Raw genomic sequence first — 57671 nt, 5'->3', positions numbered from 1 at the left:
TTTTAATGCCCGATGAAAGCGGGCAGTTAAAAGCGTTATTTATTGATGAGCAAAACACGGTTCGGGCGTTTTCACCTGCGCGCCTGCCTGCTCACGATAAAGTGTATGTAATGACCATACATAAATCGCAGGGCTCGGAGTTTAGTTATACAGCTATGGTTTTACCGCCGCTTAAACACGCCAGTATGGGCGTAAATAGGCAGCTGGTGTACACAGGAATAACACGTGCTAAAAACACCTTTGAGCTGGTGGCCGATAAAAAAGTACTGCAATTGGCCATGAGCAAAAGCGTATCAAGAGCCTCAGGATTGTATGAGCGTTTAAAATACTAATACCTGTTTATATTTAAAGGTTGGACTAATTACTAAAAACCTAACGTATTTTTATGCGTTAGGTTTTTTTTGCTTTAGTACTGCCGACTACTATGTATGTATAAATAGTACTAAATATTGCAATTATTTGAATTTAAGCCACTGAATATACAGTCAATATAGATTTAACAGAATTTAAATGATAATAAATTGTTGCATTTTTGAGCGTTGTTCCTAATACTGGTCAATGCATGTGCGCCTGCACATGTGTAAATGAATACCTTAAGTACATAGGCATAAAAATAAAACACTGAACACATTAAGGATTTATATGAACAACTCTAAACGAACACACACACTTAAATATCTACTTTTTGCCAGCGCTGCGTTTTTAATGAGCTTTTCTGCACTGAGTAAAGATCACAAAATTATACTGATCCACGGCTTGCAGGTATCGCAAATAACCAATAAGTCGGGCAGCGATGTAATACACGACGGTGAAACCTATTGGCAAACCTATTGGAATAACCGTGCTGATGAACGTATTGATTGGCCTGCCTATGAGCGCATTGAAGGTAAAATTGCGACCGATTGGGTATGGCCTAAATTAAAGCAAATATCGCGTTCTAACTTATGTGCTGATGGCTGTGTGCTAGTAACGCATTCAACAGGCGATTTAGTTGCTCGCCATATTATTGATAACCAAGCTAATTGGCTTGAAAATGCAGGGCTTACGCCACTTAATATTGTAGCGACCTTTGATTTAGCGGGAGCAGGGGGCGGCAGCGAGCTTGCCGATATTGCCGTAAGTGCTTTAACTGGCGCAGCATGGAACTTTGCAGTGGATGCTGCACTCAAATGGTGGTTAGGCAGCGATGTAACAGAAGCGGTGGGCGTATTACACGATTTAAAAGTAAATAACGCACGCAAAATTTCGCCGTTTCCAGATGCGCGTACGCCGCGTTTACGTTTTGTAGCCGATGGTAATGAGTACCTAGGTTTAACGGGCGGGTTTTTAAAAGGGAATGATGATTCGGTGGTGGCATCGCATTCATCGTGTGGAGCAAGCGCAGCTAAATCATTTGGTAGTTGTAGTAGCAGTATTGATACTAATGGCCAGTTAAAATCACAAGGCGATGCCGTTAATAGCTTTATGCCGCACCATTATCCAATGATGATGAGCGACAGTTACAGCCACAACGAGATCCATAATGCGCAGCGCAAAGGGAATGTCACAATTGCCATGAACAATATAAATGTAGATGGTCAAAATGTTGGCTTTAACACATTTGATAAAACAACGGGTACTTGGTTTTGGAAAAAACACTACCGCTATATTAAGGATTCAAACACGCAAAGCGCCTCGGCACTTATTTATAACGTGATCCCTTAATAAGTACCTAAATTTTATAAATGCGTTAGGTATTAAACGCTAGAGCGTGTAGTTATTTGCTGCACGCTTTTAAAGGATTGATGCAACATGAAAAAGTTTTACATTGGTGCCGCTGTAGTCAGTATTGCGATGTTTTTACTGTGGTTTACAAATAAAAATGAAGTTAAAACGCTTGAGCCTCCCGCTGCGCTGGCAATAAAAAACAAGACAGATCCAGCAAGCCCAGATAAAAACACCGTAATAACCATTGATGTGCCAAAACAAAAACAGGCAAAAAGCCCTCCCAAAATACATTATGATCAGCACTTGGCCAGTGCCGCTGAGCATGTGGCAATGCAATACCAAAGCGCACTAAAATACCCGCCTTATTCGCAGCCTTTAAGCGCACTTGATGAAGACCGTTTAAAGCCCAATCAGTTTTACCCAGTTACAAGCCCCATTGACGATGCGGGTAATGCCCTCGTTGTTAGTTTAGATAAATATCGGTTTGTATATCCGCAAGAAATAACCATTAATATTGCTGCGCAAAACCTAGCAGAGGTAAATGTAGCGCTAAGCAATACCGATACTAAAGCGTCAATCAGTTCAAAAACCACCACAGCTCAGCAGGGTGAAGCTACGGTGCGCTTTAAAGCCAGTGAAGACTACCCGCGAAATTTACAGCTATTTGTAGAGGCAAATGTTGCAGGTAAAAAGGTACCTGCAGTTGCGCAAATACAGTATATGCCACCCAGTGCGACGCTTATTGATTTTGATAATGCCTATGCACAAAACGAAAACATGATAGCCACAGCACATTTAAAGGTGCTTAAAAACGGCTTATATAGAATTAGAGCTAATTTATACAGTGATACGACCCCACTTGCACATTTGGTGACTAAAAAGAAACTTTCACAAGGCAGTCAAACGGTGGATTTAAAGGCGCATTGGTCGGTATTACCACAAGGGGTGGTTAACATGCGTTTAAGTGACTTTGTGATAGAGCGCATGTCGCCAAGCCCAGGTGAGCGTAATAGTTTTGGTAGCAGTGAGATTACTGAGTTTGAAATTACAGATTTTGTCTACGATAGTTTGCAACAGTTGCCTTATCAAGCAAACGAGCAAGAACGAATGAGCTTAGAGTTTTTAAAAGGGTTAGCTGATAAAGGTGCTTAGCAGGATTAATGAGTATAAAAACAGGGGCGAGTAGCCCCCTTAACTGTATTTTTAAAACCGTTAGCTTAGGTTAATAGTAACCACATCAGCTTGCTGCTGTTGGTTTTCATCTTCATCGTTTACAGGCGCGTTAGGTATATCTGGTTTATCGAGTGCTATATCGCCGCCATCAATAACGTCGCCGGTTTTTAGGTTTTCAAAGTCAAATAGTTCTGTATCGGCTAAATGCGAAGGCACCACATTTTGCATTGCAGTAAAAATACTCTCAATACGCCCAGGGTGGTCTTTATTCCACTGCGCTAGCATGCTTTTAGTGTGTTTACGTTGCAGGTTTTCTTGTGAGCCACATAAGTTACACGGAATAATAGGGTAGCCTTGGCTAAATGCGTATTTACTTATATCGGCTTCTTTACAATAAGCGAGCGGACGGATAACCATATGCTCGCCGTTATCGCTCATTAATTTAGCCGGCATGCTTTTAAGTTTACCGCCGTAAAACATGTTTAAAAAGAGTGTTTCGATCATGTCATCGCGGTGATGGCCAAGGGCAATTTTAGTTGCGCCCATTTCTTTGGCTGTACGGTACAAAATACCACGACGTAGGCGTGAGCAAAGCGAACACGTGGTTTTACCCTCAGGGATGATATCGGTAACAATGCTGTAGGTGTCTTCTTCTACAATTTTGTATTCAATATCTTGTTTATCAAGGTACTCAGGTAAAACGTGTTCAGGAAAGCCTGGTTGTTTTTGATCGAGATTAACAACAAATAAATCAAATTTAATAGGCGCCACACGCTTTAAATGTTTAAGCATATCAAGCATGGTGTAACTGTCTTTACCACCCGATAGGCATACCATTATACGGTCGCCTTCTTCTATCATGTTAAAGTCCATGACAGCTTGGCCAGTAAGACGGCGTAAACGCTTTTGTAGCTTATTTAAGTTGTATTGAGCTTTGGCTTGAGCTGAGTGAGACACTACGCCCCCTTATAAAACAATGCGGCAAATTATTTGCTGAAAATAAAGGGGCGTATTATATACCCAAGTACTATGGGTATTAAAGCGCTAGTTAAGGCTTTGTTTAACTTTTGGCAAGCGGGCTTACGTAGCCATCAGGTTTTAATGCCAAGACATCGCAATCTAGGCTATCAATTACGTGCTCGGCAGTGTTGCCAACCAATGCGGCACTTAGCCCCGTACGCCCTACGGTGCCAATCACCACCAGTTCGCTATTTAAGCGATTTGCTACATCGGGGATCACATCCTCCGGTAGGCCTTCTTCTATAAAGCATTGCTCATTAGTTAAACTAAAAGTTTTAGCAAGCTCGTTGGTGGATTCTATGTGGTGTTTTTTTACAGATTCGTTATAAAGGCCTGGGTTAAATTCTGGTATCTCTATGGCAATATTAATGGGTGTAGCAGGGTAGGCATTAACTAAGTTAAGTTTAGCGTTGGCAAGTTCACATAAAAATTGTGCATCTTTAATAATGCGTTTATTAAGGGCTACATGCTCATCGTTTTCACTAACCGCATTGACCGCGGCTAAAATATTACCTTGCTCAGGCCAAGCCATTTCTTTTACAAATAACACAGGTGTGGGGCATTTACGTACTAAGTGCCAGTCGGTAGGGGTAAAAATAACCGATTTTAGCGCACCATGCTGATGGGTACTTTTAACAACTAAATCGTATTCTTGTTCAATAACGGTATTAATAATGGCTTCAAAAGGGCGGTTATGCCAGACCACCTGGGTGGTGATATTTACATCTGGGTAGGTAGAAATTATATCCTTAAGCCATAATTCTCTATCGTTTATAACGGCTTTTCGCATTGCTTCGCGCTCTTCAAACGACAACATGGTGGTCATTTCGTAAGAAAAGTCGTAAACAGTCATAAAGGCGGTAATACTGGCGCCTGACTTTTTGGCTAAATCAATCGAGCGAGCTAAACCGTGATGGTCATCCTTAGTGGGATCAATAACGGCTAAAATACGTTTAATAGTGTTCATATGCTACTCCCTTTTTAACTTACTTTCAGTGTAACGTAAATACACAGCAGTTAAAGGGGTAGCACACAAATTGTTGTTCTAAATCAAAGTTACAACACCTATTTGCTTAGCAAGGCTTAATTATTGCTGCCGTTTTGGCAAGTGCGTCACTGTCTAAAATAGTAATAAATTTACCTTCTACCTTTACTAAGTCCGCTTTTTGAAAACGGCTTAATAAGCGGCTGATGGTCTCAACGGTTAGGCCTAAGTAGTTACCTATTTCACCACGAGTCATGGTAAATCTAAACTCTTTACGCGAGAATCCGCGCTCGCCAAAGCGCTCCGAAAGGTTATAAATAAAGCTCGCTAGGCGTTCTTCTGCCGATTTTTTATTAAGAAGTAGCAGCATTTCTTGATCGTAGGTAATTTCGCTACTCATTAAACGCATAATTTGTTGGCGAAGTTTGGGTAATTTACCTGCTAACTCATCGAGTGTATCAAACGGGATTTCGCATACCATTGATGTTTCTAGTGCTTGCGAAAAGCTCTGATGAGCCATTTTGCTAATGGCATCAAAGCCGACTAAATCGCCGGCTAAATGAAAACCGGTAATTTGCTCATCACCTTGCTCAGACAAGGTGTACGATTTAAATGAGCCTGAGCGTACTGCATAAATTGCATTAAGCGCAGCACCGGATTCAAACAAGTAGTCGCCTTTGTGCAGAGGCTTTTTGCGTTCAATGATTTCGTCAAGTTTATCCATTTCTTGGCCATTTAACGAAAACGGCAAACACAATTGGCTGATGCTGCAGTTGTTACAGCTAATTGCACAATTACTTTTAGCGCGACTTTGAGAGAAATCCATAATTTAATCCGTTTTAATTTTTATACACAGCAATGAAAATAAGCCGAGTGGCTTAATACAGCTGACGATTAATGTACTAGTTTGTCGATGGCAATGATCAACAAGTACATACCATACCAAATTATAATACTGCCTAACACAATTCGCGTCCATGGGTGGTTAATAACACTATTAAGTTTTTGGGCGGCCAGGCCTAAGGTGATCATGGCCGGAAAGGTGCCAAGCGCAAAGCAAAGCATCACTAGGGCACCATCAAATGCACTAGGGCTGGTCATTGCCCATGTGAGCGCTGAATAAACCAAACCACAGGGTAGCCACCCCCACAAAGCGCCGTAACCCAATGCTTTAGCCGTTGAATCTACTGGCATTAAATGTTTATTAAGCTTAACAATATGCTGCCAAATAAGTGTTTTGCCTATTTTTTCAAGCCATTGCAGAGTGGGGCCTAAGCGCATTATATACACGCCTACCAGCAGCATAAAAATAGCCGCAATGAATGAAAGGGTTACAGAAAAAAACGTATTTTGTTTTGCAAATTGGCTACTTATACCCGCAACGAGTGCGCCAGCCAGCATGTAACTACACGCTCGGCCAATGTTATAAGCAAATGAATAAATAACAGATTGGCGCTTGTTACTGGCCAATTGCAATGAGCTGGCAATACCACCGCACATGGCAAGGCAATGCCCGCTACCAATTAAGCCCATTAAAAAGGCGCTGGTGTAAAGTGGGTCAATCATTACTTTTGTTGTGTTGTTCTTTATCATCTTCAAACAAAATACTATGACCTTGTTTGTTTAAATCAGAGAATTGCTCGCTTTTAACGGCCCAAAAAAACACGCCAATGGCAATAATCACAAATAATATGGCAATCGGGATTAAAATATAAATTATGCTCATAACTTTAAAAGCCTTAGTGAATTACTAATCACAATAATTGAGCTGGCAGACATACCAATAACGGCCATCCACGGGGCAACAAGCCCAAGCGCTGCAAGCGGTAAAATAGAAGCATTATACAACAAAGACAGCGCCAGGTTTTGCTTAATGATTCGCCTGGTTTGCTTAGCAACATTGAGTAGGTGCGCAATTGAGGCTAAATCACTGTTTAACAGCACTACATCGGCACTGTTTTTAGAAATGTCGGCACCGGTTTCCATTGCAATGGATAAATGCGCACAGGCAAATACTGGGCTGTCGTTAATGCCATCGCCTACCATGGCAACCACTTCGTTTTGTGATGACCATTGCTCTACGGCGGTTTGTTTATCTTTAGGCGACAGGGCGCTTTGGCTGCTGTTGAGCTTTAACTGTTTTGCTATTTTTTGCCCAGCATCCGATGCATCGCCTGTGAGCATATGACAGCTCAAGTTTTGTGCTTGTAAGGTACTTATAAGCTCACTGGCACCGGGTTTTACTTTATCTATAAAGTAAAAACGAGCAACTACGCGTTTATTTATAAATAGGCTTGCTTGGGCATTTGTTTTTTTACTGTCAAACCAGCCGCTTTTACCAATAGCGTAATGATCATCTGCGCTTTGTGCACTAATGCCCATACCTGGGTGTACAGTAATCCTTGTAAGGGCAAGCTCGGTGGTGGCGTATTTATTAAATGCGCTGGCTATGGGGTGCTCAGAATAACGCTCTAACTGGGCTGCAATATTAAGGGCTTGCTCTTTAGAGATTGTGTCATCGAGTATATCAATGGCATCTAAGCTAAATTTACCCTGTGTGAGGGTGCCTGTTTTATCAAAGGCAAACAGCGTTAATTGCGAGAGGGTTTCGAGCACATGCGCTTGTTTAATTAGCACCCCTTTGCGGGTGAGCGTGGCTACAGCGCATGTTAATGCGGTAGGTATAGCAAGGCTAAGCGCGCAAGGGCAAGTGGCAACCAATACAGAAATAGTGATCCAAAACGCGTGCTCTGGGTCAATTTGGTACCAGCCAATGGCCGTTATAGAGGCAAAAACTAGCAAGCAGGCAATAAACCACTGGGCAACTTTATCGGTAATTTCTACCAGTTTAGGGCGCTTGGTAAGCGCAGTGTGTTGTAAGTGTATAATTTGGTTTAGTAGGGTGTTTTGGCCAATTTTATTTATTTTTATTTCTATTACGCCATCGTGATTAACACACCCAGCATACACATTGTGGCCAATAAACTTATTAACGGGCTGATGCTCACCGGTCATCATCGACTCATCAACGCTTGTTTGCCCCTTGATAAGCTCTCCGTCAGCGGGAATAGTTTCGCCAGCTTTTATGAGTACAACATCATTCAGCTTAAGTTTTTTTGCAGCAATAATATGCTCTTGGCCGTTATCATCAAGGGTGCGGGCGGTTAAAGGCAGCAGCTTTTGTAAGTTGGCGGTAAACTCGCTGGCTTTTAATCGGGCTCTAAACTCAAGGTATTTACCTAATAATAATAAAAAGGTAAACATACATACCGATTCAAAATACACTTCGCCTACTTGCATAAATGTGGCATAACAGCTGGCGCTATAAGCCCCAAAAATAGCCAACGAAACAGGTAAGTCCATATTTAACTGTTTTGCTTTTAAGCCATTAATAGCATTAGTTAAAAAGGGTAATGCGCTGTATAAAATAACGGGGGAGGCAAGCACTAGGCTTATCCACCTAAAGTATTGCTCAAAGTTATTATCCATACCCGAGAACATACCAAAGTACATGGCAAAGGCAAACATCATCACTTGCATGGTCATAAGCCCTGCAACACCTAAGCGGCGTATATAGGCTTTTGCTGTTTGTTGCTTTTGTTGGGCTTCGTCATCGGCTTGAAACGGGTAAGCTTTATAGCCAATTTTGGCTAAGGAAGTAATAATTTCGCTCAGCGGGGTTTGGGTTTTATCCCATTGGATCATGGCACGGTTAGTTGAGGTATTTACATCAACGCGCTTTACCGTTTTTAAGCTAAGTAATTGCTTTTCGATAAGCCATGCACACGCGGCGCAGGTAATGCCTTCAACACTTAAAAGTACTTGGGATAAGTTATCGGTTGTGGCTATAAACTCATCTTGTATGTCTTCGTTGTCGTAGCTTTTAATAAACGCGAGTTGCTCAGGGACTAACTGCTCTACTTTACCAGCGCGTACGGTGCGGTATTTGTAATAGTCGGTCATGCCTTGGTCAACAATGTTTTGCGCAACCGCTTGGCAGCCAATACAGCACATAGGCTGTGGCGTGTTATCTATTGTTACGGTTGCGCGAAATCCATTTGGCACACTTTCAAGGCAATGAAAGCAAGAAACGCTCATAGTGGTGGCTACTTATAATTTGGGGTAACTAACAATGGCTGCTCTGTAGGAAGAGTAATGTTTTCTTTTAACTTCCAACTACCATCCACCGGCTCTATAAATACAGAGTAAGCACCTGGTGTGTAGTTATCTAAAAGGGCAGTAAATTCTTTATTTGCATTAGGGGTAAGCGTTGCTTCAAAGTCATGCGCTTTGATGGTGCGATGATAAAAAGACAGCTTTAAAGCGTGTACGTTACTATAATCGCCTTTAGTAAAGGCAAAACTGGCACGCTCGTTTGTAACATTAAGCTTGCCATGTAAAAACAGTGCTTTGGCTTTTTCAAACTTAGTAAGTTCTAAGTTTATTGCTTTGCCTTTTTTATAGTAATCATCAACCACCATATCTGGGCCGTTGCCCACAGCAGTAATAATTAAGGTTATGCACCCGATAATGGCCGCTAGCGGAAAAAAGATTAAAAACCAAGGCCAAAAATTTTTATACCACGGAGTAGGTTGCATAGTTGCTCTAAAATTAGTTTAGGTAGGGCTATTTTATAGCAAATATTTGTAAAAGACTAAAAAAAAGCCTCCGACTGGAGGCTTTTTTGATCTGGATTAATCTGTTGAAATAAAAAGATTAATTAATAGTTAACTCGGTGTTTATTTATCTTGCGATAAACTGTAAACATAGGCAGTTAACAGGTGAATTTTATCTTCACCTAAAATGTCTTTCCATGCTGGCATTACACCGGCGCGGCCATGGTTAAGGGTTTCTTCAACAGCGCGTTGAGAGCCACCGTATAACCAAATGTTATCTGTAAGATTTGGTGCACCAAACGGTAAGTTATGTGCAACAGAGCCTTTACCATCTGCACCGTGACACGCGGCACACATCGCAAACTTAGCGGCACCTGCAGCGGCATCTTTTTGGTTAACAGTACGACCAGACAAGCTAAGTACGTGCGCTGTCATTTCTTTAACGCCTTGCTCACCAAGTGCTGCACTCCAAGAAGGCATTGCTGCTACACGACCATAAAGAAGCGTTTCCTTAATTTTGTCTGGTGAGCCACCGTATAACCAATCTTTATCAGTTAGGTTAGGGAAGCCAGTTGCACCACGTGCATCTGAACCATGACATTGCGCACAGTTTTGCGAGAATAAACGCTGACCAATTTCAAGTGCTAACTGGCCGTCTGTTTGTTCATGCTTTTCGCCATTTTCAAGGGCTACTTGCTGCGCTGCATCACCTTCAAATTTAGAGTTAACTAAATCTAATACTGGTACTTGTGCAAGCTTGTTAAAAATAGGACCAAAGCGCTCTTGTGCTGCTTCGTATTCTTTATCAAGCTTTACATAGCGGCCTTCTTCTTTAGCTTTAGCCGTGGCTTCTTTAGATTCAGCTAAAGAGGTGATACCTTGGTTAGAGCTTGTCCATTTACCTAAGCCTTCCCAGTTACCTAAACCTGGATAAGCTGCTAAGTAATATACCGACCAAATAAATGTTGCGAAGAACATGTACGTCCACCATTTTGGGAGTGGATTATTTAGTTCGGTAATGCCGTCATATTCATGTCCGCAGTCTTCACCTTCTTTTACGCCCGCATAGTTTTTAAGGTTCCAAACTAATAAGCTAAAAATGATGATTAAGCAGGCTAGGGTTAATACAATAACCCAAATACTCCAAAAGCTAGTCATTTTTCAGACTCCTTTTCCTCATTAGAGAGTGTGTTGTTATGTTTTTTTTCATCTTCGAAAATGGCATTAGCAGCGTCATCAAAACGATTTTTGCTACGCTTGCTGTATGCCCATACAACAATCACAATAAACAATACTAAAATTACCAGAGTCAAAATGCCTCTGTATGTTCCGTAATCCATAATAATTACTTCAAGTGGGTGCCAAGTTGCTGTAAATACGCGATTAGGGCTTGCATTTCTGTTGCGCCTTCGCCGTTATTCATAGCGTTAACTTTATCAACATCTGCTTGTAGCTCTTCGTCGCTGCCATAACCTAAACCCGGGTGTTTAGGGTTTTCTGGGTTAATAGCAAAAGTATCACGGAAAATTTGTAGTTTTTTCAGAGTCAGGCTGGTATCAACCTTAGTCTCTGCTAACCAAGGAAAACCTGGCATGTTCGACTCAGGAACCACGGCGCGTGGGTCAACTAAGTGTGCATAATGCCAATCGTCCGAGTAACGGTTACCTACACGTGCAAGGTCAGGACCAGTACGTTTAGAACCCCATTGGAAAGGGTGATCCCATACTGATTCGCCCGCTACAGAGTAGTGACCGTAACGCTCAACTTCATCACGAAAAGGACGAATCATTTGTGAGTGACAGTTATAACAACCTTCACGTACATAAATGTCACGACCTTCCATTTCAAGCGCGTTAAGTGGGCGCAAACCTTCTACAGGTTTTGTTGTATCGTCTTGGAACATTAGCGGAGTAATTTCAACTAATGCACCAAAACTAATAGCAAAAACAGTCAGAATGGCCATTAGGCCAACGTTCTTTTCTACTATTTCATGTTTGTTTTGTGAATTTTTATTGCTCATCATCTCACTCCGTTATGCTAATTGTGCTTGCGCGTCTAACTTCAGTGATTCTTTCTCAGCTGAAATTGTACGCAGAACGTTGTAAGCCATAACTAACATACCTGTAACGATGAATACACCGCCTACAAAGCGCATAATATAGAAAGGATGTGATGCTTCTAAAGACTGAACAAAGCTGTACATTAATGTACCGTCAGAGTTAACTGCGCGCCACATTAGACCTTGCATAACACCTGAGATCCACATTGCAACAATGTAAAGTACAACACCTACTGTGTGTAACCAAAAGTGCGTGTTAACCAATTTAACGCTGTACATACGACCTTGTGCGAATAACGCAGGAATAAGGTGGTAAATAGCACCAATTGAAATCATCGCAACCCAACCTAGTGCACCTGAGTGTACGTGGCCGATAGTCCAATCTGTGTAGTGAGATAATGCATTTACAGATTTAATTGCCATCATTGGGCCTTCAAACGTAGACATACCGTAGAAAGACAATGAAACAACTAAGAAACGCAGTACTGGGTCGGTACGTAGCTTATGCCAAGCGCCAGAAAGCGTCATTATACCGTTAATCATACCACCCCAAGACGGTACAAATAGGATAATAGACATAACCATACCTAAACTTTGCGTCCAATCAGGAAGCGCAGTGTAGTGAAGGTGGTGAGGACCAGCCCAAATGTAAAGTGAAATAAGTGCCCAAAAGTGAACTACCGATAAACGGTAAGAGTAAACTGGGCGACCTGCTTGCTTTGGTACAAAGTAGTACATCATACCTAAGAAACCAGCCGTTAGTAGGAAACCTACAGCGTTGTGACCGTACCACCACTGAACCATGGCATCTACCGCACCTGCGTAGATTGAGTATGATTTAGTTAACGACACAGGCACTGCCATGCTGTTTACAATGTGTAGCACTGCAACAGTAATAATAAAGCCAGCGTAAAACCAGTTAGCAACGTAGATGTGCGATACTTTACGTTTGATCAGCGTACCAAAAAATACCACTGCGTAAACTATCCATACTACCGCGATTAAAATATCGATTGGCCACTCAAGCTCTGCATATTCTTTAGAGCTAGTAATACCCAGTGGTAATGTAATTACGGCTAATACAATAACAAGCTGCCAACCCCAAAAAGAAAAAGCGGCGAGTTTGTCTGAGAAAAGGCGCGTTTGACAAGTACGTTGAACGACGTAATAAGACGTCGCAAAAAGTGCACTGGTACCAAATGCGAAAATTACTGCGTTCGTGTGTAACGGACGTAGTCGAGAGTATGTTAACCATGGTGTATCAAAGTTAAGTGCTGGCCAAGCTAATTGGGCAGCAATCAGAACCCCAATACTCATGCCAACGATGCCCCAAATCACTGTCATAATAGCGAATTGGCGTACAACTTTATAGTTATACTCAGTTTGTGATGCTACTGTTTGGCTCATTTTCTGGCTTCCGCTGCAATAAATGCGTTTAGAAATGAATTACCCACCGTTTAAAGTGGGGCCTACTATTTTCCCCAAGCGTATTACCTAAAACGTTCAAAGCCTGAATGCTTCAGAAAACAAACTCGAGAAACCCTTATTTTTTGCGGGTGAAATGATAAATTTTTTGGCCTAAAAAAGATAGGTCAATTACATAAAATTATGACATCAATCAAAGTTTGTGAGTTTGTTGTTTATTTTTTGATACAGATTGTACCTATATTAACCAAACATCACACTGGCTATTGTTATTTCAAAGCATGCTAATTAAGATTTGTTTTTATTTAGCGCGGATTTGTTATGCATATATATAGATTATCTTTGTTTTTAATGCTGTTTTTTGTATTAACAGGCTGTGACAATGCCAACCAAAAAGATCAAAAAGCACTGTTAAAAACAAATTGTGACACGAATCAGCGCTGTATTTATAATACCGGTGTTAAAGTATGGTTAAGTGATAAAAATATTACCCCCGAAACCCCCTTTAGTATTTACCTTGATTTACCCGCCCACCTAAAAATAGATAACGCTAAGCTTGAAAGTATAACCATGTATATGGGTTTTATTCCGCAAAAGTTCACTAAAGAAGCAACTATTTATAAAAGTGACACTATGGTGGGCATATGCTCTGAGCAAAATATGCTGTGGCAACTGGTGCTTAATTTAAGCAATGTTCAAACTGGTGAGCAAATCACTCACTTTTATAATTTTTATGTAACGTATTAAGGCACCTTTTTCCTGCCAATCATTTTTTAGCTGGCGCATAACAAAAATCAGCTATTAATAAGGTATTACTATAATAAGGCATTACTATTTAGCGGTACGTCTTATATATGGCAATAGCAGGTGTATAAAATTGTATTTAAAGCACTAACACACATTTAAACCTCTTTGCTGCCTTGTATGCTGTTACCTTTTTTTTCATTCTCATCTGTTTTATGTTGGTGTGCTTGCTCGTTCTTGTTATGGAGTGAATTGCCTTACGGTAATAGGGGGGCTTCGTCATGTTTATAGTAAAAGCGTATTACTTGCATTACTGGGCATGTAAAAAAGTAAATCCTGCTTACTTTCATGATAACTATTTTAATAAAGCTAAACGCCCTCAAATTAAGACCCTCTAATGATTTGCTAAATCAAATAACTCCTCCCGATCCGAGCAAACGTTGAAGTCTCGCTGAACAAAAAATATTACCAAAAAAACTAAATAAATAGCTTAATAAGACTATTTAAGCGGTAAATCTGCATATTTATGGTTATTAATTTTATTACAGCTTTACGGTTTTACTAATGCGCTGTGATTAATATGTTAATTTTTCTAAAAAGGGTATATTTATCCATTAATTACATTTGATTACAATCTGCATAACTTTGATTTCAGGTGTGTTTTAATTGCTTTTCATTTGTCTTATCTCAATGATTTTTAATTGTTTTTTTTAGTTAACACTGCAACAAGTTATAACCTTTGTACCTTTTTTGGTTATTCTTTTTTGGTGTTGTATATATAACGATCTTCCATTAAGTTTTTGTTCAGTTAACTCAGCCTAAGTTGCCCCCCTGACTCACAATTCTTATAAAAAGTGAGCATTACCAATCAAGGTAAATTTCCAACAAGTAGGGTTTATTCATGAAAAAATCAACTCTTGGTTTAGCTGTAATCGCAGCAATCCCAATGTTTTCAAGTATGCAAGTAGTAGCGGCCGAAGATGGCGCAAACGCTATTGAAAAAATTCAAGTAACGGGTTCTCGCATTAAGCGCGCAGATATGGAAACCGCTAGCCCAGTTACTTTAATCGGTGCAGATGACATTGCTGCAACCGGCGCAGTTTCGGTTGATGCCGTATTACAAAAAATGACTGCTACTGGTGGTGCAATGACCAACCCAGGTATCAATAATGGTTCTGGTGGTAATGCTTCTATCGATTTACGTGGTTTAGGTTCACAACGTACATTAGTACTTGTAAATGGCCGTCGTATGATCAACTCAGGCACAGGTGCTGCCTCTACTGTTGATTTAAACACTATTCCTGTTTCAATGATCAAGCACATTGAAGTACTAAAAGATGGTGCATCTGCAGTATACGGTACTGATGCGGTTGCAGGTGTTGTAAACATCATCTTAAAAGATGACTTTGAAGGTTTAGACTTAAATGTTAAATCTGCAATCACTACAGAAGGTGATGCTGATGAAACGTCTTTCGATATCACTATGGGTGGTAGCTTTGGTCGTGGTAACGTTGTAATCGGTCTTCAGTACACTGACCGTGGTGACGCATCTCAAGCAGATCGTAGCTTCTCTGATTGTCCATTAACTGAAGATGGCGACGGCAGTGCACCTTACTGTTCTGGTTCTTCATACACGCCAAATGGCCACGTATGGTCAGGTGATGAATCACTACAAGGTCAAGCAGACAACGGTTGGCATGACTTTGGTTCTGATGATGCGTACAACTACTCATCAGACAGCTACCTATACACGCCTATGCGTCGTTTAAACCTTACAGGAATCGGTAGCTTCGATTTAACAGATGACACGCGTTTATACTCAGAATTCACATACTCTAAGCGTTGGTCAGAGCAACAAATGGCACCACAGCCAGTATGGTTTGACTTTGATTACACTGAAGAAATGGGCAATTCACTAACAAGCCACAATATTAACTACGGTGATGAAGTTTCTTACGGTCGTCGTATGACAGACACAGGTACTCGTGATTTCTCACAAGTTGTTGACACTGTTCGTACTGTAGTAGGTGCTGCAGGTTACCTTGACAGTGGTTACGATTGGGATGTGTCTGTAATTTTTGGTCGTAACGATTCAGTTGACCGTTTAAGCAACCTTCACAACATGGGCTCTATCCAAGATGCAATCGAAGCGGGTGACTTTAACCCACTTATGCAATCTTCTTGGTCTGCTGAGAACTTAAGCGATTACGTTTACACTGAGCAAAACTCAGGTGGTAGCCAATTACTAATGTTCACTGCATCATTAGCTGGTGAAGTAATGGAACTTCCTGCAGGTTACGTAGGGTTTGCTGCTGGTGTTGAGCGCCGTGAAGAAAAAGCATGGTACATCCCAGATTCAATCACGTCACAAGGTCTTGCAAACGACCCACGTGTTGAGCCTACAAGCGGTCGTTTTGACGTAAACGAAGCGTACTTAGAGCTTGCAATTCCTTTAGTTAGCGATGCGTTCTTAGCGCAAAACGTTGAACTAAGCACTGCAATCCGTGCTTTCGATTACAGCACTTTTGGTTCTGACGAAACATGGAAACTTGGTTTAACTTGGCGTGTAAACGACGAAGTAATGCTACGTGGTGTTCGCTCTACAGCATTCCGTGCGCCTACAGTAGCTGAGCTATACTCAGGTAATTCACCTTCGTTTGAACAAGTTAGCTTCCCTGGTGCACAAGACCAAGCTGAAGTAACTGTTGGTGGTAATGACCAATTAACGCCTGAAGAAGCTGATACGCTAACAGCGGGTATTGTCTACGAGCCAGAGTGGTTTGAAGGTTTCTCAATGACGTTAGATTACTACGACATTGAAATTGAAAACGCAATTGCGACAGTTAACAACCAATATATTGTTGACTCTTGTTTAGCAACAGATGGTTCATTAGCTAACCAAAGTACTGCGTTATGTAGCTCTGCTGCGGTATCGTTTAACCAAAGCACTGGCCGTATTGCTTTTAATAACCAACTACAAAACGTAGGTTACGAGCAAACTAAAGGCTACGACTTAAACTTAAACTACACATTTGATGCAGCTGGTCTTGCGTGGAATACATCACTAGATGTTACTTACCTAGACGAGTACCTAGTAGATGTTGTTGAATCAAGCATTGATTACGCTGGTTTAATTACTTCTGGTATCGGTGGTTATGCAGATGTTAAAGCTAACTTTGAACTAACTGTGAAAGGCGACGCTTGGAACGCAAACTACAAAGCACGCTACATTGCAGGAATGGATAGCTACAGCTGTCAAGGTGATGAGTCATCATGTTATGCGCCTACAACGCCTTCAGTTGTATACCATGACATAAGCGGTGCTTACATCTTTAACGAGACTGTGTCAGTAACAGCAGGTGTTAACAACTTATTTGATAAGCAACCTCCTTACTACACAGGTAACAACGATTCTAACACTGACCCGTACACATACGATGTACTAGGTCGCCGTGTATTTGCTGGTGTAAACGTTAAGTTTTAATTAGCACATTAATCGTATTAAGGCTCAGTGTTTACTGGGCCTTTTTTATTGAACAAAATTAAGGAGAGCAGTACACTTATACACTCAATAAAAGGAGAGTTGTTTGATAAAACAAGACGAAAATTTATCTTTTGTCATAGAACCAGAGCTATCCCCTCGCTCTGAGCAGCGTATCGACCTGTATTTTTCTATCCCCAATGAAATGGGTATAAACGTGCAAACCCTCAGTGAAGAGTCTTATTTTAATAACCACTTTAAATCGCACTTAGCTTATAACGCTAAAAACATACACTTACCCTTAGTGCGTAGCCGCTTTGTTAGTAAAAACAAAGGTGAGCAACAAGATTACCGCCAAAACCTTAATTTGTACTGTTATCAGGTGCGTTTAGCGCTCGATGCTGATATTAAAGATGCATTAAAAATTCAAGAAGTGGATGCTTTTTATGCCCGTGCACAAGAGCTGTTTGAGCAAAGTGAAGGGCTGCTAAAAAAGCTGCGCAGATATACCCCCGATGATGAAAAACTGGTGCCGTTTTACACCAATGCCGATAACTATTTAAGTTGGCATGTGGAGCAGTCGTTTTTAAAGCTATTAGATGAAGGCCCGCGCAGCAGTGACTTTGCGAAAGAGCGCAACGACTTACTGCAATTTTGTAAAAACGAAAATACATACCGGTTTGAGCAAAATTACAACTCAGAAACCACGTTGCAAGATGGTAACCGCATCACGAATAAAATGCGTTTACTGCAGCGCCTAATAGAGCACGGCGTTATTTTGCATCGCAATACGCGTTATTTAAATAGTTACCTAAAGCGTTTAGTAAAAGGCACGGTTACAGCTGTCATTATGGCATTTGTAATGGTGGTTATACTTAATGCGCGCTCAACCTTTACCGAAGTGACCGCTACCCTTATTTTAATATTAGGGGTTATTTACGGCTTGCGTGAGATATTTAAAGAAGACATTACGCGGGTAATTTGGCGCGCTATTGTGCGGGGGCGTCCTAAATGGCGGTTTGTATTTAAAAACAGCATCACTAAAGACCGCGTTGCAAGTCAGTTTGTGTGGCTTGAGTACATGCGTTTTAAAAAAATCCCTAGTGAAGTAAAAACAATATTTTCAAAAAGGCGTCAGCAAAACAAGCTAGCCGCGCAGTGGCTGCATTTTGCCAGTGAAACACGTGTTTCAGCTAAAGAGTTTTTACCAGGCTACGATACTCTGCAGCAAAGTATGCGCTTTAATTTGGCGCCCTTTGCACGGTATTTAAAACGCGGTGAGGGCAAGCTGTATCATTTAGATGGTAATAAAATATCAAAGCAAGCGGTTGAAAGGCGCTACCAGTTAAATTTGGTGATGGTATTAAAAGACGAGGAAAGAACTTTATACCAGCGTTACAAAATAACCCTCAATCGCAGTAAAATAGTTAATATTGAACTTATTTACTCTAAAAAATAGAAAATAAAAAGGGATAGCAACGGCTATCCCTTAGTGTCATGTAAATTTACCCAATTTAGCGCAGTATTACTGTGTAATACCGTGCTTAGAATAAATAGTTACCTTGTCTGAAACGAGTGTTATTTCAATGTTTTTAGACTCATCACCCCATACACAATTAGTATGTAGGGTTTTTTCTACGCAGTTATCAGCAGAGCCTAAAATAGCTTCTACTTCGGCTTTATCCATGCCAACTTCAATTTTTTCGTAGTTTTCTAGGCTTACTTTTGAACAAGCTGCCAGGCTTAGCGTTGCTGCGATGATCAGGAGTTTTTTCATTGTTATGTCCTATTGATTTAGTGTTTATACTTTCGTATTTGTACAATCATGCCCATACGAGGATGATCAAAGTAATGGATTTCACCACTTATTACACGTTTAAATTGTGAAAAGCGGGCCGATTCTATATCCCCATTAGGTAGTTTTTCGTTTACGTCAAAATCAGCGGTTATGTAAAGGTAGTGGCGTAAATGTATTTTAAATAAACCATCTAGCTCCCAATAGCTTAGGGGCTGCTCTGAGGTATCAAATAGCTGTGGCTTACTTTGTACTAAGCTAATAAAGTCGGGATTTGAATAATTAGGCGTAGTGTTAACGTCGCGTTTTATATGATCCCCAGAAATTAAATGTATGCTAGGCGCACGCGATTTACTTGCCCCTTCAAAGCGCCAGCCGGTATGTAGTAGCGGGGCTAAACCTTTTCTGTCTAAAGCGCGGCGCTGGGCAGTAAATTGTAATTGCTCTGGTGCGAGTAAATAGGGCTCATCCATTGTATCTTGTGCCGGTGCTAATGGCGTAACGGGCAACTTGTCGTAACTTTTCATAAAGTCGATACTGTTATCACACACACCCGATTGTGGGTTGGCATTAACTAAAGAGTCGGTAAACGAGCGTTTTTGAAAGCGACTATCGCCATCTATACATGCCTGCATAGCTTGCTCTGTGTATAAAGGAGTGAGTAACTCTAACGTATTTTTCGCCTTAATGGGCTCGTGCTTTAAGCTAAAGTCTTCTTGTAAATAGGGGGCAGGGCGCTGTTTAAATACCAGCACTTCTACTTCAAACCAACGTTCTGCAAATGCGGTGCTGCTAAATAAGCAACATAACACGATAAGCGATTTTTTTAGCAACATTAATGGCTAACCTTTTTTTCGAAATCTGCAATCATTGCAGTGACCATTTTTAAGCGTTCACGAGGGTTTACCTCATTAATTGCAAAGCGCAATTTATTTGCGCCATCCATTTTGTACACATGGGGTGCACTTTGTATCAAGCCTATGATGAAGCTAGGATTAACCTTCGTATTTTGGCTAAATTCAAAGTAGCCCCCTTTAGGGTTTGCCTCTATTTTAGTAATTCCTAAATCGCTAGCACGCATTTTTAGTTGCTGCATACTAAATAGGTTTTTAGTGGCATCAGGTAATAAACCAAAGCGGTCTATTAGCTCTACTTGTAATTCGTCCATATCGGCAAGGTTAGCACAACTTGCAATGCGCTTGTACATACCTAAACGCGCATTAACATCGTGTATGTAATCATCAGGTAGTAAGGCAGGGAGTTTTAAATCAACTTCAGTTTGCTGCTGAAGCAGGTTTTCAAGCGTTGGCTCTTTACCATTTTTAAGGGCATTAACCGCTTGCTCTAGCATTTCCATATACAAGCTAAAGCCAATAGTTTGCATTTGCCCTGATTGATCGTCGCCTAATAGCTCACCCGCACCACGTATTTCTAAATCATGTGTAGCAAGGGCAAAACCTGCGCCTAAATCTTCCAACGACTCAATTGCTTGTAAGCGTTTGGTGGCATCTTTAGAAAGTGCTTTAGCATCGCCGGTTAATAAATAAGCATACGCTTGGTGGTGGCTTCGCCCAACACGACCGCGTAATTGGTGTAATTGCGCAAGGCCAAGTTTATCGGCTCTGTCCATAATAATAGTATTAGCAGTAGGCACATCAATACCGGTTTCGATAATGGTGGTACATACCAGTACATTGTATTTTTGATGATAAAAGTCAGTCATTATTTGCTCAAGCTCTTGCTCGCGCATTTGCCCATGAGCAGAGGTGACACTAGCCTCTGGCACCCATTCGCTGATCTCTTGCGAGACTCGCTCAATAGTCTCAACATTGTTATGCAAAAAGTACACTTGGCCGCCGCGTTTAATTTCACGCAGTATGGCTTCGCGTATTAAGTCGCTGTCGCGTTGGCGTACAAAGGTTTTAACCGCTAAACGCTTAGCAGGTGGGGTGGCAATAATAGATAAATCACGCATGCCGCTCATCGCCATATTTAAAGTACGCGGAATAGGCGTTGCAGTAAGCGTTAATATATCTACATCAGCACGTAATGACTTTATTTTTTCTTTTTGGCGCACACCAAAGCGGTGCTCTTCATCAACAATTAGTAAACCTAAGTCGTTAAATTTAATATCTTGCTGAATTAACTTATGCGTTCCAATAACGATATCAAGTTTACCGTCGGCCATTTTTTCAAGCGTATCTTTTTGCTCTTTAGTTGAATTAAAGCGCGACAACACTCCCACTTCGATAGGGAAATCGGCAAAGCGGTCTTTAAAGTTTTCGTAATGTTGCTGAGCCAGCAGGGTGGTTGGTACTAATACGGCTACTTGTTTGTTATCGTTAACCGCTACAAACGCGGCGCGCATAGCCACTTCTGTTTTACCAAAGCCTACATCACCACACACTAAACGGTCCATAGCAAGTTTTGATTGCATATCACCAAGTACGGCTTCAATGGCATTACGCTGATCGTCAGTTTCTTCAAATGGAAAGCTGTCGCTAAATTGGCGATAGCTTTGCCCATCGAGTGCAAATTTATTACCTGGCTTTGCTTGGCGCTGTGCGTAAATATCTAATAGCTCCGCGGCTACATCACGTACTTTTTCGGCGGCACGCTTTTTGGCTTTCTCCCACGCATCTGAGCCAAGTTTGTGAAGCGGGGCGCTTGCTTCTTCACCGCCCGAATAACGGCTTAGCATATGCAGTGCCGATACCGGCACATACAGTTTTGCTTCACCGGCATAGGTAATGGTAACAAACTCAGTAATTACACCTGCCGCGTCAATTGTTTGCAGGCCTTGATAGCGACCAACACCGTGATCAAGGTGAACAATTGGCTGGCCCTCTTTAAGCTCGGCTAAGTTGCGAATTAACGCATCTTGGCTTGCTTCGTATTTATGTTTACGGCGCCTGCGTTGCGACACCTTAATACCTAACAGCTCTTGCTCGGTAATAATAGAAAGGCTAGGTTTTGTACCCAGTACAACACTTTGCTCAAGAGGGCTTACAATTAAGCCTACATCGCTTTGGCTTTGTGTAAATTGCTGTAAGCTTTGAAATTCTTTAAACTTTAAGCCGCTTGGCTTAAGCACGCTTAATAAAGATTCGCGGCGACCATCAGACTCAACACTTAATAAAATACGGCTTTTCTTCTTTTTTTGTTCTGCCACATAGTTAATAAATGCGCCGTAGGGTTCGTGTTGTTTATGATCGATTCGTACTGCGGGCAGCTCGCTCACATTTAAGTTTTTATTGCCTGCTTTAGTGGGTAATTTAGCTTGCGATAAACGTATTCGTGCAAATTCACCTAAATTAGAAAACAACTCATTAATAGGTTGATACAACTCGCTGGGCGCCAGTAGTGGACGCAGGGGATCTACTTTACGGTTTTCGTAGCGTACGTTTACATCGTGCCAAAAGGTATCTGCGGCGTGTTCTAAGTCACCTAGTTGCATAACCGTAGTGGTGTTTGGCAAGTAATCAAAAATGGTGGCAAGCTTTTCAAAAAACAGCGGCATGTAGTATTCAATACCGGCAGGCCAAGTACCTTTGCTTACTTGCATGTAAACAGAGTCTTGCTCTGAGCTGGCCCCAAATTTGTCGCGATAATTTATTCTAAAACGCTCAACGTCTGCTTCGTTGGTTGGAAATTCATGCGCGGGAAGTAACTCAATTTTATCTACTTTTTCATCTGAGCGCTGGGTTTCTACGTCAAATAAACGAATAGAGTCGAGTTCATCATCAAAAAAGTCGAGCCTAAATGGGTGCACACTGCCCATTGGGTACAAATCAACAATAGAGCCACGAATTGCGTATTCGCCATGCTCCATTACCTGTTGTACGTTTAAATACCCTGCTTGTTCTAAATTACTGCGCAGGTTATGGGTGTCGAGTTTATCGCCTACTTTAAAATTAAGGGTAGAGCCATAAATAAACGAAGCAGGCGCAGTACGTAGCATTAACGTAGATACAGGCACTATAAGTACGCTTTGCTGCTCGTTTTTTAAAGTGTTTAAAGTGGCTAAGCGCGCTGAAATAATATCTTGGTGCGGAGAAAAATGGTCATACGGCAAGGTTTCCCAATCAGGAAATACCATTACCGGGTTATCTGGCAATAAGTATTCGAGCTCGGTTTCAAGCCGTAATGCGCTTGGCGTATCTGGCGTAACTATAAGCACTAAATCGTTTTGCTGTTTTACACCTTCTGCAATGGCTATACTTAGTGCACTGCCAGTTAGCTGCCCCCATTGAATTTTATCTTTTTGAGATTTTACCCACGGCAAGGCTGCCCATTGCTCAAACGCCATTTAGTGCTCCATTTTTTAGTTGGCGTTTGCTCACAAACGCCATGCAGTTATTTAGTCTCGGTAAATTTTTGTTAAGTCTTGATAGTGATCAATTCTGCGGTCGCGTAAGTACGGCCATATACGTCTTACGTTTTCAGAGGCTTTTTGATCAAGTTCTACTACTAAAATTTGCTCATCGGTATTGTTCGCCTCTGAGAGCATTTCGCCTTGAGGGCCTGCAATAAACGAGTTACCCCAAAATTGTATACCTTCGCTTTGTCCGCTAGGGTCGTTTTCGTGCCCTACACGGTTACAGCTAATAACGGGTACGCCGTTTGCAACCGCATGTGCACGTTGGCTTATTACCCACGCGTCTTTTTGGCGTGTTTGCTCTGCGTTATCATCACGTGGGTCCCAGCCAATTGCAGTTGGGTAAATTAATACCTCTGCGCCAGCCATCGCCATTAAACGGGCCGCTTCAGGGAACCATTGATCCCAGCATACTAAAACACCTAATTTACCCACTGAGGTTTGAATTGGCTCAAAGCCTAAATCGCCTGGGGTAAAGTAAAATTTTTCGTAAAAGCCCGGGTCATCAGGAATGTGCATTTTACGGTATTTACCCGCAATGGTGCCGTCTTTTTCAAGTACCACCGCGGTATTGTGATAAAGCCCAGTGGCACGTTTTTCAAACAGTGAAGCCACAATAACGATGCCGAGCTCTTTAGCAAGCTCGCCCAGTGTATTTGTGCTTGGACCCGGAATTGTTTCGGCTAGGTCAAATACATCCACATCTTCTGTTTGGCAAAAATACAGACTACGATGCAGCTCTTGCAAAACCACAAGCTGTGCGCCTTGCTTAGCAGCATCACGAATGCCAGCAATCGACTTTGCCATATTTTGGCAGGCGTTATCACTGTTAGTTTGTTGCACTAAGGCAACGGTTAATTTTGCAGGGCTTGTCATTGTGCTGCTCCAGCTAAAAATCCACGAGGTAATTGCATGGTAATGCAATGTAAACTACCAAATTGTTCAATAATAGGTAGGCAATTAACGCCAATAATAGTGTGCGCTGGGTACGCTTTTTGAACTTGCGCTAGCGCCAGTGCGTCGTTGTCATCGTTATACGTAGGGACTAAAACCGTATTATTGATAATCAAGTAGTTTGCGTACGTTGCCGGTAAACGCGTGTTGTCATCATCAAACACTGGTTTTGGCCACGGCAAATCAATTAACGTATATGGGGTATTATTTTGCGTTTTAAAGCTTTGCAGCTGCTTTTCCATCGCATCTAATGCGTTAAAGTGCTCATCTTCTTTAGCATCGCATTTAACATACACAAGTGTATTATTGGGGGCAAAGCGCACCAGTGTGTCGATATGGCTGTCGGTATCGTCACCGGCTAAGTAGCCATGATCTACCCATAAAAAGTCAGTTGCGCCTAAATGCGTTGTTAAAATTGACTCAATATCGCCTGATGATAAATCGGGGTTGCGGTTTTTATTCAGTAAACATTCGCTGGTTGTAAGCAACACACCGTGTTCGTTAATTTCAATGCCGCCACCTTCAAGTACCACATTTAGGGCTTGGTAATCAGTGTTTGGATTACTTAGCTGGTTTACCAGTACTGCGTTAATTTTATTATCGAGGGCACTTTCGAACTTATTACCCCAGCCATTAAAGATAAAGTCGTAAATTTTAAGTTGGCGAGCGTCGTTAATATTTGCGCAGGTAATAGGGCCGTGATCCCGTGCCCAAGTATCGTTTGTTGGTGTAACAACAAAGTGCACGTGGCTTAAGTTTATATTTGCTTTTTTTAGCAAGGCAGTAATGTGGCTTTTAAGCGCCGCGTTATGGGCAACAATAACAAGCTGCTGCACGGCTGTGATATGCGTTGCAAGCTCAACATAAACAGGCTCTACGCGTTCAAGCGTATCAGCCCAGTCGGTCTGTGCATGGGGCCAAGTAAGCATAACGGCGTCTTGCTCAGCCCATTCAGGTAAAAGTCTAAAGTTCATGAAGTTTTGATACAAATTAGGGTGGCGCTAGTTTAGCATTTTACATGCATATGTCAGCTATTTATCGCCGCTAGAATCATCGTCAATTTGCTCGAGTTCTTGGCGTTTTTTTAGCTGGCGTGTTTGTGCATGTAAGCTGGCTCTGACAACTAATTCTTGGTCTGTGGTTCTTATTGCAGTAAACAGTAATGTGTATTGGTAGTGTTCGCTGTCTTGTTTTTCAACGGCCACAACTTCTGTATAACAGTAGACGGCTGAGGCTTCGTGGTGCAAAAATAGCTTTGTTCTAAATGCTTGGCCTATTGCGTATACATCAGGCGAAGTAAAGCGAATGCCGCCTCCGCCGTAGCTATCGCACTGTATGGCGTTATCTTGAGCTTGCTCTGATGCTAAAATGTGGCTCATTATTAAATCAATTTTACGCGACTGTGCTTGTAAAAAAGCTGCCAGCTCTTGTGCTAAATCGCCTAGGTTTCTAAGGGGTCTTAAAGAGGCCTGTTCAAGCTCACTGACTTCGTTAGCTAGCTTAAATAGAGGAGGTATGTCGTCTTCAAGCGCGAGTTGAGATTGCGGCACTAACTGATTTTCTACAGCAAATAAGTTTACTCGAATGCTTTCATTTATTTGAAAGTATTCTTCAAATTCGCTTAATCTTTGACTGTTCATAATTATCTCCACTGCGTATTCATTAAATAGTAGCGTTGTGGGGAGTAAATTGCTAGCAGATAAAAATGCTAAATGGTTTGTTTATAAGCCAGTTTTTAAGAATGTTGATTAGGGCGTGTTGAACTTTGCGGATTGAAATTTGTTTAATCTAGGGGCGATTAAATTGCGGCGTGAGGTTTGTAACCTCGTGGGCACGATAACAGCTCCTGCGTTTCGCCTATTTATATGGAATAACTACACTTGATAGGCTCTGCCTTGCCTAAAAACCAAACACGCTGCTGCAAATTTAACTATCAAAAATCAACACGCCCTAATAAAAAAGCGGCCAATGTCATCCTAACATCGGCCGCTTGGGTATTGATTAATTAGCGCTGGGAGTGCTTATTTAAGTAGAGCGGCTAATTCATGTAAATCTTTCACAACGTGGTCTGGTTTTTTTGCCAGTGGGTAAAGTGTTTTACCTGGGCGGGCGATAAAGGTTGTTTGTAACCCGGCTTCTTTAGCACCTGCTACATCCCAACCGTGCGCCGCTACCATCATTGCTTCATTTGCTTTTACATTTAATTTTGTTAGCACCCACTCATAGGCACGTAAGTCTGGTTTATAAATTTTAATATCTTCAATGCTGTAACGCGCATCAAAGAACGACATTAATCCAGCGCTCTCAAACTGGGCTTTAACGCCTTTGTTCGAAGAATTTGTCAGACTTACTAACTTATAGCCCTGTGCTTTGAGTTTTGCCAGTCCTTCTTTCACATCTTTGTGAGGAGGTAGGGTTAAAAGCGGGGTAACAATGGCTGTTTTTGCTTGTTCATTCGTAATAGCTATGTTGTTATTTTTGGCAACCATGCGCAGCGATGCAACGCCAATTTGACCAAAATCGTGGTAATTGCCACTTACAGTATCAACGAGTGAATGATGCAACATGGTCGAAAACCAAAGTGGTAATAAATCTTCACGCCCGCCAAGCGCTTTACCAATAGAGGTGCGCATGGAGGTTAAATCTAACAAGGTTTCGTTTACATCAAAAATAAGTACTTTAGGTTTCACTTGTGCCTGTGGCTCCTCAGCCATAGCGTAGCCAGAGGCAAGGCTAGAACCAACAAGTAGTGATAGGGTAAGGGTTTTTAACGATTTTAAAATAGACATTAGTGTTGCTCCGATTCAAGGGCGGCCAATACATCAGTAGGCTCTGCGCGTAGGGTATAGTCTTCGTTTAAAAAGGCATACGTAATTATGCCTTTTTGGTTAATTACATAGGTTGCAGGTAAAGGTAATTTATAACTTTTATTGCCGTAGTACTTTTCAAAATCAATACCAAACTGGCTATAAAGCGCCACAATACGTTCATCTAAAGTAAACAGTAAACCAAATTGCTCGGCTACCTTGTTATTAATATCTGAAAGCACATCGAATTCAAGGGCATTTTTTTGTGCGCTAGATAACGTTTCGTCGGGTAATTGTGGTGATATCGCAACTAACTGCGCATTGTGCGTTTTAAATTCGGGTAAGTGATCGTTAAGTGCTTTTAGCTCTAAATTACAATATGGACACCAGTTACCACGGTAAAAGCTAATTATTACCGGGCCATTATTTAATAAATCAGCGAGCTCAACTTGCTCAGCGCTATGATTGTTTAAACTGAAATTGCTTACTTTAGCGCCTACCTGTAGCGCATTATCTTTTATATGCTGAGCAATGAACTCTTCATTTGTCTGCGCCATAAGGGCTAATACATCGCTAGGTAGCTTCGCTTCCTTTTGCACGTTATAGGCATCAATCTGTGCTTTTAAACTCATTATTAAATCTCGAATATAACTGTACGGCGATTATGGATGTTTTAGTTATTTAAATATATATTGCAAAACTGAAAGCTTCATTCGAAAATATTAAACACCAAAAACTGCCTAGCCAAATGTATGTATAATTTAAGTGACCTAGAAACATTTATTGCCGTCGTAGAAAATAAAGGGGTGCTTGCAGCTGCGCGTGAGCAACGTTTGTCGCCAGCAACAGTAAGCCACAGGCTAAGCAAGCTCGAGCGCGAGCTTTCAACCGTGTTAGTGTTTAGAGACAGCAGACGAGTAAGGTTATCGCCCGCCGGTGAGCTATTTTATCATCGCGTAGGGGCTATTATAGAAGCCTTGCACGATGCAGAGCACAGCATTGGCGCACGAAGCTCTTCGGTGAGCGGGTTATTACGCGTGACTATGCCACCGTGGGTGTTTTCAAAGTATGTTATGCCTAAGTTGACCGAGTTTGAAACCCAATACCCGCAACTAAAGCTCGACTTTTTAATTACTGATCATTTTGTCAATGTGGTTGATGATGCACAAGATGTGGCAATTAGAGTAGGGCAATTAACCGATTCTGGCCTGCTTTCTCGCAAAATTGTCAACAACTCCCGTATTTTATGTGCAGCGCCAAGTTATATAAAAAAGCATGGTATGCCTTGTACACTAAGCGAACTGAGCACGCACTATTGGGTGTGTTTACCCTGGCAAAGGCAGTTAAAACTGTATGATGAAAATAATAAAATACACACCTTTAATGCCAAAACGCGCTTTACTATTTCTAATTCCGATAACATGACGCAAGCAGCGCTTGCCGGACATGGCATAGCCATTAAATCTAAAATAGCAATTAACGATGAGCTAAGTGCCGGAAACTTAGTAGAGGTGATGCCCAATGTAATGGCCCAAAGCGACGCGCCGGTGTGGTTTTTACGGCCTCAAAATAGCTTAACAACCCGCAAAACCGAGGTGTTTTATGAGTTTATGAAGTCTTTATTTGCCAGCTATGAATAAGCGGTAATACCCGCGCTTAATTATGAATAAGGTTACAAAGCCAATAAACTCAGCAAAAATAGCAATAATAATGGCGCTAACAAGCGCTGCTATTATGGAGTCTTTTTTTAACACTATTTGCCCTTCAAAGCGTTGCCATACTTGCTTTTTAATGGTGAGAAAGTCGCTGGTTAAAGTAAATAAATAGGGCGATTGGTTAAAGTTATTAACTGCCGCTTGTAAAGAGTGCTGGCGATTATTGAGGCTTTTAATATGGGTAGCCCCTTTACCCACAATATCATCACCAATATTTTCATAGTGGGCAATTAACTTGTTTAAATCGTTGTTAAAGTAGTTTTGAGCATCTTTTTTAAACGGGGCTAATGCGTTATTTGCTTCAATTAAATGTGCATCTAAAGCGTGCCCAAAGTCGCTTACAAAGGCTGGTATTTGTACCCCTAATAGTAAACCTGCTGCAAAAAAACTGAGCCTTATGTAATCTAATAATTTACTCATTTGATCTCCTGTTTACTCAAAACCCACCTAAACAACGCTAAATTAACATTTGCGCTTGTTTTTATGCCAAAAACTCGTAATCTATCGGTAATAAAAATAACAATAGGCCTATGTTAAGGATGACTACCAAAGTAAATATGACATCAACGTTTGTTGATATCACTAAGCAGTTAAAACGCTTTGTGTCGCGTATTGTACAGCCCGATGACGTAGAAGACATTGTGCAAGAAACCTTTATTAAAAGCTACGAAGCTGATTTAAAACAAGATATTCAGTTTAGACGCAGTTACATGCTTAAAACTGCAAAGCACTTAGCGCTTAATCATATAGCCAAGTGGGATAACAAGTTTAATGACTCGTTAGAGCACGACGCAGAATTACCCCCGCTGCTTAAATCCTCACAACTTGAGGATGAATACACCTCAAAAGAGCGTTTTTTACTTTTTTGCAGAGCAACGGATCAACTAAATTCTTCTATCCGTAAATGCTTTATATTTAAAAAAGTGTACGGTATGAGCCAAAAAGAAATCGCCCAGCACATGCAATTAAGTGAAAGCACAGTAGAAAAACACATTGCCAAAGGTTTATTACAAACCATGTTATACATGAAAGAACATGAACAAAATCATAACCAATCTGCGGCACATAATTCTGCTTGTAATTCGGCTCTATCAATTGAGAGGGCAGCAAAATGAGTAATGTTCATCAATTCACATCAAAAGATTTAATTTTAGAAAAAGCCTGCCAATGGATCAGCGCAATTGACAGAGGCTTAAGCGAAATTGAAAAAGAGCAATTTAAACTTTGGATGATGCAAAGTACCGCCCATCAAGATGCCGTCTACGAACTTGCGCAGTTATGGGATGAATTGGCCGTATTAAACGAGTTAAGCAGTTTATTTCCGCATAGAAGTGTAAAACAGCCCCAGAAAAAAAGATGGGCGTTTTCTAGTGCCATTGCCGCGAGCTTATTTGCAGCATTAATGGTGTGTAGTTACTTATTAATTAACCTTGAAAACGGTTACAACGAAGAGCTGGCTAAAATAAATTACACCAAAATTTATACAACGAAGGTGGGCGAACAAGCCACGTATGTTTTACCCGACGGCACCATAGTGCAATTAAACACGAATAGCCTATTAGAGGTAGCTTATAGCAAAGGGCGTCGTCAGTTATTACTGAGTAAGGGTGAAGGGCGTTTTAATGTAGCAAAAGATGCATCACGCCCATTTAGTGTGATGGCTGGCGATAAGAGCTTTACGGCACTTGGTACTGTATTTAATGTACAGCGCAATACCTCTTCTGATTTAGAGCTGGTTGTAACCGAAGGGAAAGTGATGATCACCGACCCAAGTGTTGCGGTAAGTGCCAACGATTTTAAAGACTACCAACTGGCTGATAATAACGCTAAAAAAGTACGTGAAATCAATGCCAATATTGTTATCTCTGGCGAAAAAGCAATTATAGAGCAAAGCATTACTAAACCTATCACACAGCTTTCTGTGGATGACGTACAGCGTGATTTAGCGTGGCAAAATGGCATGTTAATTTTTAATGGCGAGCATTTAAGCGATGCATTAAATGAAGTGAGTCGTTACACCTCTACGCGTTTTGAGCTTTCAAGCGATGAGCTTGCCAATATAAAAGTAGCGGGTGTATTTAAAGCTGGCGATGTTGAGGGGCTACTTGAGAGTTTACAAACTAACTTTGCAATTGAGCATGAGCGTTTAGGTGAACATATGGTGAGCCTAACACAGCAAACTAAATCATAAGAAATGTTATGCATATCAAACAAATGTTAGGTGAAGTTGCATCTTTAAATGTTATTAGTAAAAAAAAGTTTAAAAAAAAGATAAAAAACTATAGAGGAATTTTGTTTGTCAGCTGTTTATATAAATTGCGCAGTAACCAAACGCATTTATTTAGTGGTTTAAGTGTACTTGCTCCGGCTATTTTTAGCTTGAGTGTGCAAGGGGCTACACAGACCACTGGGCAAATGGTGCAATTTGATATACAAGCGCAGCGAGCAGACAAAGCCTTAATAGAATTTGCTAAACAAACAGAGCAAACCGTGGTGTTTTCTTATGAGTTGGCAAAAAATTACCAAGCAAATTCGGTTTATGGTTTTTATACCCAATTAGATGCACTGCAAGCATTATTAAGTGGGACTGAGCTCGATGCGGTTGTTGATCAAAATGGTTTACTGAGTATAAAACTCAAACAAATCAATAGGAAAGATAACAACATGATGAAGCTTTCAGGGGTTAGTGCAGCTGTATTACCAGCATTGCTTGCAGCAAATTCACACGGTGTGAATGCAGCAGAGGATGTTGCACAAGAGAAAATAGAAAAAATTGCTATTGTAGGTAGCCGTGTAGCAGGGCGCTCAGTAGAAGATTTACCCGTACCCGTTGATATTTTAAGTGCTGAAGCACTTGAAAACACAGGCCAAACCGAAGTTGGCCGTATGTTGCAATCTATTGCACCTTCATTTAACTTTTCAAGCTCGTCAATCAGTGACGGTACTGATGCCTTACGACCTGCAACACTGCGTGGTTTAGGGCCTGACCAAACTCTTGTGCTTATTAATGGTAAGCGCCGCCACCAGGCAAGTATTATTCATATCAATACCTCAGTAGGGCGTGGTACCGCAGGTACCGATATGAATGCCATTCCAGCCTCAGCTATTAAACGTATAGAAGTTTTACGAGACGGCGCAGCAGCGCAATACGGCTCAGATGCAATTGCCGGTGTAATTAATATTGTACTAAAAGATGGTAGCGAAGGCGGCAAAGCAGCGGTTAATTACGGCCAATACTCAGAGGGTGATGGCGAAACAGTAAACGTTGATTTTAATAAAGGGTTTGTCCTAGGTGATAGCGGCTACTTAAATGCAACACTTAATTACCGCGACCGCTCGCCTACTAACCGCGCAGGTCTACACGGCTCGTGTCAGTTTTATGGCTGTACAGAGCTTAGCGACGGTACTTTACTGGCAGGCGATCCACGTGAACTGACCGCCGACAGAGACACTTTTCGTATTGGTGATGCCGACTCACAACAATTTGGCTTAACTGTTAATACAGGGTATGAGTTAGGTGATGGTGAGCTGTATGGCTTTATTACTTATTCAACGCGCGATAACGAATCAGCCGCGTTTTTCCGTCATAATGCAAATGCGGGCGGTAACCCTGTTTTGCAAGATAACGACGCAACTATCCCGTTAGGCTTTTTACCTAAAATTAATACCACAATTGATGATATTTCTTACAACTTTGGTTACAAAACCGACTTTGATAACGATGCAAGTTTAGATGTATCGTATACCTACGGTGAAAACAGCATTGATTACACAACAAGTGACACAATCAATGCCTCGTACGCTAACTTTTTACGTTACGAGCAAGGTTTAAGTGCCGCTGATATTCGCAGTACTATTCCGCGTGAAGCCTATGCCTATGGCATGGAGTTATCACTGCAAACCATTAATATAGATTTTACACAAAACTTTGATGACTACTCACTGGCTATGGGTGCAGAAATTCGTACCGATGAATACCGTATTTTAGAGGGCAGCGAATATGCTTATCGTGATTACGACACCCTTGATGGGGTAAGTATTTATAGTGGTTTAAGTGGCGGTGTAGGCTCTGAAGATGCCTCTGGCGGTACGCAAGGTTTTGGTGGTTCTTCGCCGGCATCATCGGTTGATGAATCACGCGATGTAATTTCGTTTTACCTTGATGCAGAAACCTACCTAATTGAAGATGTCATTTTATCAGGCGCACTGCGTTACGATAATTACAAAGGCTTTGGCGACACGGTAAACTTTAAGCTTGCGGGTAACTGGGCAATTACTGATGATGTGTCACTGCGTGGTGCATTAAGCTCAGGCTTTAGAGCGCCATCAATGCAGCAATTGTATTTTAACAATATCAGCACACAATTTGTTGTGGCTGAAGACGGCTCATTAGTTGCTGAAGAAGTAGGTACATTCAGAAACGATTCAACCCTTGCACAAAGTTTAGGTATTCCAAAACTTAAAGAAGAAAAATCGCAAAACCGTAGTTTAGGTATTGTCTACAACGTAACGGATAACATTAATGTTACTGTGGATTACTACTCAATTGATATTGACGACCGCATAGTAATTAGTAATCGTTTAGGCAAAGGGCTTTCTTCAAGCCTAGATGCTGCATTAATCAGCTCAGGCGCAGGTGCAGGGCAGTTTTTCTTAAATGGTGCAGATACCGAAACTTCGGGTATTGATTTTGTAGCTACTTGGAATACCGAGGGATTAGGTGGCACGCTTGATTTTACTTTAGCAGCTAACTTTACTGAAACTGAGGTGGTATCGTTATTTACACCATCGGGATCAGGGCTTGAAACCGTACCGGTTGAAGATGTTTTCTCTGATCAAGAAATTTCAATTATTGAAGAGTGGCAACCAGAAGATCGCATCAACTTAAGTGCGCTTTACCAGCGTGGTGATTGGACTGTAAACCTTTCACTTAACCGCTTTGGTGAATACACAGTAGAAGATGGCGGACGCCAAACCTACGGTGCAGAAATTTTAACTGACGTTAAAGTTAATTACTTCGTGACTGAAGATTTATCTGTAAATATTGGTGCAAATAACTTATTTGACGTGTACCCAGATAAAAACACCATTGGTAACTCACGCTCGGGCACAATTGTAGATTCAAATGGCAATACGATTGTAAGCAGCGATGGGGTATTTGAATACTCTCGCCGTTCAGCGCCATTTGGCTTTAATGGTGCTTATTACTATGTAGGCGCAGAATACCGTTTTTAATAAATAACACTCCCTTATGTTATTTAAGTTCAAAGGGCCGTAAGGCCCTTTTTTTGTATTTAGCCTTTTTAGTATTTATTTCTCAACCGCGATTTTATTGTGTTGCGCCTTACCTCAGCGTTAAATTATACCAATTCGCTTAATTAAACATTATTACGGATTGGTTTAACCCCTGTATGGCTTTGATAATACTAAATGTGGCATTTTGGACTTGGCTATACATAGCAGGGTTTAAACTGGGTGTTGCAATTATTGGCTTATAGCCTTAAACCTTGTAATAATAAAAAACCCAGCGGCTAGGCTGGGTTTTAAATATATGCAATTGAAAATTAATGCTTTTGCATACGGCTCATTTCGGTGTGGCAGCTTTGCATCGTTAGCAAGGTTTTCGCTAAGGCTGCTTCACAGTCGGCTGGCTGTGGTTTATCCATCGCTGCTTTAATTTCTTCAAGTGTTTTATCTTCTACTTCTTCAAGCTCTTTAACGTATGTTTTATCGTTATGAGAACTAAACGAAGTGAGTAGGGCTGTGTAAGCTCTGCGTGCTTCTACAGCAAAAGAAGAGCCGTCTTCACGCTCACCTTTTTCGTTAACTGCATAAGGTTGTAAGCGCTCAACACTTACTTTTCGTGCGTCAATCATGCGTTGAAATAATGCGCCAATGGCTGGGTCTTCAACTTTCTCTTGCGCTTTTTGATAAAAATCAATGCCACTGTTCATTACTTGGATGATGTCAGTAATATGAGTTGCTTCTGTTCCTTGATGGGTATTCATAATGACCTCTCTTTACATGAATTTAAGTTTCATAGTAAATAGAGCAAAGGCCATTCCAGTTTTATTTTAATTTTTAACATGCTGAAATAGTTAGCTATTTTATTTATATTCAAACTGCAAGGCTATTTAAAATAAAATAACCTCGCAAATTTTACATGGCTTTTGTAATAAGGTTATTTAAGCTCATCCGCCACTTCGGCTACTTTTTGGCGTAACCATATATGACTTGCATCGCGATGCAGTAAAGGGCTCCAAATCATATCTAGTTCAAAAGGCGGTATAGGAAATGGAGGCTCTAAAATTTTAAGGCCTGCATCATCTAAGTAAATATTGGCAGCCTTTGAAGGTAAGGTCGCCACTAAATTTTGCTCTTTTGCTAAATGAATGGCTACGTGGTAATTACGGGTAAACGTAGCAATATTTCGGTGTTTACCAAAATGGGCAAGTGCTTCATCTACCCAACCTAGCTTTTGTACATCTTTAGGGTCCATACCTACGCCGACCCCAAAGCCGGTTTTACTGACCCATATATGGCGGGCTTTTAAATAGCTGTCTAGGCTAAAGTTTTCGATAATTGGGTTGTCAGCTTTTACTAAGCAGCAAAAGCTGTCTTTCCATATGCGTTTATGATGAAAAGATTGCGGAAGGTTTTCAAAGCGGTTAATTGCCATATCCACTTTACCATTTTCAACATCATGAAACGTTACATCACTAGGCGTCAGTATATCTAGGGTTGTATCGGGCGCTTCTTCATGAAGTTTACTTAAAAGCTTAGGCGCTAATGTACTGGCTGCATAGTCACTGGCCATTATTCTAAATACACGTTTACTTTGGCTGGCTTCAAATTCGCGATTTGGTGCCAGGGTTTCTTCTAAGGTCATTAATATACCGCGAATAACCGGTTGTAACTCTATAGCACGCTCTGTGGGGACCATACCTTCACTGGTACGTACCAAAATTGGATCGTTAAACAAGTTTCTTAAACGCTTAAGGCCGTTACTCATAGCTGGTTGAGTAATACTTAACTGGTTAGCGGCGCGGGTTACGTTACACTCACGTAATAGGGTGTCGAGGTAAACCAGCAAATTTAAATCTATTTTACTTATGTTCATTGTGTGTCCTTTAACGCTTACCAGTGATGAATAAAGCGTTGTGCTGTCGGGTATGGGTATATGTGACTAACATGACCCTTTTTTATATTTTGCTGAGCTTGCTTCCAAAAACTAACATCAACAAGCTCGGGGTGTGTACTGAGCAAAAACTGTTTGTACTTTGGGTTTGGCATAACAAAGGTACAAAGTTGCTCAGGAAAAACATCTTGCGGCGCAACTGAGTAACTTTGTTCATCAGTTAAGTAATCATCATAGCTTTTGGCCTTAGGTAAGGCCCTAAAGTTCATATCTGTTAGGTATTGAACCTCATCGTAGTCGTAAAAAATAATGCGCTTGTGTTTGCTTACCCCAAAGTTTTTAAGCAGCATATCGCCTGGGAAAATATTTACCGCAATCATTTCTTTAAGTGCTTGGCCGTACTCTTCTATTGCATCGGCAGCACTTTCTTCGCTGGCGTTTTCTAAAAATAAATTAAGCGGTGTCATGCGCCTTTCAATATATAAATGCTTGATAATAAGCCACGGGCCTTCAATTACCATAGATGAGCCAATGGTTTTATGTAGCTGTGCCAGTAAATTACTATCAAAGCGTGCCAAAGGAAATACGACGTTAGAGTATTCTATGGTATCAGCCATGCGGCCAACCCGATCATGGCTTTTTACCAGTTGATAGCGTTTAAGCACGGTCTCGCGGCCAAACGGTTTGCTTTCGCCAAACTTATCTTTAATTACTTTAAATACATAGCCAAAAGAGGGCAGCGTAAATACCATCATCACCATGCCTGGTGTGCCTGGCGCTATAATAAAGTTATCGTCTGAGTGAGACAAGTGATGTAAAAATTCACGGTAAAACTCAGTCTTACCTTGTTTATGAAACCCAATGGCATTATAAAGCTCAGCGAGTGTTTTATTAGGCATAAGTTGATTTAAAAATCGCACCATGGCTGAGGGCGCATGGGTTTCAACCATAAAATAAGCCCGTGCAAAGCCAAAAATCACCCGCATTTGCGATGATTTGGTTAATAGCGCATCGAGGTATAAGCCTCTATTTTCATGGTGCAGTACTGCAATAATAAAAGGCTGCACACCACTTTGAGAGACCACTCGGCCGACTATGTAAGCTGCTTTGTTACGATAAAAAGGCGCGTGCAAAATATCAAAGCGCATTTGCCAAGGCTGGTGGTGAGTGTCGGGTGCTTGTTTGTAAAATGCCTTTACGAGCAAACGTATATCCCGCTCTAAATTTACAAACGGGGCTTTAAAATCAAAATGCTCAATAATACGCTTTATTGTGGGCTTTAAACCATCCACCACTGGAAAGTAGCTGCGGTACTCTGCCTCAACAGGAATGGCAGGGGCATCTTTTAATGTGGCTTGTACAAATATAAAGTCGTTATGAAAATAGCGTCTGTGGTACAAACGGCAAAATACTGAGTTATAAAATGTTTCGGCAAGTTCAGCTTGAGGATGAAAGCATAAAAAGCGTTGGTACAGTATTTTTACTTCAAGCCAAAGCTGCTCATCTAATTGCTCAGTTAACTGTGCTTGTTTTAATGCTTTAGTGGTTTCGTTTACTCTGTCATCGTAGTAACTAATACGCAGTTTACTAATTTCATTAATTTGCTGCCAATCGCGCTTTGCAAAGGCAAGCGGGGCTTGGGCGGTGGTTTTTTGAAACAGCTGATAATGCTTTTTAAAACCCGTTAAAATTAATTCAGCTATGTGGCGTGGCTGCATAAACACTCCTTAAAAAGGGTATATAACGATTTTAGTACAGCATTTATAAATGTTAGTGGTGCTGTAGCGTTATACACGTTAGAGCTTTAACTCTATAGTTGTTAAGGTTATGTTATTTTAAGATTAAAACCAAGATAAATATTCTCAGTTTTTATACTTTTAGCTTAAAGCATAATTGAGTGTGATGGCAAAAGCCAAGTTATTGGTAGGAGGCTATTTTTTTCTCTAATTTTTTAATGCGCTTTTCAATTTCGGTGGTTTGCTTTTTATGATCTTTATTTATTATTTTTAATTGCTTGGTAATATCTTTGCTAATTAACTTTTTGTCCTCGTCATCTAAAATACGATTGAGGCGCTGTTGTTGGTTGTATTCTGCGCGGTCTTTTTTACGTTTTATAATCGCTAATTTATTAGTATTACTTCTCAGCTCTGCTTGCAGGTCAAGCACAATCCGTTCGCGCTCTAATGCGTTTAGCTCTTTTGTGTAGTCTTGCGCTGGTGCAGTATTAATTCCCGATACAGTATTAATTGTGTAGGCGGTAGCGTTATCGTTACAAGGGAATTGCGAAAAGATAGTGCCGTTTTTTGTCACGCATTTATAGTAAGTTGTGGCATTTTGCGCATGCAGAGAAAGTGGGCATACCATTACTGCGCATAAAAAAAGTGTGTGTTTTTGCATTAAGTTCATCCCTGAGTGTTTACTATGATTTAGTAAATATAACCTAGCTTGGTGTTATAGCAAGCTAGGTTAAGGCATAGGGCTATTGTGTGTAGGTTTTTAGCTTTTTAATACTTTGTACTAAAAACGGGATATCGAGGCTTTGCTCAATAGAAAAACCTTCAGCGGCAGATATATTTTTATAGTTACCGTCTGAATCTATTAGCGTAATTCTATCTTTTTTGTAAGCAATAACTACGCCTTGCGAGTAATTAACGCCAGTGTCCGTTTTTTTCTTATACAGGTTTTCACCTAGCATGGTTTGTTTAACCACAGACTTACAGTTTAAGTATTGGCCTACACTGGTTGCAATAATATCACTGGGTTGAATAAGCCCATCTACCTTGGCTATTCTCTTATCTGAGCTATATAAAACCGATGATGTAACTACTTCCGAGCTATTATTAGCTAAGCTAAACGCAAAAATATGGGTGTCGTCACTGCGAGGAGACGGATTATCTTCACCTTTAATGATTTTAATTGCGCTGTTTGAATGCGCTTGATCGTTTATAAAGTTTAGCTTTTCAATTCCAGCAAGCTCTATGCTTCTGCGCTGACTTTGCCACGCGGGTAAGGTTTGCTCTGATAAAATAGCCATTTTATAAAAAGAAGGTAAGCCATACACTAAACTAAACAAGCTATCGCCATGGTGTGTTGGCTGTAAAAACTGATCAGTTTTATGTAGGTTTTTATGCTTGGCAACAAAGCGTTTTAACTGCTCGTTGGTATCAAATACAAAAATATCGACTTGCTGCGCAGTGTAATCTTCACATTTTTGCATTGGCGCAGGTATTTGGTAATTAATATTTTGGTTATTAATTCTTACATTGTGAGCTTGTTTATAGCTTTCAATGTCGAGCAAATCATTTTTTGCTAATAAACTTTTAGCGGTCGTAGGGTACGACAGCGGTAAAACGTTATCTTGCTTCGTTATATCAAACTTTAAATTTGCATCTGCCCAAATGTGAATACTGTGGCTAAGTGCAAAACATAATACTAAAAACGAGCTGGCAAAACGTGCAAACTTAAGTTGTTTTAAACGTGCTAAGTGCTGCCATGTATAGTTACTTACAACTAACTGGAAGCCTAAAATGAGTAAAACAATCCCCCCGGCTAACAATGTAGTAAGGGCGGGCGAGCTAGTTAGACGATGCCACAGTAAGGAAATGATTTCCGGTAGCGCAGAAGAGCTTAAATGATAGCCCAAATTAACGTATACATACGCATCAAGCGTTAAAATAGACGCCCCAAGCGTAGCAATAACGGCAGCCATACCTCGAATATGTCGAGGGTAGGGAAACACTAAGCTTAAAGGAAATACCGTCAGCACAAATGCTAAAAAAGCGATAAAGCTCGTATGGCTTAACCACGTCACTAACATATAGGTAATACCCATAAAGCTAGTTGGCGGTGAATCTGCAAATAAAAAGCTTAGGCTAATAAAAAGCGCTAAGCCAATATTTGCAAAAGTGAACCAGTGGCCCCAACTTAATAACTGACTCGCTTTAGACGAAAACTGATTGTGCTGCGATAAATTCATATAATTTATTTAACCGACTGAGCAAGTGCTTTTGCAAAGTTCTCAGTTACGGCTTGTCTTTTCCCTGCAGGTACATGCTCTTTTAGGATATGCGTGATAGAATTTCCTAAACACATAAGGCTTAAATCAACCGGCGCATTGTGTTGCGTTAGCACATCAATGAGCTGATCGACGATTTGTTCTACTTCTTCATTAGAGTATTTTGATAAGATTGGCATCAGTTGGTTCAATAAAAGAGTTATATTCTCGTATTTTAACACCAGAGGCGTGAAAAACAAAGATGACAACAGACGTTAAAAAATTAGTCGTTCATTATGTAGACAAAAAAGACGACGATACGCAAATTCACCTACGAAACGATGAAATGGTGATAAACGATAAAGTCGCTGTTTTTATCGAACAACTTCATCATGCATACAACTCAAAGCCAGGTAAAGGCTACTGTGCATTTAGTGGCGATAAAAACAGTGTTGTAGCCTCGGCAATGCAAAGCTATCGTAATGACGAGTTAGGCTTTTGGCACATGACCGAGCAGGCATCCACTGTTTTAAAAGAAGAGTTAGATAAATACGCCTTTAGCGAAACAGGCTACTTAGTATTTTGTCATTATCAGTATGTGGCTACTGATTACATGCTAATAGCTATGATCAATATTAAAGAGCACTACAGCATGACCTCTGAGCTTGATTTAGCAGCGTCTCGCCACTTAGATATATCGCGCATGCAACTAGCTGCACGTATCGATTTAACCGCGTGGGATACTCAAGCTGAGGACAATCGCTATATCTCTTTTATTAAAGGGCGAGCAGGGCGAAAAGTAGCAGACTTTTTCTTAGACTTTTTAGGTTGTGAAGAGGGCATAGACCCTAAACAACAAAGCCAAGTGATGCTTAATGCCGTTGAAGACTATTTATCGGAGCAATCATTCGATAAATCAGAAAAAGACGAGTTACGTAAGCAAGTATTTGATTACTGTAACGATTGTGTGACCACAGGTGAAGATGCAAGCGTTACTGAGCTCTCGGCTACGCTAACGAAAGGTGACGATAGTCCGTTTGATAACTTTTGCAAAGAGCAAAGTTACGATTTAGAAGACTCTTTCCCGGTCGATAAAAAAACGGTGACCAGTATGGTTAAGTTTTCGGGTTTAGGGGGCGGTGTTAGTGTTAGTTTTGAGCGTAAACATTTAGGTGAGCGCGTAACTTACAATGAAGCGACCGATACACTGGTTATTAAAGGCATTCCACCAAACTTAAAAGATCAGTTACAGCGCTTTATGGAAAATGAAAGCGAATAAACTCATTTGATCTAGTTAAAAGCCGATTTAAGAGCGCGATATTTATATCGCGCTTTTTTATTTTTGCCAGGTAATAAAGCCACTTAAAAGTCTATTGCACAAAGAGTAGTGAAAGAGGAGTAAGTGAGAAAATACAAGCTATTGTTTAATAGCTGAGCTCTTTCATATTAGCTTGTTTAGCTTTATTACTCACTCTAAAAGTGAAGCGTCTCTTATCCTCTTTGTGAATATGCGTTTATTACGGGCTTTGCCCATCACGCCAACAAGCTGAGTGTACAATTTAAAATTCACTGTATGAAATTTCGCCCGTAGGCGTGAAGCTTGCTCACGCGAGAATCAGCGTTTTGGTTTTTTTAATTTTTTACTAATAAAAACACATGAAGATCTATTGCACAAAGAGAAGCGAAAGAGGAGCAAATGAGAAAATACCTTTCAGGACAAGACAGGTATTAAAACAAAAAAGCCGCGCTATTTTACATAGCGCGGCTTTTTAATGAGGCTAAGGGTTACTCAGCGCTCATTGTTTTAGTCATGTCTGAACTAGCACGACCTGCAGGTTTAATTGACCCTGCGCGTAAGCCACTATCAGGAACTAACTCACGTTTATCGTGTGCCATGGCAACTGATGTATGCTTTACGTCGCTATCAGCAACTGGTGTCGGTTGAGCCATAGGTGCGCTTGCAGCCCCTTTGCTAATAACCGTTTTTGCATTGGCATCTTTTTGCTCAGCTACTTCAGTCTCTGCTTTAACAGGCTCAGGTTTCGCTGGTTGCTCAACTACTTCAGGCTCTGCTTTAACAGGTTCTGGTGTTGCTGGTTGCTCAGCTACTTCAGGCTCCGCTTTAACAGGCTCTGGTGTTGCTGGTTGTTCAGCTACTTCAGGCTCTGCTTTAACAGGCTCTGGTGTTGCTGGTTGTTCAGCTACTTCAGGCTCAGCTTTAACAGGCTCTGGTGTTGCTGGTTGCTCAGCTACTTCAGGCTCTGATTTCACAGGCTCAGATGTTGTTATTGGTTGCTCAGTAACAACAACTGGCTCTTCAGCTGTTTCAGGATCAACAGTTTGTACTGCATCGTCATTGGCTGTTGGTTGCTCTGCTTTAGGAGCAGCTTCAACTTTAGCTAAGTCTTCTACAGCTAACGCTTGCTCAACATTTTCTGATGCATCGTTTGAGGTTGGCTGTTCAGCTTTTGCTTTTAGCTCTGCCTCATACTCAGCGGCAGCTTGATCTGCTACTGGCACAAATGCCGGAGCTTCATCTGCTTTTTCTTCTGTAGCTTCACCTTGCTCAGGACGACGGCGACGCTGGCCCGAAGCGCGAAGGTGACGAGGAGAACGGCGTGAACGCGTACGTGTTTGCCCTTGCTCATCTTCAGAGTTTGCTTCGTCAGTTGACGCTGCAGCTACTGGCTTTTCTTCTTGCTCAGGTTGTGCCTTAGGCGCTTGCTCTTTCACAGGTGCAGGTTTTGTTTGCTCTGACTTTTGCTCATTTGCAGTTTGCTTTGCTGCTGGCGCTTGCTCTTGCGCTTTAGGCTGCTCTATTTTAGCTGTTTCAGTGCTTTGCTGTGGTTGCTCAGTCGTATCAGATGCTTTTACTTGCTCAGTATTTTCATCTTGGATACGTATTTTTTTGCGAACATTACGACGTTGACGGCGAACTTTTGGCTTCTGCTCTTTAGGCTCAGTGCTTTGCTTAGCCTCAGTTTCATTCGCTTTTGCGTCTGTTTTTACTTGCTCTTTGTCTGCAGTACGATTGTCGTTATTACGGTTATCGTTACGCTTACGCGAGTTAGGATTACGACGGCGCTTATTGCGGTTCTCGTTTTTCTCTTGGCTTTCGTTCGCGGTAGATTCAGTTTTCACTTCTTCTTCAGCAGGACGTTCACCACGAGGTTTAGAGCGAGAGTTATTACGACGACGCTGGTTGTTATTGCGGCGACGGTTGTCACTGTTACCACGGCGATTGTTATTACGTGTTTGCTGTTGCTTTTCTTGCTCAGCTTTTTCTTTTGCTTGCTTTTCTTCTTCGCTTTCACCAGCAAATAACGACTTAAACCAATTACCAATAGCAGCCAATAGGCCACCTTCAACCTTAGGTACAGCAACAGGCGCTGCTGGTTTGTCTACTTTAGCTTGTGGCGCTGGCGTTGAAGGCATAACAACACCTTTAAGCATCGGCTCTTCACGAACAGGCGCAGCTGCTGGTTTAGCCATTTCGAACGATTCTGGCTCAGGTGCAACAACTTGCTCGTAACTTACTGTTTCTAGTGTTTCGTCTTTACGTAAACGCATCACTTCGTAGTGTGGTGTTTCCATATGTTGATTAGGAATAATAACCACATCACATTTATGATGCTTTTCAATACGATGAACGCTTCTGCGCTGCTCGTTTAATAAATAAGCGGCAACCGCTACAGGCACTTGTGCATTTACTTGTGCTGTGTTGTCTTTAATTGCTTCTTCTTCAATTAAACGCAAAATAGACAAGGCGATAGACTCGTTAGAACGAATAGTACCTTGGCCGCTACAACGCGGACATGGGCCTTGGCTTGCTTCACCTAGTGAAGGTCGCAAACGCTGGCGCGACATTTCAAGTAAACCAAAGCGCGAAATTTTACCAATTTGTACACGCGCACGATCTGGACGAGCGGCATCTTTTAAGCGGTTTTCTACTTCACGCTGATGGCGTGGCGGTGTCATATCGATAAAGTCGATAACAATTAAGCCACCTAAGTCGCGAAGACGTAATTGACGCGCAATTTCATCAGCCGCTTCTAAGTTAGTATTCAGTGCTGTTTCTTCGATATCTCCGCCTTTTGTTGCTTTAGACGAGTTGATATCAATAGAGGTGAGCGCTTCTGTTGGGTCAATTACAATTGAACCACCTGAAGGCAAACGTACTTCACGTTGGAACGCAGACTCAATTTGGCTTTCAATTTGGTAATGCGTAAATAATGGCGTGTCGCCTTGATAAAGCTTTACGCGGCTCATAAAGTCAGGGCGAAAACGCTCAATGTGCGCTTTAGCTTCTTCAAATACACGTGGTTTATCAATTAATATTTCACCAATATCACGACGTAAATAATCGCGAATAGCGCGGAAAATTACATTGCTTTCTTGGTGAATCAAAAACGGCGCTTTAGCACTGTCGGCTGCTTGTTGAATTGCATCCCAATGGACTAAAAGTGCTTTTAAATCGTAGTTTAACTCTTCAAACGATTTGCCAACACCTGCTGTGCGTACAATTAAGCCCATACCTTTAGGAAGTTCTAAACGGCTAAGTGCTTCTTTAAGGTCTGTACGCTCATCGCCTTCAATACGACGAGAAATACCGCCTGCACGAGGGTTGTTTGGCATTAGCACTAAGTAGCTACCCGCTACGCTGATAAAGGTAGTAAGTGCTGCGCCTTTTTGGCCGCGCTCTTCTTTATCAACTTGTACAATTACTTCTTGGCCTTCTTTAATCACGTCGCGAATATTTGGGCGTCCATGAAAAGTGTAACCTTGTGGGAAGTAAGTACGGGCAATTTCTTTTAAAGGAAGGAAACCATGACGATCGGCGCCGTAATCTACGAAAGCCGCTTCTAAAGAGGGTTCAATGCGTGTGATTTTGCCTTTATAAATATTGGCTTTTTTCTGTTCGTGACCTGGGCTTTCTATATCTAAATCATATAGGCGCTGGCCGTCAACCAGTGCTACGCGCATTTCTTCTTGCTGCGTTGCATTGATTAGCATACGTTTCATATTGTTACTCTACTTATTTTTTGTCGCTGACATGACGAAACGTGTTCGCCTGTTCAGTTGTTCCTTTTTTTAGAATGTGCAGCCTCACGACTGGGTCTGTAACGGAACGCTCTGTAATGTGTATGCAGTATTTTTTAAATGCTGGCTAACAATAACGTACGCTTACGTTATTAAATTCTTTATGGTGCTAAAACTGTCGGCTCTTACGCTCTTTACAAGTTTTACCCAGAAGTTGGCCTGTCATATCAATCTTTTTAGTACGTTTATGTTAGGCGCGTAGGGCTCGTTAAGTAACTTAAATACGATGAGTATTTTCTATGTACTTGCGAGCAAAGTTCGCTGCCGAATGTTAATAAACGCTTATTTGCTAGATTTTTAGTTCTAAATAAGCTGCTATACGGTACTACGTGTGAGCAAATGCTGAACAACGTTTTTACGTCGTCACTATCAAACAAATTATTTGTTCATTGCTTTTATTTTTGCATTAAATGTAAATTCATGTTCAAACTTAACCAGTAATATATTACGCGCATTACTGTTAGTTGATCGCACGTGTTAACTGAGTAGGCATAAAAGCTTTGGAAAACTTAACTCGGATCTGTATGATCGGCTACCCAGAATGTGCATCACGAATGTTTTAATGTGTTAAAAAGCACCGTTGTTATTTGCAAATACTAAATATTTGCGCTGCTGATTATCCCACTATTATAACCGTGTTAGCAACTAAATTATTTTACTTAAATCAGTGATTAGGCAATGTCAGAAAAAACCGGCTTACAAGTAACTTTTGTCACAATCAACGAAGACCATTTAGGTCAGCGTATTGATAACTTTCTTATTACCCATTTAAAAGGGGTGCCTAAAAGCGCTGTTTATAAAATTTTACGCAAAGGCGAGGTACGCGTTAATAAAAAGCGTATTAAGCCAGTTTACAAATTACAGCTTGATGATGTAGTGCGTATTCCGCCAATTAAAGTAGCAGAGCGCGAAGAGTTTGTGCCTAAAAAGCTCGATAAAGTGAAGCAATTAGAAGACGCAATACTCTTTGAAGATAAATACCTTATTGTAATTAATAAACCTTCGGGCATGGCTGTACATGGCGGCAGTGGTTTAAGCTACGGTTTAATAGAAGCACTACGCGTATTACGCCCAGATGAACGCAGTTTAGAGCTAGTACATAGGCTTGATAGAGACACATCGGGGTGTTTATTAATTTCAAAGCGTCGCTCGGTACTTACCGCATTACATGAGCAGCTGCGTGAAAAAACAATGGAAAAAAATTACTGGGCGTTGGTAACAGGGCAGTGGGATTCGTCGGTTAAAAATGTGACCGAAGGGCTACGTAAAAACACCCTCAAGTCGGGCGAGCGAGTAGTGCGTGTAGACAATAACGAAGGTAAACCTTCACATACTCGCTTTAGAGTACTTGAGCGTTTTAACGAGTGCTCGTTAGTGCAAGCCTCACCTGTGACTGGACGTACTCACCAAATTCGTGTTCATACACAGTGTAAAGGCCACCCTATTGCGTGCGATGATAAATACGGCGACCAAGGGTTTGATGTATCAATGCGCAAAATAGGCTTAAACCGCTTATTTTTACACGCCCACGATTTAAGCTTTTATCACCCTAAAAACGAAACTACCATGCGCGTAGAGGCGCCGCTTGATAACGCACTTAAAAGTTGTATTTTAAAATTAAGAGATGCTAAAGCGTAATGACCACCGCTGTATTAAAAAAATATAAACTGGTTATTTTTGATTGGGATGGCACTGTAATGGACTCAATTAGCAAAATTGTTAATTGTATTCGTCACAGTGCGTTGGCGCTTAATATTGAGCCGCCGAGCGACACTGCAATTAAAAATATTATTGGTATGTCGCTTGAACTTGCTATTGAGGTGCTATTTCCTGACGATGTAGCGCAGCATCCCGCATTAATTAACGGCTATAAACAGCAATACCGTGTTGATACGACTGCCACCCCTGTATTTGATAATGTAGAAAATGTACTAAGTGCGTTAAAAGCACAAGGGGTTATTTTAGCGATTGCCACCGGTAAAGGGCGTGCTGGTTTAATGCGTTTATTAGAGCAAACTCAGTTAGGGCATTACTTTAGTGCCACGCGCACAAGTGATGAAGCACGCTCTAAACCTTCCCCCGATATGCTTGAACAACTATTAGCTGAATTAGCAATAAATGCCGACGAAGCACTCATGATTGGGGATACAAAAATAGATATGGCCATGGCACAGGCAGCCAACATAGATAGAATTGGCGTTACCATGGGCGTACACAGTGCAGCGCAGTTAAGTGAGTTTAGCCCCGTTGCAACCGTTGATAATTATCAGCAGCTGCAACGCATACTACTTGGCTAAGGTTGCGCGGCGAGTATGTCGAGATTAAACTCAGCCAATAGCTGGCTGAGTTTAATAAGAGGCAAGCCTATTAAGCTATTAGGATCGTCTCCGTTTAATTTTTCAAATAAGCAAATCCCTAATCCTTCACTTTTAAAACTCCCAGCACAGTTATAAGGCTGCTCTGCATCGCAGTAGGCTTCTACTTGCTCTTTGATGAGTGTTCTAAATACTACTTCAAAAGGCTCTATTAACGTTTTTGCTTTATCGCTAGCAATATCGTAAACACATAGGCCAGTTAAAAACGTAACAGTTTGGCCGCTAAACAAAGAAAGCTGCTTTATGGCGTTTTCTTTATTATGAGGTTTACCAAGTATTTGCCCATCAAATACGGCCACTTGGTCGGAGCCGATTGCAAGGCCTTTAACAAAATGATCGCAAGCGGCACGCGCTTTACGCTCGCTTAGGCGCTTAACAAGTTGCTCAGGGGTTTCGTTTGGTATGGCGGTTTCGTCAATATCAGGCGAAAAAGTACTAAATGGCAGATTAAATTTTTGCAATAAAGACTGCCTAAATGGCGAGCTTGACGCTAATATAAGCGGGTGCTTCATAAATTATTATCCTAATTAAAATTAGTTTGAGTTAGGATAAATCAGATCCGTAATGAAAACACGTGAAAAACCATGTAAAAATGCTTTTTTGCTTTGACTAACCAATTAACTATCTATATGATGCAGCCCCTATGCAAAAGGTAAAAATTCCCATCACTCTTCATCCTGGGAAAGCAGCGCAACACCGTTTAACTTACGATGGTATTGTACCGCTTGAAAAACTTGCTCGTTTACGAGGTGTTGTACAGGAAGAAGTAGGTGAAATAGCGGTAAAAATTCAGTGCAAAACCGATGAGCAAGGTTTAGTTGTGATTAGTGGCAATTTGTCTACACACGTAACTGTAACTTGTCAGCGTTGTAATGATGATTTAGGGTTGGATTTGGATCAAGACTTTATGTATTCGCCTGTTGGTTTGGATGCTGAGTCAGATGATCTTCCTGAAGTCTACGATGAAGTAGCGCTTGATGATAACGGTGAAATTAACGTGTTTGAGTTAATCGAAGACGAGCTAATTTTAGCAGTGCCATTAGTGCCTACACACAACGAAGCTTCGTGCAATTACTCATCAAAGCCTGCTAGCTTTGGTGTACTAAAGGCGGAAGATGATAAACCAAATCCATTTGATATTTTGAAACAACTTAAGAAAGATTCTTAGGAGAAGACTAATGGCTGTACAAAAAAGCAAAAAGTCTCGTGCAAGACGCGGCATGCGCCGTTCACACGATGCGATCAACGGTCCAACTTTAACAGTTGACCAAACTTCAGGTGAGACTCATCGTCGTCACCATGTAACTGCTGACGGTTACTACAAAGGCGTTCAAGTAATTTCTAACTAAGAGATTGCTTTATGCTGACTAATCTAACCATAGCGTTAGATATGATGGGGGGCGATTATGGCCCCCGTTCATCTATCCCCGCTGCCGTTTACGCAGTAAATGCTCATGCCAATTTAACACTCATTTTATGTGGCAACGAGCAAGTAATTACTAATCAATTAGAATCCCTCGATTCACTTTCACACCCACGTTTAATTATTCGCCATTGCAGCGAAGTTGTCACTAATGCTTGCGAACCCGCTTTAGCTGTGCGTTCAAAAAAAGACTCCTCTATGCGTGTCGCCCTTGATTTAGTTAAATCGGGTGAAGCACAAGCCTGTGTAAGCTCGGGTAACACCGGCGCTTTATTTTTTATGGCTCATTACGTATTAAAAATGCTGCCTGGCGTTAAACGCCCCGCATTAATATCGGCCGTTCCTACAGAGCGAAAAAATCCAGTTTATCTGCTTGATTTAGGCGCTAATGTGCATTGTGATTCAGAAATACTTTATCAATTTGGCATTATGGGCTCGGTAGTAGCAGGCCAAGCTCTTGGCTGCGATAACCCTAAAGTGAGTTTACTTAATATTGGCTCAGAAGACATAAAAGGCCATGAAGCCATAAAGCAAGCAGCGCAGCTTATGCAGCAAAGCCCTTATATTAATTACACGGGTTACAGTGAAGGCAGTGATATTTTTTCGGGTAAAGCCGATGTCATTGTGTGTGAAGGGTTTGTCGGAAACGTTGCATTAAAAACCTGCGAAGGCATTGCTAAACTGATCATGAAAAAGTTTACAAGCGCCCTAGAAAAGCACTTAATTTACAAATGCATGGCGTTTATTTTAAGTCCTATCATAAAAAAACTCTATAATCGGGTGAACCCCGACCAGTATAACGGCGCTTCTCTGGTAGGATTGCGCGGTATTGTCGTTAAAAGCCATGGAAATGCATCAGCAAAAGCATTTCAAGCAGCAATCGATGAAGCGGTAAAAGAGGTTGAACGTCAACTTCCAGATAAAATAGCCGCTATTTTCGAAAAAACACATTCTAAAAACTCGGCGGCCGAATAACGTTTAGGTGCCGTAGTTACACTAAATTTTTGTTTAATTAAAAAGAGCAAAGTATGGCACAAAAAATTGCACTTCTATTTCCTGGTCAGGGCTCACAAAGCGTTGGCATGTTAAGCGAGCTACTAGAGAGCTCTGACATTGTAAAAGCAACCTTTAACGAAGCGTCAAGCGCACTTGGCTACGATTTAGCAGCGCTTGTACTAAATGGCCCAGAAGAAGAACTTAATCAAACTCACCGCACTCAACCTGCTTTATTAACAGCAAGCGTGGCAATTTACCGCCACTGGTTAGCTGCAAACCCAGATGTGGATGTGGTTATGGCTGGTCACAGCTTAGGTGAATACTCTGCATTGGTATGTAGTGACGTCATTAGCCTAGGTGAAGCGGTAAAACTTGTTGAAAACCGTGGCTTATACATGCAAGAAGCTGTACCTGCGGGCGTAGGCTCTATGGCTGCCATTATTGGTTTAGGCGATGAGCAAATAAAAACAGCATGTGAAGAGTCTGCACAAGGCGAGGTTGTTTCACCGGTAAATTATAACTCACCAGGGCAAGTTGTTATTGCAGGGCATAAAGCTGCTGTTGATAGAGCTTCACAAGCGTGTAAAGATGCCGGCGCAAAACGTGCCTTACCACTGAGTGTAAGCGTGCCTTCACATTGTGAACTAATGAAACCAGCGGCTGAAAAACTTGCCAACGATTTAGCCGCTTTAACATTTAATACACCTAAGTGTGATGTAATTAATAATGTTGATGTAAAAGCACAAAGCTCGGCTGATGCAATTAAAGATGCATTGGTACGTCAACTATACAGCCCAGTTCGTTGGACAGAAACAGTACAGGCTTTAGTTGCTCAAGGCATTACGCAAAGCTACGAATTTGGCCCAGGTAAAGTATTAACTGGCCTAGCAAAACGAATTGATAAAGCAATGGTATGTGGCTCAGTAAATGACGCTGCTGCTATCGACGCTGCAAAATAAGAGAATATAAAATGACTAATTTATTTTCATTAGAGGGCAAAGTTGTCCTAATTACTGGCGCAAGCCGTGGTATTGGTAAAGCAATTGCAAACACTTTAGTAGCGCAAGGCGCAAAAGTAGCAGGTACTGCTACGAGTGAGTCAGGCGCGGCTAAAATTAGCGATTACTTAGGTGATAACGGTAAGGGTTATGCTTTAAACGTAACCGATCCTGCATCGATTGAGGCGACATTAGCAGCAATAAAAGCCGACTTAGGCGATGTTGACGTACTTGTAAATAACGCAGGTATTACCCGTGATAATTTATTAATGCGTATGAAAGACGGTGAGTGGGACGATATTATCGACACTAACTTAAGCTCTATCTTCCGTTTATCTAAAGCGGTATTACGCCCAATGATGAAGAAAAAGAACGGCCGTATTATTAATATTGGCTCAGTTGTGGGCACTATGGGTAATGCAGGCCAAGCTAACTACGCGGCAGCTAAAGCGGGTGTTATTGGCTTTTCTAAATCGCTTGCACGCGAAGTTGCATCGCGCGGCATTACAGTAAATGTAGTAGCCCCTGGTTTTATTCAAACTGATATGACCGATGAGCTAACAGAAGATCAAAAAGCGGCCACCCTTGCTAATGTACCAGCAGGTCGATTAGGTCAGCCTGATGAAATAGCAGCGGCAGTGTGTTATTTAGCATCTGACGCCGCTGCGTATGTATCTGGCGAGACTTTGCATGTAAATGGCGCGATGTACATGGTTTAACCGCCATTGTTAAAAGTAAATGCTAAAAATAACTTAAGTAAGTGACCTCAAAAACATTGAAATTTTTATGTTCTTGCTTTAAACATACTTGAAATCGCTGTGAAAATAAGCGATAAAAGACAAAACAAACACTCAGAGGTTTGACCAGACAATTATTTATGGTCAAATCATTGAATCAGAGAATTATGCGGCGTAAACTACGCCGCAATCTGAAAATAACGCATTGGCGTTTTTAATAAAGGAAAGAAGAATGAGCGATATCCAAGAACGCGTAAAAAAAATTATCATCGAACAGCTAGGTGTTAAAGAAGAAGAAGTTAAAAACGAAGCTTCTTTCGTAGACGACCTAGGTGCAGATTCTCTTGATACTGTTGAACTAGTTATGGCTCTTGAAGAAGAGTTTGATACTGAGATCCCAGATGAAGAAGCTGAAAAGATCACTACAGTACAATCTGCAATCGATTACGTATCAGCTCACGCTGAGTAATTAATCGCATATTAAAGGCAGCATTCGCTGCCTTTAATCTATATATCCAAACCACCTCAAAGTTCATGATTCAAATTCACCCGCTTTTACTCTCTACTGCATTCATTTGTAATAGCACATCTTTAGTTGAATTTGAGACTCGCACTTTGAGGTCGCTTGGGTATGAATTCCCTTTGTAATGCCAATAGATTTGAACTTAGTAAGTTAAACGACTTACTAAAATAATACTATTTTAATCAATTGGTTTAAATATCCCTTATTGGAGGCAAACCGTGGCTAAACGTCGAGTCGTCGTAACTGGCTTAGGAATGTTGACGCCGCTAGGTAATGATGTGCAATCTACCTGGCAAGGCTTATTAGATGGTAAAAGTGGTATACAAAATATAACCCACTTTGATACATCAAAATTTGGTACTAAATTCGCTGGACTCATAAATGACTTTGATGCAACTGCATACATGTCAGCGAAAGATACTAAAAAAATGGACTTATTTATTCAGTACGGCATTGCAGCGGGTGTTCAAGCCTTTCAAGACTCAGGTCTTGAAGTTACTGAACAAAACGCAACACGTATTGGTGTTGCAGTAGGTTCAGGCATTGGTGGATTGACCCTAATTGAAGAAAACCACATAAAGCTACTTAACAGTGGCCCACGTAAGCTTTCTCCATTTTATGTGCCATCAACCATTATTAATATGATCTCGGGCCATTTATCAATGATGCATGGTTTACGTGGTCCTAATATTTCTATTGTGACGGCATGTACTACAGGCCTGCACAATATTGGCCATGCAGCGCGTATGATTGCTTACGGCGATGCCGATGCGATGGTTGCCGGTGGCGCAGAAAAAGCCTGTACACCTATTGGTATGGGTGGCTTTAATGCTGCACGTGCGCTTTCTACCCGTAACGACGACCCACAAGCTGCGTCGCGTCCGTGGGATAAAGACCGCGATGGTTTTGTACTATCTGATGGTGCAGGTGTTGTTGTAGTAGAAGAGTATGAACACGCTAAAGCCCGTGGCGCTAAAATTTATGCTGAGCTTGTTGGCTTTGGTATGAGCGGTGATGCGTATCACATGACCTCGCCACCGGAAGATGGTGCAGGTGCGGCACTTGCTATGCAAAATGCATTAAACGATGCACAAGTAAATGCAGACCAAGTTGGTTACATTAACGCACACGGTACATCAACTAATGCAGGCGACAAAGCCGAAACGCAAGCTGTTAAAACTATTTTTGGCAGTGCAGCTAAAGATGTAATGGTTGGCTCGTCTAAATCGATGATGGGGCACCTATTAGGTGCAGCGGGTTCTGTAGAGTCTATTATTTCTATTTTATCGCTGGCCGATCAAAAAGTATCGCCCACCATTAACCTAGACAACCCAGATGAAGGCTGTGACTTAGATTACATAGCCCACACTGCACGTGATGCAAAACTCGATTTTGCACTGTGTAACTCATTTGGTTTTGGTGGGACTAATGGCTCGTTGCTATTTAAAAAGGTATAATCCTTTTTAACAACGAACCACATTATAAGAGCTCAGTTGTTTAACTGGGCTTTTTTTATGCAAGCCATTCAATATGCAAACAATAATAACAACCGATGATACTAGTGCGATTAATACACGGGATAGAGGCCTTAACTACGGTGATGGTTTTTTTACCACTGCCAAAGTAACTGCAGGGCACGTAGAGCATTGGCAATACCATAAAGCACGTTTGATAGAATGCGCCGAGCGTTTAGCGTTTCCTGCCATTAATTTTACTGAGCTTGAGCAGCATATTAAAACAGCCATTACTGGCTGCAAATTAAATGTCCTTAAAGTAGTTGTTACCCGCGGAGAAGGTGGGCGAGGTTATGGATTACCACAACACACCCATTTAACCATTTTAATTACAGTATCAGTGTTTCCACAAAACTACTCAGCATTAGCTAAAAGCGGAGTAAGTTTAGCTCTCAGCCCAATAAAATTAGCATCTCAGCCATTACTTGCAGGCTTAAAAACGCTTAACCGTTTAGAGCAAGTGCTTATTAAAAATGCCATGGCATCTCAACAGTGCGACGATGTTTTAGTGCTCGATCATCAAAACAATGTCATTGAAGCGTCAGCCGCTAATGTGTTTGCAATTGGCAATAATACACTCTACACACCTAGCCTTGAGCAATGCGGTATAAAGGGGGTTTATCTGCAATCGTTATGTGATAAATTAGCGGTTGAATTTAAGCACGTTAGCCTAAATGAGCTAACCCAAGCACGCGCTGTATTTATATGTAATAGTTTAATGGGTGCAGTGCCTGTTAACCGTATTGAGCAACACCCCTTTAATGTTGAGCAGAGCATGCGTTTATTAAATGAATTACTAGCCAAGGAGGCTAAGTGTTAAAAGTTATTTTATCGGTATTATTGTTAGCTTTAGTGACAACGCTAGTAGGGTATCAACAATTACAAGCAACAATAACAAGCCCGCTAAATATAGCTACCCCTGTGCAATTTGAAGTAAAAAAAGGTATGGGCTTTAACCAACTTTGTAAGCAATGGGAGGCTAATGATTGGTTAAAAAGTTGCTGGCGTTACCAAGTGATTGCAAAGCTTGACCCAACGCTAACCGATTTAAAAGCAGGTTTATACCAACTAACTAATACAAGTGTTATAAATAACATAAAAAAAATAAACAACGGTGAACAAATTAGCTTTAGCTTTACCATTATTGAAGGGCAAAACTTACGGGAAGTATTAGCTGCCATTAATAGCGCGCCGCATTTAACTAATAACTTAAATACAGAGCAACTTTCGCAGCAAATAGTAGGCGAAAAAGGCCATTTAGAAGGGTGGTTATTTCCAGATACGTACCATTACCACAGCGGTGATACGGCTAGTAGTTTACTAAAGCGAGCAGCCGTTAAAATGCAGCAAACACTTGAGCAAGCATGGCCAAAGCGCGCAAAAAATCTACCCTATAAAAACGCATATGATGCGCTAATTATGGCCTCTATTATTGAAAAAGAAACCGGCCTTGCCAGTGAGCGCCCGCTAATAGCCGCTGTATTTATAAATAGATTAAACGCCAATATGCGCCTTCAAACAGACCCAACCGTAATATACGGCCTAGGAGCGGATTTTGACGGCGACATTAAGCGAAAAGATTTACGCGATTACACACCCTATAACACGTATCGTATTAACGGGCTGCCGCCTACACCCATTGCCATGCCCTCAAAAGCCGCTATTTTAGCAGCGCTTAACCCACCGCAATCAGAGTATGTTTACTTTGTGGCTAAGGGCGATGGCAGTCATCAATTTTCAACCACGTTAAAGCAACACAACGCGGCAGTTAAAACGTATATATTAAATAAAACGAATTAAACCTTATATGAAACCAAAATTTATTGTTATTGAAGGCCTTGAAGGTGCGGGCAAATCAACGGCTATTTCGTTATGCCAAGACTTTTTAAACAAAAAACAAATAGACTTTATTAACGTGCGCGAGCCTGGAGGCACGCCGCTTGCGGAGTCTTTACGAACGCTTGTAAAAGCAGAGCACAAAGAAGACATAGCCTTTGAAACCGAATTACTTATTATGTACGCAGCGCGCTCGCAACTTATGCATAATGTAATTAACCCAGCACTTAATAACGGGCAGTGGGTATTAGCCGATCGTCACGACTTGTCATCTCAGGCTTACCAAGGAGGCGGGCGCGGCATTAGCGCTAATACCTTATCGTCTTTGTCGTCTATGGTGTTAAAAGGGTTAAAACCTGATTTAACCATTTACCTAGATATAGACCCAGTAATCGGTCTTGAGCGTGCTAAAGGACGTGGTGAGCTTGATAGGATAGAGCAAGAGGCCATAGAGTTTTTTCAGCGTACGCGTATGCGTTATGTTGAGCTGGCAAATGACGATAGCTCAATAAAAACGGTTGATGCCAATCAAAGTATTGATAAAGTACATCGCGATATAACCAACGTACTACGCACCTTTTTTGAAGGGTTAAAATAGTAATGGCATTGCCGTGGCTTAATAGCGTAGAGCAACAGCTCGCGCAAAGTTACAAAGCACAGCGTTTTCATCATGCGCAGCTATTATGCGGGCCTATTGGAGTAGGAAAGTTTGAGCTAAGCGAACAATTAGCAAATAGTTTGTTATGCCAAAATATTAATACCCACATGCAGCGCGAAAACAGCACGCTTAGCCCGTGCGGCCAATGTAAAAGTTGTGCTTTAACGCTTGCCGGAAACCACCCAGACAAACGCTTAACGCAAGTTGAGGGGCAAAGCATTGGTGTAGACGATATTCGCGCGATAAGCGATTTTATGAACCACTCTGCTGCGCAAAATGGTAATAAAGTAGCCATTATAGAAAACTGCGAAAAAATGACCACGGCTGCGGCAAACGCATTACTAAAAACGCTAGAAGAGCCCAGCAATAGTCGCTTTTTAATTTTAACAACAAGCAATACCGCGCAGTTACCTGCCACTATTTTAAGCCGCTGCGCCAAAACAGACATTAAAGTAACTAACCCCAATGAAGCCAAAAGCTGGTTAGCCAACTTAAATATAAATGATCATGTGTGGTTACCTTTATTTTATACGCAACCACTGTTAATTAAACAGTGGCAAGCGCAAGATCAACTGCAACACATTGATACTTTATATAAATTTGCAACTGAGTTTAAACAAAGCCATAATTTTAGTCCGCTTGTTAATATAATTAATAAACAACCTGAGCTAATACGCATTTTTACATTATTTTTAAGCGAGCAATTAAAACAGCAGCTTATAAAAGGTTTAAGTTTTGACGCGTACCAAAGTGCGCAGCAAGCGGTGAATGAATTTTTACAAAATAGCACAGAGGTACTCGGGCTTAATTTACCTCTAGCAGTGTCGCGTTTAGCGCATGCCCTGCGTCACATTTAATAGGAATACTTATGCAAGAGCTTTTAGTTGATGTAGACAACCTTGACGAACTTTACCGCTGCTACATGCCATATTTAAAACAAGGGGGCCTTTTTGTGCGTACCAACATGCGCTACGAAATTGGCTACTCGTTAGCACTAAGAGTGACGTTACCAGATGCGCTAGAAGATGACGTTGTAACGGGTAAAGTTGCATGGATAACGCCTCAAGGCGCACAAAGCTCTAACCCACCCGGTATAGGGATTAGCTTTTTAGATGACAAAACAAATCTAAACGCTAAAATCGAAAAGCTATTAGGCACTATGTTAAACTCTGGTAACCCAACATATACCATGTAGCTTAATGGGCTATTTTGCCCGTTAAATCGTAATACCAATGTGCTTAATTAAGTAATTTTTTTTGGTAATAAAATCGGTGCAATAACAAACTAAAAACTTCGGTATTTAGTCGTTTTAAATTAGAAATTTTAACGCTGTTAGCGCCAGTTTTAACCTCTAAAATTGATTAACTCTTATTGTGGATTGGTAAAATTAACACCCAAAACAATACAGGCCGTATAGTGATTGTAGATTCTCATTGCCATTTAGATCGTCTTGATTTTGACAAACTAGATTTAAACTTAGATCAAGTACTCGACAACGCCCGCGCAAAGCAAGTAGAGCA

General features: G+C 41.2%; 53 protein-coding genes and 1 pseudogene (1 of these 54 running past the window's edge). 26 read left to right on the top strand and 28 right to left on the bottom strand.

The window, feature by feature from the left end; translation table 11 throughout:
* From recD to B2R65_RS08595, 3 genes are all read left to right on the top strand, one after another.
* Window positions 1-332, top strand: the final stretch of a protein-coding gene (gene recD, locus B2R65_RS08605) for an exodeoxyribonuclease V subunit alpha (RefSeq protein WP_273586449.1). 1630 nt of this gene lie to the left of the window's left edge; only the last 332 of its 1962 coding nucleotides appear in the window; the start codon falls outside the window, past its left edge; it ends in the stop codon at window positions 330-332.
* A gap of 310 nt (window positions 333-642) precedes the next feature.
* Complete coding sequence (locus B2R65_RS08600) at window positions 643-1704, top strand: hypothetical protein (protein ID WP_064386489.1); 1062 nt, start codon at window positions 643-645, stop codon at window positions 1702-1704.
* 87 nt (window positions 1705-1791) lie between these two features.
* Window positions 1792-2859: a hypothetical protein gene (locus B2R65_RS08595; RefSeq protein WP_286741944.1), complete on the top strand. Its 1068-nt coding sequence runs from the start codon at window positions 1792-1794 to the stop codon at window positions 2857-2859.
* Window positions 2860-2919: 60 nt separating this feature from the next.
* On the opposite strand, the gene ttcA is transcribed toward B2R65_RS08595, so the two are convergent.
* From ttcA to ccoN, 11 genes are all read right to left on the bottom strand, one after another.
* Window positions 2920-3837: a tRNA 2-thiocytidine(32) synthetase TtcA gene (gene ttcA / locus B2R65_RS08590; protein ID WP_286741942.1), complete on the bottom strand. Its 918-nt coding sequence runs from the start codon at window positions 3835-3837 to the stop codon at window positions 2920-2922.
* A gap of 103 nt (window positions 3838-3940) precedes the next feature.
* A complete protein-coding gene (gene uspE, locus B2R65_RS08585) occupies window positions 3941-4867 on the bottom strand; it encodes a universal stress protein UspE (RefSeq protein ID WP_024032584.1) in 927 nt (308 codons plus the stop codon).
* A 106-nt stretch (window positions 4868-4973) separates the two neighbouring features.
* Window positions 4974-5711 (bottom strand): FNR family transcription factor, encoded by a 738-nt coding sequence (locus B2R65_RS08580; RefSeq protein ID WP_286741939.1) that lies wholly within the window; start codon window positions 5709-5711, stop codon window positions 4974-4976.
* A gap of 68 nt (window positions 5712-5779) precedes the next feature.
* Window positions 5780-6451, bottom strand: coding sequence for a sulfite exporter TauE/SafE family protein (locus B2R65_RS08575; RefSeq protein WP_286741937.1), 672 nt, complete (start codon window positions 6449-6451; stop codon window positions 5780-5782).
* Entirely contained in the window at window positions 6444-6611 is a 168-nt protein-coding gene (ccoS, locus tag B2R65_RS08570) for a cbb3-type cytochrome oxidase assembly protein CcoS (protein WP_002963071.1), read from the bottom strand. The genes B2R65_RS08575 and ccoS overlap by 8 nt, the downstream gene beginning before the upstream one ends.
* A complete protein-coding gene (locus B2R65_RS08565; protein WP_286741925.1) occupies window positions 6608-8983 on the bottom strand; it encodes a heavy metal translocating P-type ATPase in 2376 nt (791 codons plus the stop codon). Before B2R65_RS08565 ends, ccoS begins: the two co-directional genes overlap by 4 nt.
* 8 nt (window positions 8984-8991) lie before the next feature.
* Entirely contained in the window at window positions 8992-9483 is a 492-nt protein-coding gene (locus tag B2R65_RS08560) for a FixH family protein (protein ID WP_004588822.1), read from the bottom strand.
* Between the two features lie 141 nt (window positions 9484-9624).
* Window positions 9625-10659: a cytochrome-c oxidase, cbb3-type subunit III gene (gene ccoP / locus B2R65_RS08555; RefSeq protein WP_054982343.1), complete on the bottom strand. Its 1035-nt coding sequence runs from the start codon at window positions 10657-10659 to the stop codon at window positions 9625-9627.
* Window positions 10656-10841: a CcoQ/FixQ family Cbb3-type cytochrome c oxidase assembly chaperone gene (locus B2R65_RS08550; protein ID WP_004588824.1), complete on the bottom strand. Its 186-nt coding sequence runs from the start codon at window positions 10839-10841 to the stop codon at window positions 10656-10658. The genes ccoP and B2R65_RS08550 overlap by 4 nt, the downstream gene beginning before the upstream one ends.
* 5 nt (window positions 10842-10846) lie before the next feature.
* Window positions 10847-11521: a cytochrome-c oxidase, cbb3-type subunit II gene (gene ccoO / locus B2R65_RS08545; RefSeq protein ID WP_004588825.1), complete on the bottom strand. Its 675-nt coding sequence runs from the start codon at window positions 11519-11521 to the stop codon at window positions 10847-10849.
* Between the two features lie 12 nt (window positions 11522-11533).
* Window positions 11534-12967 carry a cytochrome-c oxidase, cbb3-type subunit I gene (ccoN, locus tag B2R65_RS08540; protein WP_004588826.1) on the bottom strand — a complete coding sequence of 478 codons (1434 nt, stop codon included), beginning with the start codon at window positions 12965-12967 and terminating at the stop codon, window positions 11534-11536.
* 339 nt (window positions 12968-13306) lie between these two features.
* Here ccoN and B2R65_RS08535 point away from each other — a divergent pair, with 339 nt between their 5' ends.
* From B2R65_RS08535 to B2R65_RS08525, 3 genes are all read left to right on the top strand, one after another.
* A complete protein-coding gene (locus B2R65_RS08535; RefSeq protein ID WP_273605838.1) occupies window positions 13307-13732 on the top strand; it encodes a hypothetical protein in 426 nt (141 codons plus the stop codon).
* An 898-nt stretch (window positions 13733-14630) separates the two neighbouring features.
* Window positions 14631-17213: a TonB-dependent receptor gene (locus B2R65_RS08530; protein ID WP_286741919.1), complete on the top strand. Its 2583-nt coding sequence runs from the start codon at window positions 14631-14633 to the stop codon at window positions 17211-17213.
* 103 nt (window positions 17214-17316) lie between these two features.
* On the top strand, window positions 17317-18669 hold the full coding sequence (locus B2R65_RS08525; RefSeq protein WP_024032591.1) for a hypothetical protein: 1353 nt from the start codon (window positions 17317-17319) through the stop codon (window positions 18667-18669).
* 66 nt (window positions 18670-18735) lie between these two features.
* On the opposite strand, the gene B2R65_RS08520 is transcribed toward B2R65_RS08525, so the two are convergent.
* The 8 genes from B2R65_RS08520 to B2R65_RS08485 all read right to left on the bottom strand — a co-directional run bounded on the left by B2R65_RS08520 (window position 18736) and on the right by B2R65_RS08485 (window position 27776).
* Window positions 18736-18987: a hypothetical protein gene (locus B2R65_RS08520; protein ID WP_004588905.1), complete on the bottom strand. Its 252-nt coding sequence runs from the start codon at window positions 18985-18987 to the stop codon at window positions 18736-18738.
* A gap of 17 nt (window positions 18988-19004) precedes the next feature.
* A complete protein-coding gene (locus tag B2R65_RS08515) occupies window positions 19005-19841 on the bottom strand; it encodes a peptidoglycan binding protein CsiV (RefSeq protein ID WP_054982346.1) in 837 nt (278 codons plus the stop codon).
* Window positions 19841-23314 carry a transcription-repair coupling factor gene (gene mfd / locus B2R65_RS08510; RefSeq protein WP_286741915.1) on the bottom strand — a complete coding sequence of 1158 codons (3474 nt, stop codon included), beginning with the start codon at window positions 23312-23314 and terminating at the stop codon, window positions 19841-19843. The genes B2R65_RS08515 and mfd overlap by 1 nt, the downstream gene beginning before the upstream one ends.
* Window positions 23315-23365: 51 nt before the next feature.
* Window positions 23366-24259, bottom strand: a complete 894-nt coding sequence (locus tag B2R65_RS08505) for a carbon-nitrogen hydrolase (protein ID WP_004588908.1) — start codon at window positions 24257-24259, stop codon at window positions 23366-23368.
* Window positions 24256-25311: an agmatine deiminase family protein gene (locus B2R65_RS08500; RefSeq protein ID WP_286741913.1), complete on the bottom strand. Its 1056-nt coding sequence runs from the start codon at window positions 25309-25311 to the stop codon at window positions 24256-24258. The genes B2R65_RS08505 and B2R65_RS08500 overlap by 4 nt, the downstream gene beginning before the upstream one ends.
* Window positions 25312-25368: 57 nt before the next feature.
* Entirely contained in the window at window positions 25369-25977 is a 609-nt protein-coding gene (locus B2R65_RS08495) for a PilZ domain-containing protein (protein ID WP_054982349.1), read from the bottom strand.
* Window positions 25978-26358: 381 nt separating this feature from the next.
* Entirely contained in the window at window positions 26359-27126 is a 768-nt protein-coding gene (locus B2R65_RS08490) for a haloacid dehalogenase type II (RefSeq protein ID WP_248461316.1), read from the bottom strand.
* A complete protein-coding gene (locus B2R65_RS08485) occupies window positions 27126-27776 on the bottom strand; it encodes a peroxiredoxin-like family protein (protein ID WP_286741910.1) in 651 nt (216 codons plus the stop codon). The genes B2R65_RS08490 and B2R65_RS08485 overlap by 1 nt, the downstream gene beginning before the upstream one ends.
* 120 nt (window positions 27777-27896) lie before the next feature.
* Here B2R65_RS08485 and B2R65_RS08480 point away from each other — a divergent pair, with 120 nt between their 5' ends.
* Window positions 27897-28784: a LysR family transcriptional regulator gene (locus tag B2R65_RS08480; RefSeq protein ID WP_024032599.1), complete on the top strand. Its 888-nt coding sequence runs from the start codon at window positions 27897-27899 to the stop codon at window positions 28782-28784.
* Here B2R65_RS08480 and B2R65_RS08475 read toward each other — a convergent pair.
* A complete protein-coding gene (locus tag B2R65_RS08475; RefSeq protein WP_004588914.1) occupies window positions 28764-29279 on the bottom strand; it encodes a DUF2937 family protein in 516 nt (171 codons plus the stop codon). The genes B2R65_RS08480 and B2R65_RS08475 overlap by 21 nt on opposite strands.
* A gap of 119 nt (window positions 29280-29398) precedes the next feature.
* Here B2R65_RS08475 and B2R65_RS08470 point away from each other — a divergent pair, with 119 nt between their 5' ends.
* The 3 genes from B2R65_RS08470 to B2R65_RS08460 are packed head-to-tail and all read left to right on the top strand — an operon-like array spanning window position 29399 to window position 34094.
* Entirely contained in the window at window positions 29399-29974 is a 576-nt protein-coding gene (locus tag B2R65_RS08470; protein WP_004588915.1) for an RNA polymerase sigma factor, read from the top strand.
* On the top strand, window positions 29971-31050 hold the full coding sequence (locus B2R65_RS08465; RefSeq protein WP_273603375.1) for a FecR family protein: 1080 nt from the start codon (window positions 29971-29973) through the stop codon (window positions 31048-31050). Before B2R65_RS08470 ends, B2R65_RS08465 begins: the two co-directional genes overlap by 4 nt.
* 8 nt (window positions 31051-31058) lie before the next feature.
* Complete coding sequence (locus B2R65_RS08460) at window positions 31059-34094, top strand: TonB-dependent receptor plug domain-containing protein (RefSeq protein ID WP_286741905.1); 3036 nt, start codon at window positions 31059-31061, stop codon at window positions 34092-34094.
* 329 nt (window positions 34095-34423) lie between these two features.
* Here the strand turns inward: B2R65_RS08460 and B2R65_RS08455 are convergent, their stop codons facing one another.
* From B2R65_RS08455 to B2R65_RS08430, 6 genes are all read right to left on the bottom strand, one after another.
* Entirely contained in the window at window positions 34424-34867 is a 444-nt protein-coding gene (locus B2R65_RS08455; RefSeq protein WP_004588918.1) for a ferritin-like domain-containing protein, read from the bottom strand.
* A gap of 173 nt (window positions 34868-35040) precedes the next feature.
* The gene (locus tag B2R65_RS08450) at window positions 35041-35979 is read right to left on the bottom strand and encodes a LysR family transcriptional regulator (protein ID WP_024032602.1); all 939 of its coding nucleotides are present in this window, start codon (window positions 35977-35979) and stop codon (window positions 35041-35043) included.
* Between the two features lie 17 nt (window positions 35980-35996).
* Window positions 35997-37715, bottom strand: coding sequence for a bifunctional isocitrate dehydrogenase kinase/phosphatase (aceK, locus tag B2R65_RS08445; protein ID WP_286741903.1), 1719 nt, complete (start codon window positions 37713-37715; stop codon window positions 35997-35999).
* A gap of 199 nt (window positions 37716-37914) precedes the next feature.
* Entirely contained in the window at window positions 37915-38394 is a 480-nt protein-coding gene (locus tag B2R65_RS08440) for a hypothetical protein (protein ID WP_029772054.1), read from the bottom strand.
* An 82-nt stretch (window positions 38395-38476) separates the two neighbouring features.
* Window positions 38477-39973 carry a DUF3413 domain-containing protein gene (locus tag B2R65_RS08435; protein WP_004588922.1) on the bottom strand — a complete coding sequence of 499 codons (1497 nt, stop codon included), beginning with the start codon at window positions 39971-39973 and terminating at the stop codon, window positions 38477-38479.
* A 5-nt stretch (window positions 39974-39978) separates the two neighbouring features.
* Window positions 39979-40191: a YejL family protein gene (locus B2R65_RS08430; RefSeq protein ID WP_004588923.1), complete on the bottom strand. Its 213-nt coding sequence runs from the start codon at window positions 40189-40191 to the stop codon at window positions 39979-39981.
* 62 nt (window positions 40192-40253) lie between these two features.
* On the opposite strand from B2R65_RS08430, the gene yejK reads away from it, so the two are divergent.
* Window positions 40254-41270: a nucleoid-associated protein YejK gene (yejK, locus tag B2R65_RS08425; protein WP_004588924.1), complete on the top strand. Its 1017-nt coding sequence runs from the start codon at window positions 40254-40256 to the stop codon at window positions 41268-41270.
* Between the two features lie 506 nt (window positions 41271-41776).
* Here the strand turns inward: yejK and rne are convergent.
* Window positions 41777-45013, bottom strand: coding sequence for a ribonuclease E (gene rne / locus B2R65_RS08420; RefSeq protein WP_286741897.1), 3237 nt, complete (start codon window positions 45011-45013; stop codon window positions 41777-41779).
* Window positions 45014-45769: 756 nt separating this feature from the next.
* Between rne and rluC the strand changes: the two genes are divergently transcribed.
* Window positions 45770-46729 carry a 23S rRNA pseudouridine(955/2504/2580) synthase RluC gene (rluC, locus tag B2R65_RS08415; protein WP_004587682.1) on the top strand — a complete coding sequence of 320 codons (960 nt, stop codon included), beginning with the start codon at window positions 45770-45772 and terminating at the stop codon, window positions 46727-46729.
* Window positions 46729-47388 carry an HAD-IA family hydrolase gene (locus B2R65_RS08410; protein ID WP_286741895.1) on the top strand — a complete coding sequence of 220 codons (660 nt, stop codon included), beginning with the start codon at window positions 46729-46731 and terminating at the stop codon, window positions 47386-47388. The genes rluC and B2R65_RS08410 overlap by 1 nt, the downstream gene beginning before the upstream one ends.
* Here B2R65_RS08410 and B2R65_RS08405 read toward each other — a convergent pair.
* A complete protein-coding gene (locus tag B2R65_RS08405; RefSeq protein WP_286741893.1) occupies window positions 47385-47978 on the bottom strand; it encodes a Maf family protein in 594 nt (197 codons plus the stop codon). The genes B2R65_RS08410 and B2R65_RS08405 overlap by 4 nt on opposite strands.
* 131 nt (window positions 47979-48109) lie before the next feature.
* Between B2R65_RS08405 and yceD the strand changes: the two genes are divergently transcribed.
* The 13 genes and pseudogenes from yceD to B2R65_RS08340 all read left to right on the top strand — a co-directional run.
* The gene (yceD, locus tag B2R65_RS08400; RefSeq protein WP_286741891.1) at window positions 48110-48634 is read left to right on the top strand and encodes a 23S rRNA accumulation protein YceD; all 525 of its coding nucleotides are present in this window, start codon (window positions 48110-48112) and stop codon (window positions 48632-48634) included.
* Between the two features lie 10 nt (window positions 48635-48644).
* Window positions 48645-48815: a 50S ribosomal protein L32 gene (gene rpmF / locus B2R65_RS08395; RefSeq protein ID WP_004587686.1), complete on the top strand. Its 171-nt coding sequence runs from the start codon at window positions 48645-48647 to the stop codon at window positions 48813-48815.
* Between the two features lie 11 nt (window positions 48816-48826).
* Window positions 48827-49864 carry a phosphate acyltransferase PlsX gene (gene plsX / locus B2R65_RS08390; RefSeq protein ID WP_286741882.1) on the top strand — a complete coding sequence of 346 codons (1038 nt, stop codon included), beginning with the start codon at window positions 48827-48829 and terminating at the stop codon, window positions 49862-49864.
* 53 nt (window positions 49865-49917) lie between these two features.
* Window positions 49918-50844 carry an ACP S-malonyltransferase gene (fabD, locus tag B2R65_RS08385; RefSeq protein ID WP_286741880.1) on the top strand — a complete coding sequence of 309 codons (927 nt, stop codon included), beginning with the start codon at window positions 49918-49920 and terminating at the stop codon, window positions 50842-50844.
* A gap of 11 nt (window positions 50845-50855) precedes the next feature.
* Window positions 50856-51602, top strand: a complete 747-nt coding sequence (gene fabG / locus B2R65_RS08380; RefSeq protein ID WP_004587689.1) for a 3-oxoacyl-ACP reductase FabG — start codon at window positions 50856-50858, stop codon at window positions 51600-51602.
* A gap of 250 nt (window positions 51603-51852) precedes the next feature.
* Window positions 51853-52089, top strand: coding sequence for an acyl carrier protein (gene acpP / locus B2R65_RS08375; protein ID WP_004587690.1), 237 nt, complete (start codon window positions 51853-51855; stop codon window positions 52087-52089).
* A gap of 272 nt (window positions 52090-52361) precedes the next feature.
* Window positions 52362-53600, top strand: a complete 1239-nt coding sequence (gene fabF / locus B2R65_RS08370) for a beta-ketoacyl-ACP synthase II (protein WP_286741877.1) — start codon at window positions 52362-52364, stop codon at window positions 53598-53600.
* A 73-nt stretch (window positions 53601-53673) separates the two neighbouring features.
* Window positions 53674-54477, top strand: coding sequence for an aminodeoxychorismate lyase (gene pabC / locus B2R65_RS08365; protein WP_286741876.1), 804 nt, complete (start codon window positions 53674-53676; stop codon window positions 54475-54477).
* A complete protein-coding gene (gene mltG, locus B2R65_RS08360) occupies window positions 54471-55457 on the top strand; it encodes an endolytic transglycosylase MltG (RefSeq protein ID WP_286741874.1) in 987 nt (328 codons plus the stop codon). The genes pabC and mltG overlap by 7 nt, the downstream gene beginning before the upstream one ends.
* 7 nt (window positions 55458-55464) lie before the next feature.
* Complete coding sequence (tmk, locus tag B2R65_RS08355) at window positions 55465-56091, top strand: dTMP kinase (RefSeq protein WP_055015057.1); 627 nt, start codon at window positions 55465-55467, stop codon at window positions 56089-56091.
* Between the two features lie 2 nt (window positions 56092-56093).
* Window positions 56094-57008, top strand: a complete 915-nt coding sequence (locus B2R65_RS08350) for a DNA polymerase III subunit (RefSeq protein WP_286741871.1) — start codon at window positions 56094-56096, stop codon at window positions 57006-57008.
* Between the two features lie 11 nt (window positions 57009-57019).
* Window positions 57020-57346 (top strand): PilZ domain-containing protein, encoded by a 327-nt coding sequence (locus tag B2R65_RS08345; RefSeq protein WP_055018382.1) that lies wholly within the window; start codon window positions 57020-57022, stop codon window positions 57344-57346.
* Between the two features lie 221 nt (window positions 57347-57567).
* Window positions 57568-57671 (top strand): annotated as a pseudogene (locus B2R65_RS08340) (metal-dependent hydrolase); the annotation flags it as partial.

The sequence above is a fragment of the Pseudoalteromonas sp. UBA2102 genome (genome assembly GCF_002331165.1).
Classification (GTDB): Bacteria; Pseudomonadota; Gammaproteobacteria; order Enterobacterales; family Alteromonadaceae; genus Pseudoalteromonas; species Pseudoalteromonas atlantica.
The sequence above is the reverse complement of the archived record's forward strand: the minus strand, read 5'-3'. Positions and strand labels throughout refer to the sequence as shown.

Bases quoted from the DNA above. Each gene is read 5' to 3' on its own strand.
- B2R65_RS08600 (WP_064386489.1), top strand. From the start codon at position 643: ATGAACAACTCTAAACGAACACACACACTTAAATATCTACTTTTTGCC.
- B2R65_RS08595 (WP_286741944.1), top strand. From the start codon at position 1,792: ATGAAAAAGTTTTACATTGGTGCCGCTGTAGTCAGTATTGCGATGTTT.
- uspE (WP_024032584.1), bottom strand. From the start codon at position 4,867: ATGAACACTATTAAACGTATTTTAGCCGTTATTGATCCCACTAAGGAT.
- B2R65_RS08580 (WP_286741939.1), bottom strand. From the start codon at position 5,711: ATGGATTTCTCTCAAAGTCGCGCTAAAAGTAATTGTGCAATTAGCTGT.
- B2R65_RS08575 (WP_286741937.1), bottom strand. From the start codon at position 6,451: ATGATTGACCCACTTTACACCAGCGCCTTTTTAATGGGCTTAATTGGT.
- ccoS (WP_002963071.1), bottom strand. From the start codon at position 6,611: ATGAGCATAATTTATATTTTAATCCCGATTGCCATATTATTTGTGATT.
- B2R65_RS08565 (WP_286741925.1), bottom strand. From the start codon at position 8,983: ATGAGCGTTTCTTGCTTTCATTGCCTTGAAAGTGTGCCAAATGGATTT.
- B2R65_RS08560 (WP_004588822.1), bottom strand. From the start codon at position 9,483: ATGCAACCTACTCCGTGGTATAAAAATTTTTGGCCTTGGTTTTTAATC.
- ccoP (WP_054982343.1), bottom strand. From the start codon at position 10,659: ATGACTAGCTTTTGGAGTATTTGGGTTATTGTATTAACCCTAGCCTGC.
- B2R65_RS08550 (WP_004588824.1), bottom strand. From the start codon at position 10,841: ATGGATTACGGAACATACAGAGGCATTTTGACTCTGGTAATTTTAGTA.
- ccoO (WP_004588825.1), bottom strand. From the start codon at position 11,521: ATGAGCAATAAAAATTCACAAAACAAACATGAAATAGTAGAAAAGAAC.
- ccoN (WP_004588826.1), bottom strand. From the start codon at position 12,967: ATGAGCCAAACAGTAGCATCACAAACTGAGTATAACTATAAAGTTGTA.
- B2R65_RS08535 (WP_273605838.1), top strand. From the start codon at position 13,307: ATGCATATATATAGATTATCTTTGTTTTTAATGCTGTTTTTTGTATTA.
- B2R65_RS08530 (WP_286741919.1), top strand. From the start codon at position 14,631: ATGAAAAAATCAACTCTTGGTTTAGCTGTAATCGCAGCAATCCCAATG.
- B2R65_RS08520 (WP_004588905.1), bottom strand. From the start codon at position 18,987: ATGAAAAAACTCCTGATCATCGCAGCAACGCTAAGCCTGGCAGCTTGT.
- B2R65_RS08515 (WP_054982346.1), bottom strand. From the start codon at position 19,841: ATGTTGCTAAAAAAATCGCTTATCGTGTTATGTTGCTTATTTAGCAGC.
- mfd (WP_286741915.1), bottom strand. From the start codon at position 23,314: ATGGCGTTTGAGCAATGGGCAGCCTTGCCGTGGGTAAAATCTCAAAAA.
- B2R65_RS08505 (WP_004588908.1), bottom strand. From the start codon at position 24,259: ATGACAAGCCCTGCAAAATTAACCGTTGCCTTAGTGCAACAAACTAAC.
- B2R65_RS08500 (WP_286741913.1), bottom strand. From the start codon at position 25,311: ATGAACTTTAGACTTTTACCTGAATGGGCTGAGCAAGACGCCGTTATG.
- B2R65_RS08495 (WP_054982349.1), bottom strand. From the start codon at position 25,977: ATGAACAGTCAAAGATTAAGCGAATTTGAAGAATACTTTCAAATAAAT.
- B2R65_RS08490 (WP_248461316.1), bottom strand. From the start codon at position 27,126: ATGTCTATTTTAAAATCGTTAAAAACCCTTACCCTATCACTACTTGTT.
- B2R65_RS08485 (WP_286741910.1), bottom strand. From the start codon at position 27,776: ATGAGTTTAAAAGCACAGATTGATGCCTATAACGTGCAAAAGGAAGCG.
- B2R65_RS08480 (WP_024032599.1), top strand. From the start codon at position 27,897: ATGTATAATTTAAGTGACCTAGAAACATTTATTGCCGTCGTAGAAAAT.
- B2R65_RS08475 (WP_004588914.1), bottom strand. From the start codon at position 29,279: ATGAGTAAATTATTAGATTACATAAGGCTCAGTTTTTTTGCAGCAGGT.
- B2R65_RS08470 (WP_004588915.1), top strand. From the start codon at position 29,399: ATGACTACCAAAGTAAATATGACATCAACGTTTGTTGATATCACTAAG.
- B2R65_RS08465 (WP_273603375.1), top strand. From the start codon at position 29,971: ATGAGTAATGTTCATCAATTCACATCAAAAGATTTAATTTTAGAAAAA.
- B2R65_RS08460 (WP_286741905.1), top strand. From the start codon at position 31,059: ATGCATATCAAACAAATGTTAGGTGAAGTTGCATCTTTAAATGTTATT.
- B2R65_RS08455 (WP_004588918.1), bottom strand. From the start codon at position 34,867: ATGAATACCCATCAAGGAACAGAAGCAACTCATATTACTGACATCATC.
- B2R65_RS08450 (WP_024032602.1), bottom strand. From the start codon at position 35,979: ATGAACATAAGTAAAATAGATTTAAATTTGCTGGTTTACCTCGACACC.
- aceK (WP_286741903.1), bottom strand. From the start codon at position 37,715: ATGCAGCCACGCCACATAGCTGAATTAATTTTAACGGGTTTTAAAAAG.
- B2R65_RS08440 (WP_029772054.1), bottom strand. From the start codon at position 38,394: ATGCAAAAACACACACTTTTTTTATGCGCAGTAATGGTATGCCCACTT.
- B2R65_RS08435 (WP_004588922.1), bottom strand. From the start codon at position 39,973: ATGAATTTATCGCAGCACAATCAGTTTTCGTCTAAAGCGAGTCAGTTA.
- B2R65_RS08430 (WP_004588923.1), bottom strand. From the start codon at position 40,191: ATGCCAATCTTATCAAAATACTCTAATGAAGAAGTAGAACAAATCGTC.
- yejK (WP_004588924.1), top strand. From the start codon at position 40,254: ATGACAACAGACGTTAAAAAATTAGTCGTTCATTATGTAGACAAAAAA.
- rne (WP_286741897.1), bottom strand. From the start codon at position 45,013: ATGAAACGTATGCTAATCAATGCAACGCAGCAAGAAGAAATGCGCGTA.
- rluC (WP_004587682.1), top strand. From the start codon at position 45,770: ATGTCAGAAAAAACCGGCTTACAAGTAACTTTTGTCACAATCAACGAA.
- B2R65_RS08410 (WP_286741895.1), top strand. From the start codon at position 46,729: ATGACCACCGCTGTATTAAAAAAATATAAACTGGTTATTTTTGATTGG.
- B2R65_RS08405 (WP_286741893.1), bottom strand. From the start codon at position 47,978: ATGAAGCACCCGCTTATATTAGCGTCAAGCTCGCCATTTAGGCAGTCT.
- yceD (WP_286741891.1), top strand. From the start codon at position 48,110: ATGCAAAAGGTAAAAATTCCCATCACTCTTCATCCTGGGAAAGCAGCG.
- rpmF (WP_004587686.1), top strand. From the start codon at position 48,645: ATGGCTGTACAAAAAAGCAAAAAGTCTCGTGCAAGACGCGGCATGCGC.
- plsX (WP_286741882.1), top strand. From the start codon at position 48,827: ATGCTGACTAATCTAACCATAGCGTTAGATATGATGGGGGGCGATTAT.
- fabD (WP_286741880.1), top strand. From the start codon at position 49,918: ATGGCACAAAAAATTGCACTTCTATTTCCTGGTCAGGGCTCACAAAGC.
- fabG (WP_004587689.1), top strand. From the start codon at position 50,856: ATGACTAATTTATTTTCATTAGAGGGCAAAGTTGTCCTAATTACTGGC.
- acpP (WP_004587690.1), top strand. From the start codon at position 51,853: ATGAGCGATATCCAAGAACGCGTAAAAAAAATTATCATCGAACAGCTA.
- pabC (WP_286741876.1), top strand. From the start codon at position 53,674: ATGCAAACAATAATAACAACCGATGATACTAGTGCGATTAATACACGG.
- tmk (WP_055015057.1), top strand. From the start codon at position 55,465: ATGAAACCAAAATTTATTGTTATTGAAGGCCTTGAAGGTGCGGGCAAA.
- B2R65_RS08350 (WP_286741871.1), top strand. From the start codon at position 56,094: ATGGCATTGCCGTGGCTTAATAGCGTAGAGCAACAGCTCGCGCAAAGT.
- B2R65_RS08345 (WP_055018382.1), top strand. From the start codon at position 57,020: ATGCAAGAGCTTTTAGTTGATGTAGACAACCTTGACGAACTTTACCGC.